54 protein-coding genes and 1 pseudogene (1 of these 55 only partly in view) are annotated in these 55793 nt (G+C 67.0%); 25 read left to right on the forward strand and 30 right to left on the reverse strand.

What is annotated here, in order from left to right:
• The 3 genes in view from pilO to PHLH3_RS27805 are tightly spaced (each overlapping or abutting the next) and all read right to left on the reverse strand, a layout consistent with a single transcriptional unit that may run on beyond the window.
• On the reverse strand, positions 1 to 554 hold the 5' portion of the coding sequence (pilO, locus tag PHLH3_RS27795; protein WP_213626739.1) for a type 4a pilus biogenesis protein PilO. The gene continues 70 nt to the left of window position 1, outside the view; 554 of the gene's 624 nt are visible here — the first part of the coding sequence; the start codon lies at positions 552 to 554; the stop codon falls past the left edge of the window.
• On the reverse strand, positions 551 to 1123 hold the full coding sequence (pilN, locus tag PHLH3_RS27800; RefSeq protein ID WP_213626741.1) for a type 4a pilus biogenesis protein PilN: 573 nt from the start codon (positions 1121 to 1123) through the stop codon (positions 551 to 553). The genes pilO and pilN overlap by 4 nt, the downstream gene beginning before the upstream one ends.
• Positions 1123 to 2187 carry a pilus assembly protein PilM gene (locus tag PHLH3_RS27805; protein ID WP_173171164.1) on the reverse strand — a complete coding sequence of 355 codons (1065 nt, stop codon included), beginning with the start codon at positions 2185 to 2187 and terminating at the stop codon, positions 1123 to 1125. The genes pilN and PHLH3_RS27805 overlap by 1 nt, the downstream gene beginning before the upstream one ends.
• Positions 2188 to 2371: 184 nt before the next feature.
• Here PHLH3_RS27805 and PHLH3_RS27810 point away from each other — a divergent pair, with 184 nt between their 5' ends.
• A complete protein-coding gene (locus tag PHLH3_RS27810; RefSeq protein ID WP_213630707.1) occupies positions 2372 to 4792 on the forward strand; it encodes a penicillin-binding protein 1A in 2421 nt (806 codons plus the stop codon).
• A gap of 113 nt (positions 4793 to 4905) precedes the next feature.
• Here PHLH3_RS27810 and PHLH3_RS27815 read toward each other — a convergent pair whose 3' ends face one another.
• The 3 genes from PHLH3_RS27815 to rpmE form a co-directional block, all read right to left on the reverse strand.
• Positions 4906 to 6174 carry a malic enzyme-like NAD(P)-binding protein gene (locus PHLH3_RS27815; protein ID WP_173171162.1) on the reverse strand — a complete coding sequence of 423 codons (1269 nt, stop codon included), beginning with the start codon at positions 6172 to 6174 and terminating at the stop codon, positions 4906 to 4908.
• A 99-nt stretch (positions 6175 to 6273) separates the two neighbouring features.
• Complete coding sequence (locus PHLH3_RS27820; protein ID WP_213626744.1) at positions 6274 to 7728, reverse strand: M48 family metalloprotease; 1455 nt, start codon at positions 7726 to 7728, stop codon at positions 6274 to 6276.
• Positions 7729 to 7926: 198 nt separating this feature from the next.
• The gene (gene rpmE / locus PHLH3_RS27825) at positions 7927 to 8139 is read right to left on the reverse strand and encodes a 50S ribosomal protein L31 (RefSeq protein ID WP_111262825.1); all 213 of its coding nucleotides are present in this window, start codon (positions 8137 to 8139) and stop codon (positions 7927 to 7929) included.
• Between the two features lie 162 nt (positions 8140 to 8301).
• Here rpmE and PHLH3_RS27830 point away from each other — a divergent pair, with 162 nt between their 5' ends.
• From PHLH3_RS27830 to PHLH3_RS27875, 10 genes are all read left to right on the forward strand, one after another.
• Positions 8302 to 10521 carry a primosomal protein N' gene (locus tag PHLH3_RS27830; protein ID WP_213626746.1) on the forward strand — a complete coding sequence of 740 codons (2220 nt, stop codon included), beginning with the start codon at positions 8302 to 8304 and terminating at the stop codon, positions 10519 to 10521.
• A 146-nt stretch (positions 10522 to 10667) separates the two neighbouring features.
• Positions 10668 to 12407 carry an arginine--tRNA ligase gene (gene argS / locus PHLH3_RS27835; protein ID WP_213626748.1) on the forward strand — a complete coding sequence of 580 codons (1740 nt, stop codon included), beginning with the start codon at positions 10668 to 10670 and terminating at the stop codon, positions 12405 to 12407.
• Positions 12408 to 12414: 7 nt separating this feature from the next.
• On the forward strand, positions 12415 to 13113 hold the full coding sequence (locus PHLH3_RS27840; protein WP_213626750.1) for an SPOR domain-containing protein: 699 nt from the start codon (positions 12415 to 12417) through the stop codon (positions 13111 to 13113).
• Between the two features lie 96 nt (positions 13114 to 13209).
• Positions 13210 to 13740, forward strand: coding sequence for an ATP-dependent protease subunit HslV (gene hslV / locus PHLH3_RS27845; protein ID WP_213626752.1), 531 nt, complete (start codon positions 13210 to 13212; stop codon positions 13738 to 13740).
• Between the two features lie 46 nt (positions 13741 to 13786).
• The gene (gene hslU, locus PHLH3_RS27850; protein WP_213630709.1) at positions 13787 to 15103 is read left to right on the forward strand and encodes an HslU--HslV peptidase ATPase subunit; all 1317 of its coding nucleotides are present in this window, start codon (positions 13787 to 13789) and stop codon (positions 15101 to 15103) included.
• 80 nt (positions 15104 to 15183) lie between these two features.
• A complete protein-coding gene (locus PHLH3_RS27855) occupies positions 15184 to 15555 on the forward strand; it encodes a DUF971 domain-containing protein (protein WP_213626754.1) in 372 nt (123 codons plus the stop codon).
• 291 nt (positions 15556 to 15846) lie between these two features.
• On the forward strand, positions 15847 to 17526 hold the full coding sequence (gene phaC, locus PHLH3_RS27860) for a class II poly(R)-hydroxyalkanoic acid synthase (RefSeq protein ID WP_213626756.1): 1680 nt from the start codon (positions 15847 to 15849) through the stop codon (positions 17524 to 17526).
• Positions 17527 to 17678: 152 nt separating this feature from the next.
• On the forward strand, positions 17679 to 18536 hold the full coding sequence (gene phaZ / locus PHLH3_RS27865) for a poly(3-hydroxyalkanoate) depolymerase (RefSeq protein WP_021221356.1): 858 nt from the start codon (positions 17679 to 17681) through the stop codon (positions 18534 to 18536).
• Positions 18537 to 18720: 184 nt separating this feature from the next.
• The gene (phaC, locus tag PHLH3_RS27870; RefSeq protein ID WP_213626758.1) at positions 18721 to 20403 is read left to right on the forward strand and encodes a class II poly(R)-hydroxyalkanoic acid synthase; all 1683 of its coding nucleotides are present in this window, start codon (positions 18721 to 18723) and stop codon (positions 20401 to 20403) included.
• Between the two features lie 61 nt (positions 20404 to 20464).
• Positions 20465 to 21079: a TetR/AcrR family transcriptional regulator gene (locus PHLH3_RS27875; RefSeq protein ID WP_213626760.1), complete on the forward strand. Its 615-nt coding sequence runs from the start codon at positions 20465 to 20467 to the stop codon at positions 21077 to 21079.
• A 46-nt stretch (positions 21080 to 21125) separates the two neighbouring features.
• Here the strand turns inward: PHLH3_RS27875 and PHLH3_RS27880 are convergent, their stop codons facing one another.
• From PHLH3_RS27880 to PHLH3_RS27890, 3 genes are all read right to left on the reverse strand, one after another.
• Complete coding sequence (locus PHLH3_RS27880; protein ID WP_213626762.1) at positions 21126 to 22019, reverse strand: phasin family protein; 894 nt, start codon at positions 22017 to 22019, stop codon at positions 21126 to 21128.
• A 10-nt stretch (positions 22020 to 22029) separates the two neighbouring features.
• Complete coding sequence (locus PHLH3_RS27885; protein WP_111262815.1) at positions 22030 to 22470, reverse strand: phasin family protein; 441 nt, start codon at positions 22468 to 22470, stop codon at positions 22030 to 22032.
• A 200-nt stretch (positions 22471 to 22670) separates the two neighbouring features.
• Positions 22671 to 22946 (reverse strand): polyhydroxyalkanoic acid system family protein, encoded by a 276-nt coding sequence (locus PHLH3_RS27890; RefSeq protein ID WP_213626765.1) that lies wholly within the window; start codon positions 22944 to 22946, stop codon positions 22671 to 22673.
• 142 nt (positions 22947 to 23088) lie between these two features.
• Here PHLH3_RS27890 and ubiE point away from each other — a divergent pair, with 142 nt between their 5' ends.
• The 11 genes from ubiE to PHLH3_RS27945 all read left to right on the forward strand — a co-directional run bounded on the left by ubiE (position 23089) and on the right by PHLH3_RS27945 (position 31550).
• Positions 23089 to 23859, forward strand: coding sequence for a bifunctional demethylmenaquinone methyltransferase/2-methoxy-6-polyprenyl-1,4-benzoquinol methylase UbiE (gene ubiE, locus PHLH3_RS27895; protein WP_111262836.1), 771 nt, complete (start codon positions 23089 to 23091; stop codon positions 23857 to 23859).
• Positions 23859 to 24476 carry an SCP2 sterol-binding domain-containing protein gene (locus tag PHLH3_RS27900; RefSeq protein WP_173171136.1) on the forward strand — a complete coding sequence of 206 codons (618 nt, stop codon included), beginning with the start codon at positions 23859 to 23861 and terminating at the stop codon, positions 24474 to 24476. Before ubiE ends, PHLH3_RS27900 begins: the two co-directional genes overlap by 1 nt.
• Complete coding sequence (ubiB, locus tag PHLH3_RS27905) at positions 24473 to 26068, forward strand: ubiquinone biosynthesis regulatory protein kinase UbiB (protein ID WP_213626767.1); 1596 nt, start codon at positions 24473 to 24475, stop codon at positions 26066 to 26068. The genes PHLH3_RS27900 and ubiB overlap by 4 nt, the downstream gene beginning before the upstream one ends.
• Positions 26069 to 26148: 80 nt before the next feature.
• Positions 26149 to 26550, forward strand: coding sequence for a phosphoribosyl-AMP cyclohydrolase (hisI, locus tag PHLH3_RS27910; RefSeq protein WP_213626769.1), 402 nt, complete (start codon positions 26149 to 26151; stop codon positions 26548 to 26550).
• Positions 26543 to 26878, forward strand: coding sequence for a phosphoribosyl-ATP diphosphatase (locus PHLH3_RS27915; protein WP_111262810.1), 336 nt, complete (start codon positions 26543 to 26545; stop codon positions 26876 to 26878). The genes hisI and PHLH3_RS27915 overlap by 8 nt, the downstream gene beginning before the upstream one ends.
• Positions 26879 to 26901: 23 nt before the next feature.
• A complete protein-coding gene (locus tag PHLH3_RS27920) occupies positions 26902 to 27168 on the forward strand; it encodes a twin-arginine translocase TatA/TatE family subunit (RefSeq protein WP_173171130.1) in 267 nt (88 codons plus the stop codon).
• 6 nt (positions 27169 to 27174) lie between these two features.
• Positions 27175 to 27585: a Sec-independent protein translocase protein TatB gene (gene tatB / locus PHLH3_RS27925; RefSeq protein ID WP_213626771.1), complete on the forward strand. Its 411-nt coding sequence runs from the start codon at positions 27175 to 27177 to the stop codon at positions 27583 to 27585.
• Positions 27582 to 28376, forward strand: coding sequence for a twin-arginine translocase subunit TatC (gene tatC / locus PHLH3_RS27930; RefSeq protein WP_173171124.1), 795 nt, complete (start codon positions 27582 to 27584; stop codon positions 28374 to 28376). The genes tatB and tatC overlap by 4 nt, the downstream gene beginning before the upstream one ends.
• The gene (locus tag PHLH3_RS27935) at positions 28373 to 29080 is read left to right on the forward strand and encodes a 16S rRNA (uracil(1498)-N(3))-methyltransferase (RefSeq protein ID WP_173171121.1); all 708 of its coding nucleotides are present in this window, start codon (positions 28373 to 28375) and stop codon (positions 29078 to 29080) included. Before tatC ends, PHLH3_RS27935 begins: the two co-directional genes overlap by 4 nt.
• 72 nt (positions 29081 to 29152) lie before the next feature.
• Positions 29153 to 31069, forward strand: coding sequence for a methyl-accepting chemotaxis protein (locus PHLH3_RS27940; protein ID WP_213626773.1), 1917 nt, complete (start codon positions 29153 to 29155; stop codon positions 31067 to 31069).
• A 58-nt stretch (positions 31070 to 31127) separates the two neighbouring features.
• Positions 31128 to 31550, forward strand: a complete 423-nt coding sequence (locus tag PHLH3_RS27945; protein WP_213626775.1) for a UPF0158 family protein — start codon at positions 31128 to 31130, stop codon at positions 31548 to 31550.
• A gap of 95 nt (positions 31551 to 31645) precedes the next feature.
• Here the strand turns inward: PHLH3_RS27945 and PHLH3_RS27950 are convergent, their stop codons facing one another.
• From PHLH3_RS27950 to pip, 5 genes are all read right to left on the reverse strand, one after another.
• Entirely contained in the window at positions 31646 to 32380 is a 735-nt protein-coding gene (locus PHLH3_RS27950; RefSeq protein WP_213630711.1) for an amino acid ABC transporter ATP-binding protein, read from the reverse strand.
• A complete protein-coding gene (locus PHLH3_RS27955; RefSeq protein WP_173171113.1) occupies positions 32373 to 33335 on the reverse strand; it encodes an amino acid ABC transporter permease in 963 nt (320 codons plus the stop codon). The genes PHLH3_RS27950 and PHLH3_RS27955 overlap by 8 nt, the downstream gene beginning before the upstream one ends.
• A gap of 110 nt (positions 33336 to 33445) precedes the next feature.
• Entirely contained in the window at positions 33446 to 34237 is a 792-nt protein-coding gene (locus PHLH3_RS27960) for a transporter substrate-binding domain-containing protein (protein ID WP_111262802.1), read from the reverse strand.
• Between the two features lie 138 nt (positions 34238 to 34375).
• Entirely contained in the window at positions 34376 to 34813 is a 438-nt protein-coding gene (gene dtd, locus PHLH3_RS27965; RefSeq protein ID WP_111262801.1) for a D-aminoacyl-tRNA deacylase, read from the reverse strand.
• A complete protein-coding gene (gene pip, locus PHLH3_RS27970) occupies positions 34813 to 35787 on the reverse strand; it encodes a prolyl aminopeptidase (RefSeq protein WP_213626777.1) in 975 nt (324 codons plus the stop codon). Before pip ends, dtd begins: the two co-directional genes overlap by 1 nt.
• Before the next feature lie 92 nt (positions 35788 to 35879).
• Here pip and PHLH3_RS27975 point away from each other — a divergent pair, with 92 nt between their 5' ends.
• Together PHLH3_RS27975 and PHLH3_RS27980 are read left to right on the forward strand one after the other, a co-directional pair.
• Positions 35880 to 36311 (forward strand): hypothetical protein, encoded by a 432-nt coding sequence (locus tag PHLH3_RS27975; RefSeq protein ID WP_213626779.1) that lies wholly within the window; start codon positions 35880 to 35882, stop codon positions 36309 to 36311.
• The gene (locus PHLH3_RS27980) at positions 36308 to 36781 is read left to right on the forward strand and encodes an NUDIX hydrolase (protein WP_213626781.1); all 474 of its coding nucleotides are present in this window, start codon (positions 36308 to 36310) and stop codon (positions 36779 to 36781) included. The genes PHLH3_RS27975 and PHLH3_RS27980 overlap by 4 nt, the downstream gene beginning before the upstream one ends.
• 163 nt (positions 36782 to 36944) lie before the next feature.
• Here the strand turns inward: PHLH3_RS27980 and hutG are convergent, their stop codons facing one another.
• The 11 genes from hutG to hutC all read right to left on the reverse strand — a co-directional run bounded on the left by hutG (position 36945) and on the right by hutC (position 49756).
• Complete coding sequence (hutG, locus tag PHLH3_RS27985) at positions 36945 to 37748, reverse strand: N-formylglutamate deformylase (RefSeq protein ID WP_213626783.1); 804 nt, start codon at positions 37746 to 37748, stop codon at positions 36945 to 36947.
• Positions 37741 to 38949 carry an imidazolonepropionase gene (hutI, locus tag PHLH3_RS27990; RefSeq protein WP_213626785.1) on the reverse strand — a complete coding sequence of 403 codons (1209 nt, stop codon included), beginning with the start codon at positions 38947 to 38949 and terminating at the stop codon, positions 37741 to 37743. Before hutI ends, hutG begins: the two co-directional genes overlap by 8 nt.
• Positions 38946 to 40499, reverse strand: coding sequence for a histidine ammonia-lyase (gene hutH / locus PHLH3_RS27995; RefSeq protein WP_213626787.1), 1554 nt, complete (start codon positions 40497 to 40499; stop codon positions 38946 to 38948). Before hutH (PHLH3_RS27995) ends, hutI begins: the two co-directional genes overlap by 4 nt.
• 7 nt (positions 40500 to 40506) lie before the next feature.
• Positions 40507 to 41322 (reverse strand): glycine betaine/L-proline ABC transporter ATP-binding protein, encoded by an 816-nt coding sequence (locus PHLH3_RS28000; RefSeq protein ID WP_213626789.1) that lies wholly within the window; start codon positions 41320 to 41322, stop codon positions 40507 to 40509.
• Positions 41319 to 42170 carry a proline/glycine betaine ABC transporter permease gene (locus tag PHLH3_RS28005; protein ID WP_111262793.1) on the reverse strand — a complete coding sequence of 284 codons (852 nt, stop codon included), beginning with the start codon at positions 42168 to 42170 and terminating at the stop codon, positions 41319 to 41321. Before PHLH3_RS28005 ends, PHLH3_RS28000 begins: the two co-directional genes overlap by 4 nt.
• Before the next feature lie 43 nt (positions 42171 to 42213).
• Positions 42214 to 43182 carry an ABC transporter substrate-binding protein gene (locus PHLH3_RS28010; RefSeq protein ID WP_213626791.1) on the reverse strand — a complete coding sequence of 323 codons (969 nt, stop codon included), beginning with the start codon at positions 43180 to 43182 and terminating at the stop codon, positions 42214 to 42216.
• 173 nt (positions 43183 to 43355) lie between these two features.
• The gene (locus tag PHLH3_RS28015; protein WP_213626792.1) at positions 43356 to 44762 is read right to left on the reverse strand and encodes an amino acid permease; all 1407 of its coding nucleotides are present in this window, start codon (positions 44760 to 44762) and stop codon (positions 43356 to 43358) included.
• A 92-nt stretch (positions 44763 to 44854) separates the two neighbouring features.
• Positions 44855 to 46387 carry a histidine ammonia-lyase gene (hutH, locus tag PHLH3_RS28020; RefSeq protein ID WP_213626794.1) on the reverse strand — a complete coding sequence of 511 codons (1533 nt, stop codon included), beginning with the start codon at positions 46385 to 46387 and terminating at the stop codon, positions 44855 to 44857.
• A 2-nt stretch (positions 46388 to 46389) separates the two neighbouring features.
• The gene (gene hutU, locus PHLH3_RS28025) at positions 46390 to 48060 is read right to left on the reverse strand and encodes a urocanate hydratase (RefSeq protein WP_213626796.1); all 1671 of its coding nucleotides are present in this window, start codon (positions 48058 to 48060) and stop codon (positions 46390 to 46392) included.
• A gap of 443 nt (positions 48061 to 48503) precedes the next feature.
• Positions 48504 to 49091 carry a HutD family protein gene (locus PHLH3_RS28030; RefSeq protein ID WP_213626798.1) on the reverse strand — a complete coding sequence of 196 codons (588 nt, stop codon included), beginning with the start codon at positions 49089 to 49091 and terminating at the stop codon, positions 48504 to 48506.
• On the reverse strand, positions 49088 to 49756 hold the full coding sequence (hutC, locus tag PHLH3_RS28035; protein ID WP_213630712.1) for a histidine utilization repressor: 669 nt from the start codon (positions 49754 to 49756) through the stop codon (positions 49088 to 49090). Before hutC ends, PHLH3_RS28030 begins: the two co-directional genes overlap by 4 nt.
• Positions 49757 to 49957: 201 nt before the next feature.
• On the opposite strand from hutC, the gene PHLH3_RS28040 reads away from it, so the two are divergent.
• Entirely contained in the window at positions 49958 to 51316 is a 1359-nt protein-coding gene (locus PHLH3_RS28040) for a formimidoylglutamate deiminase (RefSeq protein WP_213626800.1), read from the forward strand.
• Between the two features lie 3 nt (positions 51317 to 51319).
• On the opposite strand, the gene PHLH3_RS28045 is transcribed toward PHLH3_RS28040, so the two are convergent.
• From PHLH3_RS28045 to PHLH3_RS28065, 5 genes and pseudogenes are all read right to left on the reverse strand, one after another.
• Positions 51320 to 51877, reverse strand: a complete 558-nt coding sequence (locus PHLH3_RS28045; protein WP_213626802.1) for a lipocalin family protein — start codon at positions 51875 to 51877, stop codon at positions 51320 to 51322.
• Positions 51874 to 52127: pseudogene (locus PHLH3_RS28050) on the reverse strand (hypothetical protein). Before PHLH3_RS28050 ends, PHLH3_RS28045 begins: the two are co-directional and overlap by 4 nt.
• A 68-nt stretch (positions 52128 to 52195) precedes the next feature.
• The gene (locus PHLH3_RS28055; protein ID WP_213626803.1) at positions 52196 to 52795 is read right to left on the reverse strand and encodes a DUF924 family protein; all 600 of its coding nucleotides are present in this window, start codon (positions 52793 to 52795) and stop codon (positions 52196 to 52198) included.
• Positions 52796 to 52798: 3 nt separating this feature from the next.
• Positions 52799 to 53809, reverse strand: a complete 1011-nt coding sequence (locus tag PHLH3_RS28060) for a class 1 fructose-bisphosphatase (protein WP_173171057.1) — start codon at positions 53807 to 53809, stop codon at positions 52799 to 52801.
• Positions 53810 to 53982: 173 nt separating this feature from the next.
• Positions 53983 to 55632: a histidine kinase N-terminal 7TM domain-containing protein gene (locus tag PHLH3_RS28065; RefSeq protein ID WP_213626805.1), complete on the reverse strand. Its 1650-nt coding sequence runs from the start codon at positions 55630 to 55632 to the stop codon at positions 53983 to 53985.
• Between the last annotated feature and the right edge of the window lie 161 nt (positions 55633 to 55793).

Below are 55793 nucleotides of genomic sequence, written 5' to 3' on the forward strand. Positions count from 1 at the left end.
CTTTCAGCACTGACAGGAGTAATGCTGAAGTCATGCAGCGTGACGATGCGGGGAAGGCTGGCAACTCCGCTCACAAAGGTCGCCAGGTCGTGGTACGTCCCCACCACCGATATCTGGATCGGCAGCTCGATATAGAACTGCTGTGCAGCTTCCGGCAGGAGCTTGATCTCCTCGAACTCCAACCCACTTCCAAGACCAGTGCGGGTGATGTCCTCCAGCAATCCGGGAACTTCGGTATCGCTGGGCAGCTGCCGAAGGAGGGCGCCAAAGGACGTTTCCATTTCCTTCATTTGATCTTTATAGGCTTCGAGGTTGGCCGCCTGAAAAGCCTTGGTCGTGAATTGCTGCTTGAGCGTTTCTTCTTCGGCGCGCTGCTGATCGAGCTGAAGTTCCAGATCCTTGAGATGGAAGTTGTAACCCAACGCAAGGACAGCAGCGACCAGCAAGACGCAGGCAATTACTTTTACCGCTGCTGGCCATGAGCCCATGTTGTTGAGGTCGAGGTCATTCAGATCGACCTTGCGTAGACTTTCGAGCGAATCAGCCAAGCTCATTTCTTGGCTCCTTCTACGTCGGCAGCAGGCTGGGTCTGCTGTACGGTCAACTGGAAGACATTTGCCTGGTCGACCGCGCCGGCAGTAATCGCCCGGACCTCGGTAAGGTTCGGAGCGGTCAACCATTCGGAGGCATCGAGATTACGCATCAGGTTGGAAACCCTGTTATTGGACTCGGCAGCGCCAACGATGGCGATGCTTTGCCCTTTCATCGCTACGTTCGTGAAGAAGACCCCATCCGGCAACGTGCGCACCAACTGGTCGAAAACGCGACCAATGATGGGGCGGTTGCCCTGCAGGTCCTGAATGATCTTCATCCGCTCGAGCAGTTGCTGGCGGCGCGTCTTGAGCTCGCTGATCTCTTTGATCCGAGTGTCCAGCACCGCAATTTCCTTGCGCACGAACTCGTTACGCGCCTGCTGGTTCTCGATCTCGCCGTTCAGGTACTGATCGCCGAGGAAAACCAGGCCGGCCGAAATCACCAGCACACCCGCAAGGGCCACGAGAAATCGCTGCTTGCGTTCCTCGCGCAGCTGCTCCCGCCAGGGGAGTAGGTTGATGCGTGCCATCAGTCGAAACTCCTCATCGCCAGTCCGCAGGCAATCATCAGCGCCGGGGCATCACTGGCCAATGCGCCCGCATTGACCTTGCCACTCAGCGCCATCTCCGCGAAGGGGTTGGCAACCTGGGTAGGAGTGCCGATCTTCTGCTGGATCAAACGATCCAGATCAGGAATGGACGCCGTGCCACCCGCCAGGAGGATGTAGTCGACATCGTTGAACTGGCCCGCAGCGAAGAAGAACTGCAGCGAACGAGACACTTGCTGGACCACTGCGTCCTTGAACGGTTGCAACACTTCGCTGTCGTAGTCATCCGGAAGACCACCCTGCTTCTTGGCAAGACCCGCTTCTTCCACGGACAGGCCATAGCGGCGCTGGATCTCCTCGGTGAGCTGGCGTCCGCCGAAAAGCTGCTCGCGGCTGTAGATGGTCCGGCCGTTGTGCAGGACGCTCAGGGTCGTCATGGTCGCCCCGATATCCACGACGGCGACCGTCAGTTCGTCGCTCCCGTTGCCCAGTTGCGCAGCGAGAAGTCCGTAGGCACGTTCCAGCGCATAGGCTTCGACGTCGACGACCTTGGCGGTCAGGCCCGCCAGGGCCAGAGCGGCTTCACGGACCTCGACGTTCTCCTTGCGGCACGCGGCGAGGAGCACATCGACCCGCTCAGGGTTGCGCGCGGAAGCGCCCTGGACCTCGAAGTCGATCGCGACTTCTTCGAGCGGATAAGGGATGTACTGGTCCGCCTCGATCTTCAGCTGGTTCTCCAACTCATCGTCGGAAAGACCGGCATCCATCTCGATCGTCTTGGTGATTACAGCGGAGCCCGCGACCGCTACGGCGACGGACTTCGAACTGGCCTTGGCCTTGCCAAGAACACGAGACAACGCCTGGCCGACCCCCTCCAGTTCGGCGATGTTCTTTTCGACCACAGCATTCGGTGGGAGCGGCTCGACGGCGTAGGCCTCTACCTTGTAGCGGCTTCCCGAGCGACTCAATTCAAGGAGCTTGACTGAAGTCGAGCTTATGTCGATCCCCAGCAGCGTATTCGCTTTCTTGTTGAAGAGCCCTAGCACGACCGATTTCCTATCAGCATCCGAGACTTACGGACGATTTATGTTTTTCCACATTAAATAACAGTCTTGACAGAAGCGCAAATGGCTACCCGGGAAAAAAAACGCATATAATGTGAACAGTTTTTCCCTTTTAAGATCTGCTTCCGCTTAACTCATTCTTTTATCTGGAAATCCAAGAGCCTTGATACGCCTGCTGAAGTTTTTCTGGTGGTCCTGCGTCGCCGTTTTTTGTGGGCTGTTGCTCAGTTTCAGCGGCGCTTACCTCTACCTTAGCCCGACTCTTCCTTCTGTCGATTCCCTGCGCAGCATCCAGCTGCAGATCCCGCTGCGCGTGTACAGCAGCGACGGCAAGCTCATCGCCGAGTTCGGCGAAATGCGCCGTGCGCCCATTCGTTTCGCGGACATACCACCGGAATTCATCCAGGCATTATTGGCTGCGGAGGATGACAACTTCGCCAACCATTATGGCGTCGACCTCACCAGCCTGGTGCGCGCTGCCACGCAATTATTGAAGAGCGGTCATATTCAGAGCGGCGGCAGCACCATCACCATGCAGGTGGCGAAGAACTACTTCCTCACCAGCGAGAGAAGTTTCTCCAGAAAGATCAATGAAATACTTCTCGCCCTGCAGATCGAGCGGGAGCTCAGCAAGGATGAAATCCTCGAGCTCTACGTGAACAAGATCTACCTGGGCAACCGCGCCTACGGCATCGAAGCCGCCGCCCAGGTCTACTACGGAAAGTCCATCCGCGACGTCAGCCTGGCGCAGATGGCGATGATCGCCGGCCTGCCCAAGGCACCTTCGCGCTTCAACCCCCTGGTCAACCCGACCCGCAGCAAGGAGCGTCGCGACTGGATCCTCGGCCGCATGTACAAGCTCGGCCGCATCGACCAGGCCCGCTACGACCAGGCGATAGCCGAGCCGATCGACGCCAGCTACCACGTGCCGACGCCGGAAGTGAACGCCCCCTACGTCGCCGAGATGGCCCGCGCCGAAATGGTCGGCCGCTATGGCAGCGATGCCTACACCGAAGGCTTCCGCGTCACCACCACGGTACCGAGCGACCTGCAGGAAGCAGCCAACAATGCACTGCGCAGCGGCCTGATCGAATACGACCAGCGCCACGGCTACCGAGGCCCGGAATCGCGCTTCCCCGGCATGACCCGCGAGAGCTGGGCCCAGGAGCTGGCCAAGCAGAAGTTCATCGGCGGCCTGGAGCCTGCGATCGTCACCCAGGTGGAAAAGAGCGGCATCCTCGTGCTCACCCGTAGCGGCAAGGAGGAAGCCGTGGGCTGGGACAGCATGAAATGGGCCCGCCCCTTCCTCAACACCAACAGCCTCGGTCCGCGCCCCCAGCAGCCCGCCGATGTCGCACAGGTCGGCGACCTGATCCGCGTCCAGCGCCAGGCGGACGGCACGCTGCTGTTCGTCCAGCAACCGGCGGCGCAAAGCGCCCTGGTATCACTGGACCCGCAGAACGGCGCAATCCGCTCCCTGGTCGGCGGCTTCTCGTTCGAGCAGAGCAACTACAACCGCGCCGTCCAGGCCAAGCGCCAGCCGGGCTCCAGCTTCAAGCCGTTCCTCTACAGCGCAGCACTGGATAACGGCTTCACCGCCGCCAGCCTGGTGAACGACGCCCCGATCGTCTTCGTCGACGAATACCTGGACAAGGTCTGGCGCCCGAAGAACGACAACAACACCTTCCTTGGCCCGATCCGCCTGCGCGAAGCGCTGTACAAGTCGCGCAACCTGGTGTCGATCCGTCTGCTCCAGGCGGTGGGCATCGAGTACGCGCTGAACTACATGAGCCGCTTCGGCTTCAACAAGCAGGAGTTGCCGCGCAACCTGTCCCTGGCCCTTGGCACCGCGACCCTGACGCCGATGGAGATCGCCAGCGGCTGGAGCACCTTCGCCAACGGTGGCTACAAGATCCAGCCCTACCTGATCGAACGCATCGAGAGCCGCGACGGCAAGGTCATCTTCACCGCCAACCCGCCGACCGTGCCGAAGAACGACGCCCCTGACACGCAGGTCGCCCAGACCGTAGCCGCGCCGGATACCCGCCTTCCCGGTGCCGAGCAGCAGGAGCCCGCAGTCGCCGAGCGCATCGTCGATGCACGCACCACCTACATCCTCACCAGCATGCTGCAGGATGTGATCAAGCGCGGAACCGGCCGGCGCGCCCTGGCCATGGGGCGCGGCGACATAGCCGGCAAGACCGGCACCACCAACGAATCCAAGGACAGCTGGTTCTCCGGTTACAACGCGGACTACGTGACCACCGTCTGGGTCGGCTTCGACCAGCCGGAAAGCCTGGGCCGCCACGAATACGGCGGCACCGTGGCGCTGCCCATCTGGATGACCTACATGAGCGCAGCCCTGAAGGACAAGCCGGAGCACGTGCTGCCCGAGCCCGAAGGCCTGCTCACCCTGCGCATCGACCCGCTCAGCGGTCGCGCTGCGGCCCCGGGGACGCCCAACGCCTTCTTCGAACTGTTCAAGAGCGAAGATTCGCCGCCGCCCATGAGCGAATTCGATCCGGGCATGAGCGCGCCGGGCAGCCCACTGCCCGCCGATGAGGCAGCCCCCATCGATCTGTTCTGATCGCCGCGAAGACAACAAGAAGCCCGCCTCGACAGCGGGCTTTTTGTTGCCCGAAGGAAATCGCGCCCAATAAAAAACCCGCCGTGAGGCGGGTTCTTCATCGACCAGGCCGATCAGCCGTTGAACACGTCTTCCACCGACTTCAGCGGATAGTGTTTCGGGTAGGGCAGCGTCGCGACACCGGACTCGATGGCGGCCTTGGCCACGGCATCGGAAACCACGGTGATCAGGCGCTTGTCCATGGGCTTCGGAATGATGTACTCACGGCCGAACTCGAGGGACGCGACGCCATATGCATCGCATACATCCTTGGGCACCGGCTCCTTGGCCAGGTCGCGAAGGGCCAGGGCGGCGGCGATCTTCATCTCTTCGTTGATGCGGGTCGCGCGAACGTCCAGGGCACCACGGAAGATGAAGGGGAAGCCCAGCACGTTGTTGACCTGGTTCGGATAGTCCGAGCGGCCGGTGGCCATGATCACGTCATTGCGGGTCGCGTGTGCCAGTTCCGGCTGGATTTCCGGGTCCGGGTTGGAGCAGGCGAAGACGATCGGGTTCGGCGCCATGCGCTTCAGGTCTTCGGCGCTCAGCAGGTTGGCGCCCGACAGGCCGACGAACACGTCCGCGCCATCCAGTGCATCCGACAGGGTGCGCTTGGAGGTTTCGTGGGCGAAGACCGCCTTGTACTGGTTCAGATCATCGCGACCAGCATGGATGACGCCCTTGCGGTCGATCATGAAGATGTTCTCGACCTTCGCACCCATGCTCACCAGCAGCTTCATGCAGGAGATGGCCGCAGCGCCGGCGCCCAGGCAGACGATCTTGGCTTCCGGCAGGCTCTTGCCGGCGATTTCCAGGGCGTTGAGCATGCCGGCAGCGGTCACGATGGCGGTGCCGTGCTGGTCATCGTGGAAAACCGGGATGTCGCACTGTTCGATCAGGGTGCGCTCGATCTCGAAGCACTCGGGCGCCTTGATGTCTTCAAGGTTGATGCCACCGAAGGTGATGGAGATGCGCTTGACGGTATCGATGAAGGCCTGGGGGCTCTCGGCGTCGACCTCGATGTCGAACACGTCGACACCAGCGAAGCGCTTGAACAGCACGCCCTTGCCCTCCATGACCGGCTTGGAGGCCAGCGGGCCGAGGTTGCCGAGGCCGAGAATCGCGGTGCCATCGGAGATCACTGCCACCAGGTTGCCCTTGCCGGTGTACTTGAAGGCCAGCTCCGGATCGCGGGCGATCTCGCGGACGGGCTCGGCCACACCCGGGCTGTAGGCCAGCGACAGGTCGCGGGCGGTGGCGGTCGGCTTGGTCAGCTCGACGCTGAGTTTCCCGGGACGGGGCTGGGCGTGGTACTCGAGAGCGGCAGTTTTCAGATCAGACATTTTGGCATTCCGCTTTTACTGTTGTGACAGACGGACGGGCGAGGATACGCAAGATACCGGGGGCCTACAAGACTGTTCAGTCACGCCACGTCAAGCCCTCTAACGTACGACTTTAAGCCAATCCCCGGCCTTGGGCTCGCCGATTGGATACAAATTATTGATCAATCGGATACGATTTTCCAGCTCCGCCTGATCCCCCGCCGCCCCACTGGCGCGAACGATGCCGGCTACGGTTTCCGCAGCCTTCACCTGGACCAGATGCAACCTCGGCGGCTGCGCCAGGGCCCTCTCCTCGGGCTTGAGGGCACGGAAGCTGTGAATGACGGAAAGGAACCGGGCATCTTCGGTTTCCAGGGATGCCCTGCCCTTCATGCCGGCGATAAACAGATACGCCTGATCCCCTTTGAAGACGACAGCCACACGTCGGGCGGAATCGCCGGGGACCACCGCCGTCACACCGATGATGCCGTCCTGGCTGAAGGTCTCCTCCATAACCAGGCGCTGGCGTCCGGCGCGCTGATGCAGCAACTCGGAGGGCGTCAGCCCCGGTGTGCGCTCCGCCAGCTGCATGGCGATGAAGGCCTGCTCATCACGAGGATGGCCGATCAGCACTTCGGGGCGGTTCACCAGCTCCCAGCCGTCGGGGTAACGCAGGGTGAAGTCCAGCCCGACGTGGAAGAACTGCTGCCCGCGGCGGATACCCGTATCGGCCGAATCACCGAAGGGCATGCCGTCGATGGCCTTCAGGTAAGCCTCGCGATTGACCTCCTGCTGCCCGCTGGCCAGGGCGCGTGCCGGCCCGACCACCTGCTGCAGGCGCGTGTCGTTGTCCGGGTGGGTATCGAAGACGCCGTGATAGCTGCCCGCCTCGGGCACCTCCTGCCCCTTGCGCTTCGCTTCGTCGCGCGCGAATGCCTCCTGGTTCTTCAGCACCTTGACCACCTCGATCATCGCCTGGGGGTCATAGCCACTGCGGGCTAGGTACTGTGCGCCGAGTCCGTCGGCCTGCAGCTCCATGTCGCGGCCATAGCCCCGAACCATCGCGCCACCCAGCACATTGGTCAGGTCGCCCGCCGCACTGACGCCGGTACCGATGGCGACCGCCTGCCCGAGTATGTTCCAGGCCTGCGACTGGCTCTGCTGCTGCACGCTGTGCCGAGCCGTGACGTGCCCCACCTCGTGTGCCAGCACGGCTGCCAGCTCCGCTTCTGAGTTCAGGTAGGCCATCAGGCCGCGATGTATATAGATGTAGCCACCCGGCAGGGCGAAGGCGTTGATGTCCGGCGAATCGACCACCGTGAAGATGTAATTGAGTTTGGCACGATGGCTGTGCCGCGCCACGCGCTCGCCCACCCGTTGCACATAGGCTTGCAGCCGATCATCGGCGTAGCGGGGGAATTCCTTCTGGATCTGCTGGTTGTAGCGGCTGCCGAGGTCGAGCTCCTGGCGTTCGCTCATCATCACGAAATTGCGCTCCCCGGTAGCCGGGTTGACGGCACAGCCGGTGAGCAGGGACAGCAGCAGGCATGACAGCAGAATCGGCAAAGCGGGCATGGATCACCTCGGCGACCGCTCGCGCAACCACTGCGTCCTGCGGGGCTATGCGGCTTTTTACGCCGCCCCGGCTAGCCGGTCAATCGCCATCCCGGACGCGCCAGGACTGAACGCCAGAAACGAAAAAGGCGCCCATTGGGCGCCTTTCTCTGTACAGCTGGAAGGGCTTCGTCGAAGCCTCCCCGGTCACTCGGTCGCTTACTTGGCGCCGAATACACCGAAACGCTGCTTGAAGCGATCGATACGGCCGCCGGTGTCCAGGACCTTCTGCTTGCCGGTGTAGAACGGGTGGCACTCGGAGCAAACGTCGAGGCTGATGTTCTTGGCCAGGGTGGAGCGGGTCTTGATGACGTTACCGCAGCTGCAGGTAGCTTCGATCGCTACGTATTCGGGATGGATTTCCGGTTTCATGGCTTGATCCTCAGGTCTGGCGTGCCGCCACCCGACCCTATGTCGAGCACCGCACGGAAACAGGCGCAGGATCATACCAGAGCCGCGCCATCACGCAAGCCGGCCGCCGAGCCCGGCGACGTGTGGCCGTGCTAGGATCGCCCCGCCCGATCGGAGACCCCCGTGCCCAACGCCATCCTGCGCCTTGCCCTGCCCTCGCCCCTGCGCCGCCTGTTCGACTACCGCGCGCCCGCCGGCGTCCCGGCCAGGCAACTGCAGCCCGGCGTGCGCCTGCGCGTGCCCTTCGGCCGCCGCGAGGTGATCGGCGTACTGGTGGAAGTGGCCGAGCACAGCGAGGTGCCGGACGACAAGCTGCGCCCCGCCCTGGAGCTGCTCGACCAGAAGCCCCCCCTGCCCGCCGAGCTGTTCAAGCTCTGCCTGTGGACCGCCCAGTACTACCAGCACAGCCTCGGCGACACTCTCAGCTGGGCGCTGCCCGTGCTGCTGCGCCAGGGCGAGCCCGCCGAAGCCCGCCAGGAGCGTTTCTGGCACGCAAGCGAAGGGGCTCGCGCCGACGATCCGCGCCTGGCCCGCGCGCCGCGCCAGCGCCAGGCGCTGACCACCCTCGCCCAGCACCCCCATGGCGTCGCCCACCAGTTGCTCAGCCAGTTGCAGCTGAACAAGGACAGTCTCGACCTGCTGCTGGAAAAGGGCCTGGTCTACATCGAGACCCGCCGTGGAACGGCCGCGCCGCGCCACGAGCACTGGCTGGCGCAGGCCGAGCTGCCGCTCAACGCCGAGCAGCGCGCCGCCTACGACGCCGTGTTCTCGACCTTCGGCCAGTTCAATGCCTTCCTCCTGGCCGGCGTCACCGGCAGCGGCAAGACCGAGGTCTACCTGCAGCTGATCCGCGAAACCCTCGCCGCCGGCAAGCAGGCCCTGGTTCTGATCCCGGAGATCAACCTCGGCCCGCAGACGCTCGAACGCTTCTCCCGGCGCTTCAACGCCCGCATCGCCCTGCTGCACTCCGCCGTCAACGACCGCGAGCGCCTGGACGCCTGGCTCGCCGCCCGCGACGGCGAGGCCGACATCATCATCGGCACGCGTTCCGCGCTGTTCACGCCGATGAAGAACCCCGGCCTGATCATCATCGACGAGGAACACGACGCCTCCTACAAGCAGCAGGAGGGCCTGCGCTACCACGCCCGCGACCTGGCCCTGGTGCGGGCGCGGCAGGAGAACATCCCCATCCTCCTCGGCTCCGCCACGCCGTCGCTGGAAAGCCTGCAGAACGCCCACGCCGGCCGCTATGGCCTGCTGCGCCTGACCCAGCGCGCCGGCGGTGCCCGCCAGCCGCGCTTCCTGCGCCTGGACATCAAGAGCCGCCCGCTCGACTCCGGCATTTCCGGGCCGCTGCAACAGGCCATCGAGCAGACCCTCAAGGCCGGCCAGCAGGTGCTGGTGTTCCTCAATCGCCGCGGCTTCGCCCCGACCCTGCTGTGCCACGACTGCGGCTGGATCAGCCAGTGCCCGCGCTGCGACGCGCGCATGACCCTGCACCAGCGCTCCGGCGAACTGCGCTGCCACCATTGCGGCCACGCCCAGCGCCAGCCCCGCGCCTGCCCGGACTGCGCCAAGGTCGACCTGCGCCCCGTCGGCGCCGGCACCGAGCGCGCGGAAGAGCGCCTGAACATTCTCTTCCCGGACGTCCCCGTGCTGCGCATCGATCGCGACAGCACCGCGCGCAAGGACGCCATGAACAAGCTCTTCGCCACCATCAACAAGGGTGAACCCTGCATCCTCGTGGGCACCCAGATGCTCGCCAAGGGGCACCACTTCCCCCGCGTCACCCTGGTCGCGATCCTCGATGCGGACGGAGGCTTGTTCTCCGCCGACTTCCGGGCCAGCGAGCGCATGGCCCAGCTCATCGTGCAGGTGGCGGGCCGCGCCGGCCGGGCGGAAGAGCCGGGCCGGGTGATCATCCAGACCCACCTCGCCGACCACCCGCTGCTGGTGCAGCTCACCGAAGAGGGCTACTTCGCCTTCGCCGAGCAGGCCCTCTCCGAGCGCCGCGCGGCCGGCCTGCCGCCCTTCGCCCACCTGGCGCTGCTGCGTGCCGAGGCGCACAAGCCCGGGCAGGCCGAGGAATTTCTCGATGCCGCCTGCGCCGAAGCGGAACATTTGCTCGCAGAACAGGGTCTGTCCGGCATCGAGTTGCTCGGCCCGGTGCCTGCCCCCATGGAGCGCCGCGCCGGCAAGCACCGCGCGCAATTGCTGATCCAGGCCAACGCCCGCGCGAGCCTGCACCGCCTGCTGACGCCCTGGAGCCTGGCCCTGGAGCAGTTGCCCGGCGGGCGCACCGTGCGCTGGTCGCTGGATATCGACCCGATCGACCTTTTCTAGCGGCGGGTCGCGCGCCAGGGCCTCCACCAGGGGGTTCCGGCACGCGGCCTGGCGCTTGGCGCTTGAAGCTGCGGGCTCAGCCCGCCGATAATGCCCAGTTTTCAACCAGCGCCCAGGCGCCGCCGCACACCGGCCGAGAGCAGAACATGAAAGACACCATTCGCCAGCTGATCCAGCAAGCCCTGACCCGTCTCGCCAGCGAAGGCGTGCTGCCCGAAGGCCTGGCTCCCACCATCCAGGTGGAGAACACCAAGGACAAGACCCACGGCGACTTCGCCAGCAACATCGCCATGATGCTGGCCAAGCCGGCCGGCCTGAAGCCGCGCGACCTGGCCGAGAAGCTGATCGCCGCCCTGCCCCAGGACAACCAGGTGAGCAAGGTGGAGATCGCCGGCCCCGGCTTCCTCAACTTCTTCCAGAACACCCAGGCCCTGGCCCAGCGCCTCGACGCCGCCCTGGCCGACGCCCGGCTGAACGTGCGCAAGGCCGGCCCGGCCCAGCGCGTGGTGGTCGACCTCTCCGCCCCCAACCTGGCCAAGGAGATGCACGTCGGCCACCTGCGCTCCACCATCATCGGCGACGGCGTGGCCCGCGTGCTGGAGTTCCTCGGCGACGAGGTGATCCGCCAGAACCACGTGGGCGACTGGGGCACCCAGTTCGGCATGCTGCTGGCCTACATGCAGGAGCAGCCGGTGGGCAGCGACGCCGAGCTGGCCGACCTGGAAGGCTTCTACCGTGCCGCCAAGAAGCGCTTCGACGAATCCAGCGAGTTCGCCGACCGCGCCCGAGAACTGGTGGTCAAGCTGCAGGCCGGCGATGCCGAATGCCTGCGCCTGTGGAACCGCTTCAACGACATCTCCCTCAGCCACTGCCAGGCCGTCTACGACCGCCTGGGCGTGAAACTGACCATGGCCGACGTCAAGGGCGAGAGCGCCTACAACGACGACCTGCCCAACGTGGTCGCCGACCTGCGCGCCAAGGGCCTGCTCACCGAAAGCGACGGCGCGCTGTGCGTGTTCATGGACGAGTTCAAGAACGCCGAGGGCGACCCGCTGCCGCTGATCGTGCAGAAGGCCGGCGGTGGCTACCTCTACGCCACCACCGACCTCGCCGCCACCCGCTACCGCAGCGGCGTGCTCAAGGCCGACCGCGCCCTCTACTTCGTCGACCAGCGCCAGGCCCTGCACTTCCAGATGGTCTTCGCCGCCGCGCGCCTCGCCGGCTTCGTGCGCCCCGAGTTCGAGATGGAGCACATGGGCTTCGGCACCATGAACGGCGCCGACGGCAAGCCCTTCAAGACCCGCGACGGCGGCACCATCAAGCTGATCGACCTGCTCAACGAGGCCGAAGAGCGCGCCTACGCCCTGGTCAAGGAGAAGAATCCAGAGCTGGACGAGGCCGAACTGCGTCAGATCGCCCGCGCCGTCGGCATCGGCGCCGTCAAGTACGCCGACCTCTCCAAGCACCGCACCAGCGACTACAGCTTCAACTTCGAGCAGATGCTGAGCTTCGAAGGCAACACCGCGCCCTACCTGCTCTACGCCTACACCCGCACCGCCAGCGTGTTCCGCAAGCTGGGCAAGGGCGTCGACGAGATCGGCGGGCAGATCGTCCTCGCCGCCGAGCAGGAGCAGGCCCTGGCCGCCAAGCTGGCGCAGTTCGCCGACATCCTCAACAACGTCGCCGCCAAGGGCGTGCCGCACATCCTCTGCACCTACCTCTACGACCTGGCCGGCCTGTTCTCCAGCTTCTACGAGAACTGCCCGATCCTCGCCGCCGAGGACGAAGCCACCCAGCAGAGCCGCCTGCGCCTCGCCGCCCTCACCGGTCGCACCCTCAAGCAAGGCCTGGAACTCCTCGGCCTGAACACCCTGGAACGCATGTAACGGACCCATGGCGAAGAAGAAAGCAGCCCCCAAACGCGGAGCCAGCCGCTACCAGGCACCGGCGAAGAAGCCGGTGCCCGGCTGGGTCTGGCTGGCCATCGGCCTGGTCATCGGCGGCTTCGTGGTCATGCTGATGAAGCTCGAGCCCGGCCGCGACGATATCCGCCGCACCAAGCCCGAGCAGCAGGCGGCGAACGGCAAGCCGACGCCGCGCCCGCAAACGGGTGGCCAGCCGCAAACCCAGGCGACACCGGAACCGGCCAAGCCCAAGTACGACTTCTACACGCTACTGCCGGAGTCCGAGGTCATCGTGCCGCCGGACGCCCTGCCCAAGGACACGCCGCCGACGCCGCCCACCCAGCCGGTGACGCCCGAGGAAGCGGCGAAGATCGACGCCGCCCGCGCCGAGGCCGCCCTCGCTGGCCAGACGCCGCCTCCCCCGCCCACCGTGGCCAAGGCGCCGGTGACCCAGTTCTTCCTGCAGGCCGGCTCCTTCCGCAAGAAGGACGACGCCGACCGCGTGCGCGCGCAGATCATCCTGCTGGGCCAGAATGTCCAGGTGGAATCCGGCACCGTGCGCGAGGAAACCTGGTACCGCGTGCTTGTCGGCCCCTTCGCCACCCGCGAGCAACTGGCCGGGGCACAGAAACAGTTGGCCGGCAGCGGCTTCGGTAATCTCCTGTTGCAACAGCGGCAGGTACGCTGATCGGCTATTCGCAGGCGCGCGGTTGAAAAGCCGCGTCGCCTCCCCCATCTGGGTTTCCATTCGGGCAATTCGCCCCGCTGCGTGGAGACTTCCCCCTTGACCACCATCGTTTCAGTCCGCCGCAACGGCAAAGTCGTCATGGGCGGCGACGGCCAGGTTTCCCTCGGCAACACCGTGATGAAAGGCAATGCCAAGAAGGTGCGTCGCCTCTACCACGGCCAGGTCCTTGCCGGCTTCGCCGGTGCCACCGCAGATGCCTTCACCCTGTTCGAACGTTTCGAAGGCCAGTTGGAGAAACACCAGGGCCACCTCGTCCGCGCCGCCGTCGAGCTGGCCAAGGACTGGCGCACAGACCGCTCCCTCAGCCGCCTGGAGGCCATGCTCGCCGTGGCCAACAAGGACGCCTCGCTGATCATCACCGGCAACGGCGACGTGGTCGAACCCGAGCACGGCCTGATCGCCATGGGCTCCGGCGGCGGCTTCGCCCAGGCCGCGGCCACCGCGCTGCTGCAGCGCACCGACCTGTCCGCTCGCGAGATCACCGAGACCGCCCTGAACATCGCCGGCTCGATCTGCGTGTTCACCAACCAGAACCTCACCGTCGAGGAGCTGGACGCCGCCGAGTGAGGCCGTCCAGACCGGAGTTTCCGTACATGTCCATGACCCCCGCGAGATCGTCCACGAACTCAACCGCCACATCATCGGCCAGGACGACGCCAAGCGCGCCGTGGCCATCGCCCTGCGCAACCGCTGGCGGCGCATGCAACTGCCGGTCGAGCTGCGCGCCGAGGTGACGCCGAAGAACATCCTGATGATCGGCCCGACCGGCGTCGGCAAGACCGAGATCGCCCGCCGCCTGGCCAAGCTGGCCAACGCGCCCTTCCTCAAGGTCGAGGCCACCAAGTTCACCGAGGTGGGTTATGTGGGCCGAGACGTCGAATCGATCATCCGCGACCTGGCCGACGCCGCCGTGAAGATGATGCGCGAGCAGGAGATGCACAAGGTGCGCTTCCGCGCCGAGGACGCCGCCGAGGACCGCATCCTCGACGCCCTGCTGCCGCCGGCCCGCAACGGCTTCGGCGACGAGCCGCAGCGCGAGGACTCCAACACCCGGCAGCTGTTCCGCAAGCGCCTGCGCGAAGGCCAGCTGGACGACAAGGAGATCGACATCGAAGTGGCCGAAAGCCCCGCCGGCGTCGAGATCATGGCCCCGCCCGGCATGGAGGAGATGACCAGCCAGCTGCAGAATCTCTTCTCCAACATGGGCAAGGGCAAGCGCAAGAGCCGCAAGCTCAAGGTCAAGGAAGCGCTGAAACTGGTGCGTGACGAGGAAGCCGCGCGCCTGGTCAACGAAGAGGAACTCAAGGCCCGTGCCCTGGAAGCGGTGGAGCAGAACGGCATCGTCTTCATCGACGAGATCGACAAGGTCGCCAAGCGCGGCAACGTCGGCGGCGCCGATGTCTCCCGCGAGGGCGTGCAGCGCGACCTGCTGCCGCTGATCGAAGGCTGCACCGTCAACACCAAGCTGGGCATGGTCAAGACCGACCACATCCTGTTCATCGCCTCCGGCGCCTTCCACCTGTCCAAGCCCAGCGACCTGGTGCCCGAACTGCAGGGCCGCCTGCCGATCCGCGTGGAGCTCAAGGCACTCTCGCCGGAGGACTTCGAGCGCATCCTCACCGAGCCGCATGCCTCGCTGACCGAGCAGTACAGCGCGCTGCTGAAGACCGAAGGCCTGAACATCGAGTTCGCGCCCGAAGGCATCAAGCGCCTGGCCGAGATCGCCTGGCAGGTCAACGAGAAGACCGAGAACATCGGTGCCCGCCGCCTGCACACGCTGCTGGAGCGCCTACTGGAGGAAGTCTCCTTCAGCGCCGGCGACCTGGCCGCCCAGCACGACGAGAAACCGATCCTGATCGACGCCGCCTACGTCAACAGCCACCTCGGCGAGCTGGCGAAGGACGAAGACCTGTCGCGGTATATTCTCTGACCGCAGCCTCAAGCCCCAAGCTGCAAGCGGCAAGCACCACGCCTCTTGCAGCTTGAAGCTTGCCGCTTGGAGCTATCGCTATGCGCCTCCCCACCTCGATCGAATTGCACAAAGCCTCCCGCACCCTGGTGCTGGGCTATGGCGATACGCGCTACAGCCTGCCAGCCGAATTCCTGCGGGTGCATTCGCCGTCGGCCGAGGTGCAGGGCCACGGCAAGCCGATCCTGCAGTACGGCAAGTCGCGGGTCGCGCTCACCGGTGTCGAACCGGCGGGCAACTATGCCCTGAAACTGGTCTTCGACGATGGCCACGACAGCGGCCTCTTCACCTGGGATTACCTCTTCGAGCTCGCCACCCGCCAGGACGAACTCTGGAAGGACTACCTGGAGCAGCTTGCAGCCGCCGGCCGCTCACGCGATCCCGACGAAAGCGTCGTCCGCCTGATGCTCTGATCCGGTGCACCGGCCAGCCCCCTTCTGGCCAGGCCGCACAAGGTTAGAGCGCATTTTCTAGAACCCCGCGACATACTCCCTCCGCGCGCGCCCGTCCCCGGGCCAGCTTGCGCAAATCCACAAACTCGGGTAACCAAGAACTGGCAGGTTCCATGCATTTGGCAACCACAGGTTCATAGAAATCGGCGAAGTTCTCTTCGCACCCCCGGTAACCCGAGCAGTACCAGGCACGCTTAACTGTCCCGTACAGCAGTCACCCGGTATCCGCCTCTGGACAATGGAGCGTCGTAGATGAGCAACAAGAACAATGAAGACCTGCAGCGACAAGCCTCGGAGAACACCCTGGGCCTGAACCCGGTGATCGGCATCCGCGGCAAGGATCTGCTGACCTCCGCGCGCATGGTCATGCTGCAGGCCATCAAGCAGCCCTTCCACAGTGCCAAGCACGTCGCCCATTTCGGGGTCGAGCTGAAGAACGTCCTGCTCGGCTCCTCCGCCTTGCAACCCGAAGCCGACGACCGTCGCTTCGCTGACCCGGCCTGGAGCCAGAACCCCCTCTACAAGCGCTACCTGCAGACCTACCTCGCCTGGCGCAAGGAACTGCACCAGTGGATCGAGCACAGCGACCTGTCCGCATCCGACACCAGCCGCGGCCACTTCGTGATCAACCTGATGACCGAAGCCATGGCCCCCACCAACACCATGGCCAACCCGGCGGCGGTGAAGCGCTTCTTCGAGACCGGCGGCAAGAGCCTGCTCGACGGCCTCTCGCACCTGGCCAAGGACCTGGTGAACAACGGCGGCATGCCCAGCCAGGTGAACATGGACGCCTTCGAGGTCGGCAAGAACCTCGCCACCACCGAAGGGGCGGTGGTGTTCCGCAACGACGTGCTGGAACTGATCCAGTACAAGCCCATCACCGAGCAGGTGCATGAGCGCCCGCTGCTGGTGGTGCCACCGCAGATCAACAAGTTCTACGTCTTCGACCTGTCCCAGGAGAAGAGCCTGGCGCGCTTCAACCTGCGCAACGGCATCCAGACCTTCATCGTCAGCTGGCGCAACCCGACCAAGGCCCAGCGCGAGTGGGGCCTGTCGACCTACATCGAAGCGCTCAAGGAAACCATCGAGGTGGTGCTGAAGATCACCGGCGCCAAGGACCTCAACATGCTCGGTGCCTGCTCCGGCGGCATCACCACCGTCGCCCTCCTGGGCCATTACCAGGCGATCGGCGAGCACAAGGTGCACGCCTTCACCCAACTGGTCAGCGTGCTCGACTTCAACCTCGACACCCAGGTCGCGCTGTTCGCCGACGAAACCACCTTGGAAGCCGCCAAGCGCCGCTCGTACCAGTCCGGCGTGCTCGAAGGCAAGGACATGGCCAAGGTCTTCGCCTGGATGCGCCCCAACGACCTGATCTGGAACTACTGGGTGAACAACTACCTGCTCGGCAACGAGCCGCCGGTGTTCGACATCCTCTACTGGAACAACGACACCACGCGCCTGCCCGCCGCCTTCCACGGCGAGTTGGTGGAGATGTTCAAGACCAACCCGCTGACCCGCCCCGATGCACTGGAGGTCTGTGGCACCCCGATCGACCTGAAGAAGGTCACCTGCGACTTCTTCTGCGTAGCCGGCACCACCGACCACATCACCCCCTGGGAAGCCTGCTACCGCTCCGCCCGCCTGCTGGGCGGCAAATGCGAGTTCGTGCTGTCCAACAGCGGGCACATCCAGAGCATCCTCAACCCCCCGGGCAACCCCAAGGCGCGCTTCTCGACCAACAGCGAAATGCCGGCGGACCCGAAGGAATGGCAGGAGAACGCCACCAAGCACGCCGACTCCTGGTGGCTGTACTGGCAGACCTGGCTGGCGGAGCGCTCGGGCAAGACCAAGAAGGCCAGCTTCACCCTCGGCAACAAGGCGTACCCGGCCGGCGAGGCATCGCCCGGGACCTATGTCCACGAACGTTGATCGCGCGGCTCGCGCATTGCTGCCCTGGCACCCGGACGTGCCGACCTGGCCCACCGCCAAGACCGGCGGCGGCCTGAACCAGGCTTGGCCTGGCGCTACAGGGAGGCCCCTCGCGGGTGCCTCCCGTCGTTTCAATCCATAGGGGCCAGCGCATGCCGCAACCTTTCGTCTTCCGCACCATCGACCTCGATGGCCAGACCATCCGCACCGCCGTCAGGCCAGGCAAGGACCACCTGACGCCGCTGCTGATCTTCAACGGCATCGGTGCCAACCTCGAGCTGGTGTTCCCCTTCGTCCAGGCGCTGGACCCGGACCAGGAGGTGATCGCCTTCGACGTCCCCGGTGTGGGTGGCTCGTCGACCCCGAGCAAGCCCTATCGCTTCCCCGGCCTGGCCAAGCTCGCCGCACGCATGCTCGACTACCTGAACTACGGCCAGGTCAACGCCATCGGCGTGTCCTGGGGCGGCGCCCTGGCGCAGCAGTTCGCCCACGACTACCCCGAGCGCTGCAAGAAGCTGATCCTCGCCGCAACCTCGGCCGGCGCGATCATGGTGCCCGGCAAGCCCAAGGTGCTCTGGCGCATGGCCAGCCCGCGACGCTACATCCAGCCGTCCTACGGCGTGCACATCGCCCCGGACATCTACGGCGGCGCCTTCCGCCGCGACCCGACCCTGGCCATGGCCCACGCCAGCAAGGTGCGCTCCTCGGGCAAGCTCGGCTACTACTGGCAGCTGTTCGCCGGCCTCGGCTGGACCAGCATCCACTGGCTGCATCGCATCCGCCAACCAACCCTGGTCCTGGCCGGCGACGACGACCCGATCATCCCGCTGGTGAACATGCGCATGCTCGCCTGGCGCATCCCCAACTCGGAACTCCATGTCATCGACGACGGCCACCTGTTCCTCGTGACCCGGGCGGAGACGGTGGCGCCGATCATCATGAAGTTCCTCGCCCAGGAGCGTCAGCGCGCGGTCATCCATCCGCAGCCCATGCAACTGCGCAACCCTTGAAGCCCGCGTACACCGGTGGCTCCGCTCCATGTTGGGGCGGCGGCACCGCGTTGGCCCTTGCAGGAGCCCGTTGTAACGAACTTGAATTTCCAGCGCAGTAGTCTGGAATGCACCTATTGCGCTCAGTGGTACGAGCCTTGCCTAACCCTCCTTGACGACGGATTGATTACGGAGTGTTGCCCCCATGCGAGAGAAACAGGTGTCGGGTGCCTTGCCGGTCCCCGCTAACTACATGAACGCGCAGAGCGCGATCGTCGGCTTGCGAGGCAAGGACCTGGCCTCCACCGTCCGCACCCTTGCCCTGCAGGGGGTTAAGCACCCCGTGCACAGCGCCCGGCACGTACTCGCCTTCGGTGGCCAGCTCGGTCGCGTGCTGATGGGCGACACCCCGCACAAGCCCAATCCCCAGGACGCGCGCTTCGCCGATCCCTCCTGGAGCCACAACCCGTTCTACCGTCGCGGCCTGCAGGCCTACCTGGCCTGGCAGAAACAGCTCTACGCCTGGGTCGAGGACAGTGACCTCAGCGATGACGACCGCGCCCGCGCGCGCTTCGTCCTGGCACTGGTCAGCGACGCCATGGCGCCGTCCAACAGCCTGCTCAATCCCCTGGCGGTCAAGGAGCTGTTCAACACCGGCGGCTTGAGCCTGATCAACGGCGTGCGCCACCTGTTCGACGACCTGCTGAACAACAACGCGATGCCCAGCCAGGTCAGCAAGCACGCCTTCGAGATCGGGCGCAACCTGGCCACCACCTCCGGCTCGGTGATCTACCGCAACGAGCTGCTGGAGCTGATCCAGTACAAGCCGATGAGCGAGAAGCAGTACCTCAAGCCCCTGCTGATCGTCCCCCCGCAGATCAACAAGTTCTACATATTCGACCTCTCGCCGGAGAAGAGCTTCGTCCAGTACGCGCTGAAGAACGGCCTGCAGGTGTTCATGGTCAGCTGGCGCAACCCCGATGCCCGCCACCGCGAATGGGGCCTGTCCACTTACGTGCAAGCGCTGGAGCAGGCGGTCGACGTGGCCCGTTCCATCACCGGCAGCAAGGACGTCAACCTGATGGGGGCCTGCGCCGGGGGCCTGACCATCGCCGCCCTGCAGGGCCACCTCCAGGCCAAGCGCCAGTTGCGCAAGGTCAGCAGCGCCAGCTACCTGGTGAGCCTGCTGGACAGCCAGGTCGACAGCCCCGCCGCACTCTTCGCCGACGAGCAGACCCTGGAAGCGGCCAAGCGCCGCTCCTACCAGCACGGCGTGCTGGACGGCCGCGACATGGCCAAGATCTTCGCCTGGATGCGCCCCAACGACCTGGTGTGGAACTACTTCGTCAACAACTACCTGCTGGGCCGCCAGCCACCGGCCTTCGACATCCTCTACTGGAACAACGACAACACCCGGCTGCCCGCCGCACTGCATGGCGACCTGCTGGACTTCTTCAAGCACAACCCGCTCACCCGCGGCGGTGCGCTGGAAATCTGCGGCACCCCGATCGACCTGCAGAAGGTGACCGTGGACAGCTTCAGCGTCGCCGGCATCAACGACCACATCACTCCCTGGGACGCGGTCTACCGCTCGGCACGCCTGCTCGGCGGCGAGAGCCGCTTCCTGCTGTCCAACAGCGGGCACATCCAGAGCATCCTCAACCCGCCGGGCAATCCCAAGGCCAACTACCTGGAGAACGGCAAGCTCAGCTCCGACCACCGTGCCTGGTATTACGACGCGAAGAACGTCCAGGGCAGCTGGTGGCCCGAATGGCTGAGCTGGATACAGGCGCGCTCGGGGGAGCAGCGCGAGACCCTGGTCGCCCTCGGCAACCAGGCCCACCCACCCATGGAGGCAGCACCCGGCACTTACGTGCACGTGCGCTGAAGACGTTCGGCTGGCCGGGGCGCACCCGGCCGGCCGCATGCAACGACGACAAGAAGACTGGATGAAGACCCGAGACCGGATACTCGAATGCGCCCTGATGCTGTTCAACCGCGAGGGCGAGCCCAACGTCACCACCCTTGAAATCGCCACCGAACTGGGCATCAGCCCGGGCAACCTCTACTACCACTTCCACGGCAAGGAACCCCTGGTGATGGCGCTGCTGGAGCGCTTCCAGGATGAGCTCGCGCCCCTGCTCGACCCACCCGAGGACGTGGAGCTCGGCGTCGAGGACTACTGGCTGTTCCTGCACCTGATCGTCGAGCGCCTGGCACAGTACCGCTTCCTCTTCCAGGACCTGTCCAACCTCGCCGGGCGGCTGCCCAAGCTGGCCCGTGGCATGCGCAACTGGCTGAATGCCCTCAAGCGCACCCTGGCCTCGCTGCTGGCACGGCTCAAGGCGCGGGAACGACTGGTCAGCGATACCGAATCCCTCGGCCAGTTGGTGGAGCAGATCACCCTCACCCTGCTGTTCTCGCTCGACTACCAACGCATCCTCGGCAACGAAGGAGAAGTGCGCCTGGTGGTGTACCAGATCATGATGCTGGTGGCCCCGCACCTGCAGGACGAATCACGCCAGGCCGCCGAACGCATGGCCCGGCGCTACCTGGAGGCCTGAAACGCAAACGCCCGGCGCAAGGCCGGGCGTCTGTGGTCCCTGGAGATCAGGACTGGCTGGGCGTGCTCGCCGGAGCGGCCGGTGCCGGAGTGGCGGCCGGGGTGCTCGGTGCAGCGGCCGGAGCCGGGGTCGCGGCCGGGGTCGCCGGCTTGGCGGCTGCCGGTTTCGGCGCAGCGGCTTTCTTCACCGCAGGCTTCTTCGCAGCAGGTTTGGCAGCGGGCTTCGCCGCAGGCTTGGCAGCGGCTGCGGGCTTGGCCGCCGCCGGCTTCGCCGCAGGTTTGGCTGCTGCCTTCGCAGCGGGTTTCGCGGCCGGCTTCGCAGCAGGCTTGGCGGCGGCCTTGGCTGCCGGTTTGGCGGCGGCGGTCTTCGCTGCAGGCTTCGCAGCGGCCTTCGCGGCCGGCTTGGCTGCCGGTTTGGCGGCAAGCTTGGCAGCCGGTTTGGCCGCAGCGGTCTTCGCAGCCGGCTTGGCGGCGGGTTTCGCTGCTGCCTTGGCGGCAGGCTTGACCGACTTGGCGGAGACGCCGGTGAGCTTCTCGATCTGCCGGGTCAGGCTGTCGACCTTGCTGTTCAGGTCCTTCACTTCGTTACGGCTGGGCACGCCGAGACGGGAGATGGCACTGTTCAGGCGCTTGTCGAACGCCTCTTCCAGCTCGCTCCACTTGCCGATCGCCTTGTCCTTGACCTCATCGACCTTGGACTTGGCGGAGCCGACGCGTGAACCAACGCGGGACTTGACCGCATCGACCTGCTTGTCGACTTCGGTCTTGGCCTGTTTTTCAGCCTTCTCACCGTCCTTGACCAGCGCATCGAACAGCTTGGTGCCGTCGTTGCTGACCTTCGAGTAGGCCCCCAAGCCAGCCAGCCAGATCTGGCGCGAGTATTTCTCGATCTCGCCGATCCAGGAGTTGGTTTCTTTCGTGGTTTTTTTCTTACCAGCCATCCTGCTCTCCTTATTTGGTTCGCGCGACGTGCTCGAGCAACGCGCTCAGCTCATCAAGCTTAGCAGAGAGTGCCTCAACGTCCTGTCGCGAGGGAATACCCAGGCGATTGAGGGCGACGGCGACACGGTTGTCGAACGCCTTTTCGATCTTGTCGAGCTGCACTTCGACCTTTTCCTTCACGCCGGTGACCGAGCCCTTCACGCTGCCCTTCACCGAATCGATCTGGCTGTTGGCGGCTTCGACGCGCGCATCGACGGCCTTGCGGCCCTGCTTCTCGACACCCTCGCCGGCCTTCACCAGGTCACGCAGGTAGTCGGCGCCTTCCTGCCCGGCCTTGGCGTAGGCACCCAGGCCGGCCAGCCAGATCTTGCGGGCATAGAGACGGACATCGGAAAGGACGGTGGTCTTGCTTGCTTCGACTTTCTTCTTGACGACGGCTGCTTTGGCCATGGTGCACCTCACTCGGATAATGGAGGACTCGCCCTTTCTCAGGGCTTGGGGTGCACGTTAGCGAGGAAAATTAGAAACCGCATACTAGCCGCGGGTAGGGTCCGGTCGGCCGGGGCGCCGCGTGGAGCCCGTGATGGCGAAGCCGTTGCAGCCCCGCCGGAACCGGCATCCCCGACGCAGCGGGGATGCCGCTGGAACACTCAGACCAGGTACTCGTCCAGCGCCTTCTCGATCTCGCGCTTGATGCTGCCGCTCATGGCCGAGAGCAACAGGCCCAGCTTCACCTCGACGTTGACCTTGTCGTCGCTGACCTCGATCTGCCCGTCGGCACCGCTGCGCTTGAACTCCAGGGTGTCGCCACGCCACTGGTAGCGCACGTCGTACTCGCGGGCGAGGCGCTCGGCGAGCTGCTCGGCCTTGGCCCTGACAGCGGTGCGACCCAGGCTGTGGGAACGTTCGACATTGATGCGGGCCATGGGCCAACTCCTGACTGCGACTTATGGTCGCGCGACTATAGCAGGCCGGCCCTGGGCCCTGGCGAACCGGCACCGCTCGGGGCCAAGACAAAGCAGGGCAACCGCGCCTAAAATGGCCGCCAATTTCTTCCGGGGCAGCGACATGAACGATCCGCGCAAAGGCAGCGATGCCGAACCCACCACCCACTTCGGCTACCAGAGCGTTCCCGAGAGCCAGAAGGCCGACAAGGTCGCCGAGGTGTTCCATTCCGTGGCCGCCAAGTACGACCTGATGAACGACCTGATGTCCGGCGGCGTCCATCGGCTGTGGAAGCGCTTCACCATCGAGCTCTCCGGCGTGCGTCCGGGCAACCGCGTGCTCGACATCGCCGGCGGCACGGGCGATCTCACCCGCCAGTTCTCGCGCCTGGTCGGCCCGACCGGCGAGGTGGTACTGGCCGACATCAACGCCTCGATGCTCAAGGTCGGTCGCGACAAGCTGCTGGACAGCGGCGTCGCCGGCAACGTCAGCTTCGTCCAGGCCGACGCCGAGCAGCTGCCCTTCCCCGACAATCATTTCGATGTCGTCACCATCGCCTTCGGCCTGCGCAACGTCACCCACAAGGACGCCGCCCTGCGCTCCATGCTGCGCGTGCTCAAGCCCGGTGGCCGCCTGCTGGTCCTGGAGTTCTCCAAGCCCACCAGCGGCCTGCTGTCCAAGGCCTATGACGCCTACTCCTTCAGCCTCCTGCCGCTGATGGGCAAGCTGATCACCAACGACTCCGAGAGCTACCGCTACCTGGCCGAGTCGATCCGCATGCATCCCGACCAGGAAACCCTCAAGGCCATGATGGTGGAGGCCGGCTTCGAACGCGCCACCTACCACAACATGACCGGCGGCATCGTCGCCCTGCACCGCGGCATCAAGCCCTGATGCTCACCCAGGCCCTGCTCGCCGGCGTCGAACACGGCATCAACCGCGTCCTCAGGCTCGACGGCACCGCGTTGCCACGCCTGTCGCGCCTCGAAGGCAAGGTGATCGAGATCGACTGCCTGGCCCCCGCCCTGCAGCTGTTCATCCTCCCCGGGGGCGACGGCCTGCAACTGGCCGCGAACTGGGCCGCCCCGGCCGATTGCCGCCTGCGCGCGCCGGCCGCCAGCCTCCTGCGCCTGGCCCTCAGCCGCGAGAAGACCGCCGTCCTGCACCGCCCGGAAGTCGAGCTGGACGGCGACAGCGCCGCGCTCATGGAGCTCGCCGGCATCCTCCAGGACCTCGAACTGGACTGGGAGTACGAACTGTCACGCTGGCTCGGCCCGGTCGCCAGCCAGCTGCTCGGCGCGCACGTCCGCAGCCGGGTCGACTGGACCGCACAGAGCCTCGACAGCCTGCGCCTGAACCTCGCCGACTACCTGGCGGAGGAGTCGCGCACACTGGTCGGCCAACGTGAGGCGGATGCCCGCTTCGCCGAACTGGACCGCCTCAAGGTCGACCTCGACCGCCTCGACGCCCGCATCGGGCGCCTGACCCAGAAAAGCAAACCCAACGCATGAAGCTGCTCGCCGTCCGCCGTCTGCTGCGCATCCAGAGCGTGGTCATCCGCTACCGCCTCGATGACCTGGTCTTCGACCTGCCGCTGCCCTGGTGGCTGCGCGCCCTGAGCTACCTGCTGCCCTGGCGCTGGCTCCCGCGCAAGCGCCTGGAGCTCTCCCGCGGCGCGCGCCTGCGCCTGGCGCTGGAAGGCCTCGGCCCGATCTTCATCAAGTTCGGCCAGTTGCTGTCCACCCGCCGCGACCTGCTGCCGCCGGACATCGCCGACGAGCTGGCACGCCTGCAGGACCAGGTCCCGCCCTTCGACCCCGCGCAGGCCGTGGCACGCATCGAGGAGCAGCTCGGCGCCCGCGTCAGCGAGGTCTTCGCGCGCTTCGACGTCGCCCCGCTGGCCTCCGCCTCGGTGGCCCAGGTCCACGCCGCGCAGCTGAAAAGCGGCGAGGAAGTCGTGGTCAAGGTGATCCGCCCCAACCTGCGGCCGGTCATCCGCCAGGACCTCGCCTGGCTGTTCATCCTCGCCCGCGTCGCCGAGCGCCTGTCCAGCGACGCCCGCCGCCTGCGCCCGGTGGAAGTGGTCAGCGACTACGAGAAGACCATCTACGACGAACTCGACCTGCTCCGCGAGGCGGCCAACGCCAGCCAGCTGCGGCGCAACTTCGAAGGCTCGCCGCTGCTCTACGTGCCCCAGGTGTACTGGGACTGGTGCCGCCCCAAGGTGCTGGTGATGGAGCGCATCTACGGCGTCCCGGTCACCGACCTGGCGACCCTCGCCGACCAGCGCACCGACCTCAAGCTGCTGGCCGAACGCGGTGTGGAGATCTTCTTCACCCAGGTGTTCCGCGACAGCTTCTTCCACGCCGACATGCACCCCGGCAACATCTTCGTCAGCAACCGCCAGCCCTGGAACCCGCAGTACATCGCCATCGACTGCGGCATCATCGGCAGCCTCACTCCAGAGGACCAGGACTACCTGGCACGCAACCTCATCGCCTTCTTCAAGCGTGACTACCGCCGCGTCGCCCAGCTGCACATCGACTCCGGCTGGGTGCCCGCCGAGACCCGGGTCAACGATTTCGAGGCGGCCATCCGCACCGTCTGCGAGCCGATCTTCGAGAAGCCGCTCAAGGACATCTCCTTCGGCCAGCTGCTGCTGCGCCTGTTCCAGACCGCGCGCCGCTTCAACATGGAAGTGCAGCCGCAACTGGTGCTGCTGCAGAAGACCCTGCTCAACATCGAAGGCCTCGGTCGCCAGCTGTACCCGGACCTCGACCTCTGGAGCACCGCCCAGCCCTACCTGGAGCGCTGGATGCGCGAGCGCATCAGCCCCAGGAGCCTGCTGCACAACCTGCAATCCCAGGTCGAGCAGGTGCCGCACCTGGCCAACATGACCCGCGACCTGCTGGAGCGCATGAGCCAGCCCCATGCCGCCGATCCCCCGCCGCCCTGGCACAGGCCCCGCGACAGCCTGGCCCTGCGCCTGATCGGCGCCGCCCTGCTGGTGGGCGCCGCCACCCTCGGCCTGGAGCAGCATGCGGCGGCCTGGCCCGCCTGGCTGATGCTGGCCGGTGGTCTGTATCTGGTATTGCGCCGATAGCCAAGCCTGCGCCGGCGCTGGCACACTAACCGCCCCGGTCAGGCCACGCATGGGCGCCTGACCCGCTCGTGGAAGCACAAATGAACGACTGGCTTGAACAGATCCACTGGAATGCGGACGGCCTGGTCCCGGCGATCGCCCAGGACCACAAGACCGGGCGCATCCTGATGATGGCCTGGATGAACCGCGAATCCCTGGCCCTGACAGTCGCCGAGAACCGTGCCATCTACTGGTCACGCTCGCGCGGCAAACTGTGGCGCAAGGGCGAGGAATCCGGCCATGTGCAACGCCTGCACGAGCTGCGCCTGGACTGCGATGCCGACGTGCTGGTGCTGATGGTCGAGCAACTCGGCGGCATCGCCTGCCACACCGGCCGTGAAAGCTGCTTCTACCGCGTCTTCGAAAATGGCGACTGGAAGACCGTCGACGCGGTCATCAAGGACCCCGATGCGATCTACCACGCAGGACATACGCATGAGTGACACCCTCACCCGCCTCGCCGAGGTCCTGGAGGCGCGCAAGGGCGCCGCTGCGGACTCCTCGTACGTGGCCAGCCTGTACCACAAGGGGCTGAACAAGATTCTCGAGAAGGTCGGCGAGGAATCGGTGGAAACCATCCTGGCCGCCAAGGACGCCGCCACCAGCGGCGACTGCAGCGATCTGATCTACGAAACCGCCGACCTCTGGTTCCACAGCCTGGTCATGCTCGCCGCCCTCGGCCAGCACCCCCAGGCCGTTCTGGACGAACTGGATCGTCGCTTCGGCCTGTCCGGGCACGCTGAAAAAGCCGCCCGCCAGCCTTCCGCATAACGCATTAGCCTCAGGAGCAAACCATGGGTATTTTCGACTGGAAACACTGGCTGGTCATTCTGATCGTCGTCGTCCTGGTATTCGGCACCAAACGCCTGAAGAACCTCGGCTCCGACGTCGGCGAAGCCATCAAGGGCTTCCGCAAGGCGATGAACACCGAGGAAGACCAGAAGGCCGAGCAGGCCGCCGCCCAGCCGCAGGCACAGCAGCCCGGCGCCCCGCTGAACCAGCCGCACACCATCGACGGCCAGGCGCAGAAGGTCGAAGAGCCGGTAGTGCGCAAGGACTGACCCAGCATGTTCGGTATCAGCTTTGGTGAACTGCTGCTGATCGGCCTGGTGGCGCTGCTGGTGCTCGGCCCCGAGCGCCTGCCCGGTGCCGCCCGCACCGCCGGCCTGTGGATCGGCCGCCTCAAGCGCAGCTTCAACGCCATCAAGCAGGAAGTGGAACGCGAGATCGGCGCCGACGAGATCCGTCGCCAGCTGCATAACGAACAGATAATGGCGCTGGAGAAGCAGATCAAGGAGAGCATCGTGCCTCCCGCTGCGGAACCCGTGCCCACGCCGGCCGCCCCGCAGCCTGCGCCCGAGGCCGCGCCAGCAGTGGCGGCCGAGTCGAGCCCCGCCGTACCGGCCGCTGACGCCTTAGCGGCCAGCGCACCCGTCGTCGCGCCCATCGAACAGCCACAGCCGCCACGCCCCCTATGAGCGATCAGAAGCCGGAACTGGACCAGGAAATGCCCCTGGTCTCGCACCTCACCGAACTGCGTACCCGCCTGCTGCGCTGCGTGGCCGCGATCTTCCTGATCTTCGCCGGGCTGTTCTACTTCGCCCAGAAGATCTACACCCTGGTCTCCGCCCCGCTGCGCCAGTACCTGCCCGAAGGCGCGACCATGATCGCCACCGACGTGGCCTCGCCCTTCCTCACGCCCTTCAAGCTGACCATGGTGGTGGCGCTGTTCCTCGCCATGCCGGTGATCCTGCACCAGGTCTGGGGCTTCATCGCGCCCGGCCTGTACAAGCACGAGAAGCGCATCGCCATGCCGCTGCTGGTGTCCAGCATCGTGCTGTTCTACGCCGGCATGGCCTTCGCCTACTTCCTGGTGTTCCCGCTGATCTTCCACTTCTTCGCCAGCGTCACCCCCGAGGGCGTGTCGATGATGACGGACATCAGCAGCTACCTCGATTTCGTCATGACCCTGTTCTTCGCCTTCGGCGTCGCCTTCGAGATCCCGGTGGCCGTGGTGCTGCTGATCTGGATAGGCGTGGTCGATGTCAGCTACCTGAAGAAGATCCGCCCCTACGTGATCATCGGGTGCTTCGTGGTGGGCATGGTCCTCACCCCGCCGGACATCTTCTCCCAGACCCTCCTGGCCATCCCCATGTGGCTGCTGTTCGAAGTCGGCGTGTTCTTCGGCGGGTTGATCCGCAAGCGTGGCGACCATCCCGAGGACAGCACCGACGAGCCCGGCGACCAGCCGCCCGCCACCCAGCCGTGAACCTGCTGCTGCTCGAAGAGGGCGACCTGATCGCCCCTGATCGTGCCCTGTTGCAGGGCCGCCGCCTCAGGCACCTGCACGAGGTGCACCGCGCCGAGGCCGGTGACAGCCTGCGCGTAGGCCTGCTCGGCGGCGCCATGGGCGAAGGCCGCCTGCTGAGCCTGGAGGCCGACCGCGCCGAGCTGCAGTTCAGCCTGGAGCAGGCCCCGCCGGCCAAGCTGCCGATCACCCTGCTGCTGGCCCTGCCGCGCCCGAAGATGCTCCGTCGTGTGCTGCAGACCGTCGCCGCCATGGGCGTACCGCGCCTGGTGCTGCTCAACAGCTACCGCGTGGAAAAGAGCTTCTGGCAGACCCCCTTCCTCGAGCCCGCCGCCATCCGCGAGCAGCTCGTCCTCGGCCTGGAACAAGCCCGCGACACCGTGCTGCCCGAGGTGGTGATCGAGAAGCGCTTCAAACCCTTCGTCGAAGACCGCCTGCCCGCGCTGGCCGCCGGCACCCTCGGCCTGGTCGGCCACCCCGGCCCCTGGCCCGCCTGCCCGCGCGCAGTGGACGGCCCCCTCACCCTGGCCATCGGCCCGGAGGGCGGCTGGATTCCCTACGAAGTGGAGAAGCTCCAGGAGGCCGGCCTCGACCCGGTGCAGCTGGGCGAGCGCATCCTGCGCGTGGAAACCGCCGTCACCGCCCTGCTCGCCCGCCTGTTCTGACATCGCAGCCTTCAAGCCGCGCCCGCGCCTGCCGATAACCACGGAACTGCCTCGTTCGCTGGAGAAGTCCTCATGTTCCGCTGGTTCGGCAATATCAGTGTCAACCTCAAGCTGACCCTCGGCTTCGGCCTGGTACTGCTGCTCACGGTGCTCATCACCCTCACCGGCTGGCTGGCCCTCGACGCCACCCTGGAGCGCGGCGACAAGCTCGGCGCCAGCGCCAAGCTCAGCGAGATGACCAAGGACCTGCGCATCGCCCGCCAGGAGTACCAGATCAAGCAGGAGCCGGCGACGGCCGACAGGGTCGACGCCGCTCTCAGGGCGATCGAGGCCTTCGCCCAGGAGCTCGACAAGCAGCTCAGCGATCCCAGGGACCACGACCTCATCGACCAAGAGGAAGCCGCGCTCGGCGCCTACCGGCAGGCCTTCGGCCAGCTCGGCCAGGCCTACCAGGCCCGTGAGGCTTCACGCGCGCAACTCGGCGCCAGCGCCGATGCCGCCGTGCTGGCGATCGGCGAGATCGAGCAGCGCATTCTCTCCGACATCGCCCTGGACGAAGCCTCGCGCCTCGACCAGTACCGCCAGATCAACGAACTGCGCCTCGCCGTGCAACAGGCCCGCTTCCAGGTGCGCGGCTACACCTACAGCAACGACTCCAGCCTGGAGCAGGCCGCCCTCAGCGCCGTGGATACCGCCCTGGCCGGCCAGGCCAAGCTCGGCGAGACCCTCGGGGAGGACGAAGACCTGGCCAAGGTCGCCGCCGGCCTCAAGGCCTACCGCGCCGCCATCGGCGCCTTCCGCAGCGCCACCGATGCCACCCTGGCGCACGCCCAGGCCATGACCACGCAGCGCGACAAGCTGTTGCAGATCAGCAACCAGCTGTTCGAGAGCCAGTCCGCCAAGCGCGAGAGCGAATCCGCCCAGACCCGCACCCTGCTGCTGACGGCCATCGCCATCGCCCTGGCCATCGGCATCGCCGCCGCCGTGATCATCACCCGGCAGATCGTCCTGCCGCTGCAGCGCACCCTGGCCGTGGCCGAACGCATCGCCTCGGGCGACCTGAGCGAAGACCTAAAGGTCGATCGCGGCGACGAACTCGGCCAACTGCAGAAGAGCATGCAGCGCATGACCCTGAGCCTGCGCGAACTGATCGGCCATATCCGTGACGGCATCACCCAGATCGCCAGCGCCGCCGAGCAGCTTTCCGCCGTCACCGGGCAGACCAGCGCGGGGGTCAACAACCAGAAGGTCGAGACCGACCAGGTCGCCACCGCCATGAACGAGATGGCCGCCACCGTGCAGGAAGTCGCGCGCAACGCCGAGCAGGCTTCCGAGGCCGCCAGTTCCGCCGACCGCCTGTCCCGCGAGGGCGAGGTGGCGGTGAACGAGGCGGTCGAGCAGATGGATCGCCTGGCCACCGAAGTGGGCCGCTCCAACGAGGCCGTCGGCCGCCTCAAGCAGGAGAGCGAGAAGATCGGCAGCGTGCTCGACGTGATCAAGTCGGTGGCCGAGCAGACCAACCTGCTGGCCCTCAACGCCGCCATCGAAGCCGCCCGCGCGGGCGACGCCGGGCGCGGGTTCGCCGTGGTGGCGGACGAGGTGCGCGGCCTGGCCCAGCGCACGCAGAAATCCACCGAGGAGATCGAGGAGCTGATCGCCGGCCTGCAGAGCGGCACCCAGCAGGCCGCCAGCCTGATGGACACCAGCCGCAGCCTGACCGAAAACACCGTCGAGCTGACCCGCCGTGCCGGCCGCCGCCTGGGCACCATCGCCCAGGCCGTCTCCACCATCCAGCAGATGAACCAGCAGATCGCTGCGGCCGCCGAGCAGCAGGGCGCGGTGGCCGAGGAGATCAACCGCAGCGTCATCAACGTGCGTGACATCTCCGAGCAGACCGCCTCGGCCAGCGAGGAAACCGCCGCTTCCAGCATCGAGCTGGCGCGCCTGGGCAATGAACTGCAATCGATGGTGTCGCGCTTCCGCGTCTGACAAAACGGCGCCCCGGGGGTAGGATCACGCAGTCGCCCTTCCCCCCAAAGGCCCCGTCATGCGCCCACTGACCATCGACCTCGACGAACTGGCCTTCGCCCTCAACACCGAAGGCCTCGACCACTACCTCGACCTGCTCAGCGGCAAGCTGCTGCTGATCCCCGAGGAAGACCCCGACCCGGAACTGGACGCCCTGCTGCGTGCCGAGCCCGAACGCTTCCTGCTGGTGGAGCCGCTGACACCCGGCGAGAGCCTGCGGCTGATGCAGGAATTCCTCCACGAGGTGTCCCATCCCCACGCCTACACGGCCCTCGAGCAGGCCCTGGCCGGGCGCAAGCCGGTGCGCACCTTCAACCACGTGCTGATGGAGTACCCGGTGCTGCTGCAAGCCTGGCAGGCCTTCGAAGCCGCGCGCCTGCGCGAGCTGGCCCAGGACTGGCTCGAAGAGAACGAGCTGCGGCCGGCCGCGCCGCTGCACTGAACGGTAACCGCACGCCGCCACTCGCCACCCGGCTCATGCCCGCCCTGCGGCACGGCGATCGAAAATGAAAACGGGCCGCATCGCGGCCCTACCCGTTACAGCACCTGGCGCAGGAAGGCTTGCGCGCGCGGGTCCTGTGGCTGGTCGAAGAACTGCGCCGGCGGCGCATCCTCCAGCAACTTGCCATGGTCGAAGAACAGCACCCGGTCGGCCACCTCGCGGGCGAAGCCCATCTCGTGGGTGACACAGACCATGGTCATGCCCTCGACGGCCAGCTGCTTCATCACGTCCAGCACCTCGCCGACCATCTCCGGGTCCAGCGCCGAGGTGGGTTCGTCGAACAGCATCACCTTCGGTTCCATGCACAGGGCACGGGCGATGGCCACGCGCTGCTGCTGGCCGCCGGAGAGGCGCGAGGGGTACTCGTCGACCTTCTGCGAGATGCCCACCTTGGCCAGCAACGCCCGGGCCTTCTCCTCGCGCTCGGCCTTGCCGCGCTTGCGCACGACCTTCTGCGCCAGGCACAGGTTCTCCAGCACCGTCATGTGGGGGAACAGGTTGAAGTGCTGGAACACCATGCCCACCTCGCGGCGGTAGGCGTTCACATCGGTCCTGGGGTTGGCCAGGTCGACGCCGTCGATGCTCACCGAACCGGAATCCAGCGCCTCCAGGCCGTTGAGGCAGCGCAGGAAGGTGGACTTGCCGGAGCCCGAGGGCCCGATCACCACCACCACTTCGCCGCGCTTCACCTGGGTGGTGACGTTGTCGACCGCGCGCACTTCATGGCCACGGGCGTCGAAGACTTTTACCAGCTCACGGACTTCAATCACTTTGCGCAAGCCTCCGTTCCAGGCGGTTGGCGATCTGCGACAGGGGCAGGTTGATCACGAGGTAGAGCGCGGCGACGCAGAACCAGATCTCGAATGTGGAGAAGGAAGTGGTGATCGCCTCGCGGCCGCTCTTGGTCAGTTCGGTGATGGCGATGACCGACACCAGCGAGGTGTCCTTGACCAGGCTGATGAACTGCCCGGCCAGGGGCGGCAGCACGCGCTTGAAGGCCTGGGGCAGGATCACGTGGCGCATCGACTGCCCCGCGGAGAGGCCGAGCGAGCGCGCCGCCTCGTTCTGCCCGCGGGCGATGGACTGCACGCCGGCACGGACGATCTCGCCGACATAGGCGCCGGTGAACAGCGCCAGCGCCGCCACCCCGGCGAACTCGCGGGACAGGTTGAGCACGGTGCCGATGAAGAAATAGAAGATGAAGATCTGCACCAGCAGCGGCGTACCGCGCACCAGCTCGACGTACACGGTGGAGAGGTCGCGCAGGGTGGGGTTCGGCGACAGCCGGCAGAGCCCGGTGAACAGGCCGATGGCCAGGCCGAAGGCACCGGACAGCACGGAGATCCACAGGGTGGTCCAGAGGCCCCAGAGCAGCGGGCCGGCGGCCCAGTGGCGGGTCACCCCGACGACGTCGCCCTCGGCCACGTCATCGCCCTGGGAGACCTGCAGGCTGTCCCTGGCGATCACCAGCTGCTGCTCTTCGCCCGCCTCGTTGACCAGCGTCACCCGGGCGTTGGCGCCCTCCTCGGCGATGGCGTCGACCCGCGCGTATTCGGCGGCGCGCTGGGCTTCTTCGGCGTGGTAGGCGAAGTACTGGGGCACCCGGTTCCAGCGCCACTCGTAGGAGATCAGGGAGGTTGAGTACCAGAGGCCGTAGGCGACCACGACCAGGATCAGGCCGGTCAGTACGTGCCAGGGCCAGGTGCGACGTTGTTTTCTAGTCACGGGCTATCTCTTGCATGGCGGGAGGCCATAGAAGGCAAAAAGGCAGGCCCGGCCTCGTGAGCCGGAACCTGCCGTCTGCAGCGTGAAGCGTCGGGGCTTCGCGGCTGCGGTTACTCCATATCCTTCAGCCAGGCGGTGTTCTTGAACCACTTGGCATGGATGCGATCGTAGGTGCCGTCCTTCTGGATCTGGTGCAGCCAGTTGTTGATCCAGTTGATGCTGTCGTAGTCACCCTTCTTCAGGCCGAAGGCCAGGGGCTCGTAGGTGAAGGGCTCCTCCAGGTACACCAGCTTGCCGGCACCGGCCTTGTTCACCGCGACCACGTTGTAGGGCGCGTCATAGATGAAGGCGTCGGCCTTGCCGTTGACCACGTCCATCACCGCTTCCTGCTCGTTGTCGAAGCCGTTGTACTTGGCCTTGGCGATCAGCTTCTTGGCGACCATCTCGCCGGTGGTGCCGATCTTCGAGGTGATGCGGTACTGGGCGTCGTTCAGGTCCTTGTAGGACTTGATCTTGCCTTCCAGCTCCTTGCGGATCAGCAGCGTCTGGCCGACCACGATGAAGGGCTCGGAGAAGTTGACGCGCAGGTTGCGCTCCTGGGTCAGGGTCATGCCGGAGCCGATCATGTCGAACTTGTCGGTCAGCAGGGCCGGGATGATGCCGTCGTAGCTGGTGGAGACCAGTTCCAGCTTCACGCCCATCGCCTTGGACATGGCCTTGAGCAGGTCGACTTCGAAGCCGACGATCTCGCCGCGCTTGTTGGTCATCTCGAAGGGCATGTAGGTGGGGTCCATGCCGACGCGCAGGGTGCCGCGCTTGACCGCATCATCGACGACGCCAGCGTGGGCCAGGCCGGTGACGGCACAGGCGGAGAGCAACAGGGATGCGAGAAGCTTCTTCATTCTTACTCCTGGTTGGGCAGATCGTTATTGTGTGCAGCCCACGGACGTCGGGCAGGCGCAGAATGCTAACCGCCCGGATCGTGGATGGCGAGTCAGAGGCAAGAAGTACGCCAGAATCGGACGGGTGGCGGGTGAAGCCTAGCTCTCCAGGAGGAAGGTGACCGGCCCGTCATTGACCAGGTGCACCTGCATGTCGGCACCGAAGCGCCCGGTGGCCACCTGCGGGTGCTTGAGGCGCGCCTGCTGCACCAGGTAGTCGAAGAGTTCCTCGCCCAGGGCGGGCGGCGCCGCGCTGGAGAAGCTCGGGCGCAGGCCGCTGCGGGTATCGGCGGCCAGGGTGAACTGGGAGACCAGCAACAGGCCGCCGCCGACCGCGCCGAGCGAGAGGTTCATCTTGCCCTCGGCGTCGCTGAACACCCGGTAGTTGAGCAGCTTGTGCAAGAGCTTGTCGGCGCTGGCCTGGCTGTCCTGGGGCTCGACGCCCACCAGCACCAGCAGGCCCCGGTCGATGGCGCCGACGGTTTCGCCGGCGACGTCCACGCGGGCCGCGGAGACCCGCTGCAGGAGGCCCTTCATCAGGCCTCGTCTTCCGGCGGCAGGTCGAGCAGGCGGCGGGCGATCTGGTCGGTGGCGCGCACCAGCGCATCGGTGATGCCCGGCTCGGACGCGGCATGGCCGGCGTCACGGACGATCTGCAGCTCGCTGTTGGGCCAGGCCTGGTGCAAGGCCCAGGCGTTGTCCAGCGGGCAGATCACGTCGTAGCGGCCATGCACGATGATCCCCGGCAGGTGGGCGATCCTGTGCATGTCGCGCAGCAGCTGGTTGGGCTCGAGGAAGGCATCGTTGACGAAGTAGTGGCATTCGATGCGGGCGATGGACAGGGCGCGCATCGGCTCGCTGAAGCGCTCCACCACCGGGCCGCTGGGGCGCAGCGTGGCGGTGCGGCCTTCCCAGGTGGACCAGGCCTTGGCCGCGTGCATCTGGGCGATCTGGTCGCTGCCGGTCAGGCGCTTGTGGAAGGCGTGCAGCAAATCGCCCTGCTCGTCGGCCGGGATCGGTGCGACGTAGTCCTCCCAGTAGTCGGGGAACAGGCGGCTCGCGCCTTCCTGGTAGAACCAGGTGATCTCCTGCGGACGGCAGAGGAAAATGCCGCGCAGGATCAGTGCATGAACGCGCTCGGGGTGCTTCTGCGCATAGGCCAGGGACAGGGTCGATCCCCAGGAGCCGCCGAACAGCACCCACTTGTCGATGCCCAGGTGCTCGCGGATCAGCTCCAGGTCGGCGACCAGGTCCCAGGTGGTGTTGTTCTCCAGGCTGGCATGGGGCGTCGAACGGCCGCAGCCCCGCTGGTCGAAGGTGACGATGCGGTAGAGGTTGGGATCGAAGAAGCGCCGGCTCAGGGCATCACACCCGGATCCCGGGCCGCCGTGGATGAACACCACCGGCAGGCCGTCGGGCGAACCGCTCTCGTCGACATACAGCACATGCGGTTCGTCCACCGCCAGCTCATGGCGGGCGTAGGGCTTAATCTCCGGATACAAAGTCTGCATTCTGGGCTCCGATACTGTGCGTAAGCTCGACCCCTTGCGGGTCTGCGCCACCTGTCCTGCCGGGCATCATAACGAGGAAAAGAGAGTTAGGCATGTCACCTGGGAAGATGATTTTCGCGCTCGCGCTGATTCTGCTCACGCTGACCGGTTGCGGCCGGGACGATCCCGCCGCCGCGCTGGATGCCGCCGTGCAGCGACTGCAGGACAACCTCGAGGCGAAGAAGACCGGCGCGGTGCTCGACCAGTTGCACCCGCAGTTCACCGCCCAGAAGGAATTCGACCGCGAATGGGCCAAGCGCACCATGACCCTGCTGTTCCTGCGTCACAACAACGTGCGCATCCTGGCCCTGGGCAAGACCAACCGCATCGACCCGACCTACAGTACCAAGGGCTACACCGAGGCCCAGGTGGGACTTGCCGGCGCCGAGGGGCTGATCCCCGACGCCGCGCGGCACTATGCCGTGAAGCTGGAATGGTGGCTGGAGGACGGCGAATGGAAACTGGCACGGCTCGACTGGGAATGACGCCCAGGCTGCAACACCGCATCCGTGCCGCCGGCCTGCTGGTGGAGGCCGGCCGCATCCTGCTGGTCAAGCACGTGGTCGGCGACGACACCTACTGGATACCGCCGGGCGGGGGCTTCGAGTCCGACACCGACGCCTGCACCCGCGATACGGTGAGGCGCGAGTTCTTCGAGGAGACCGGGCTGGAGGTGGACGTCGGCCCGCTGGTCTACGTCCGCGAGTTCGCCGAGCCGGCGATGGGCCGCTTCCACATGGAGCTGTTCTACCGCATCGATGCCCGCCGCGGTGAGCCCACCCTGGCCAACCTCAAAGGCCTGGGCGGCGACGAGTTCGACATCCGCGAACTGGCCTGGATCAGCCGCGAGGAACTGGCCGCCCTGCCCTTCTATCCCGCCGAACTGCTGGACGACGCCTGGGATCGCCTCGCCCCCGCCCTGCCGACCATCCGCCATCTCGGCCTGCAGACCTAGCCCGACACCGCTCTTGTGGGAGCGAATTCATTCGCGAAAGGCCGGGTACCGGTGGGATCGATGGGATTCGCTGCGCTCTTCCCATCCTACGAAAGCCCTTCACAGCACGGCCCTGTAGGGGCGAATTCATTCGCCCATGGCCGCAACGCGGCCCCAGGCCGTCTCAACGCCCGTACCGCTCACGCCCCCAGGCGAGCATCGCCAGCAGCAGCTGGCGGATGACCTTGCGGGTGGGCACGGCGAGGTCTTCGCGGAAGGCGAAGGGCTCCTCTTCGTTCATGTAGGTGCGCTGGGCCAGTTCCAGTTGCACGGCGTGGATGTGCTGGGCCGGCTGGCCGTAATGGCGGGTGATGTGGCCGCCCTTGAAACGCCCGTTGAGCACATGGCTGTAGCCCTCGGCGCGGGCGCAGACGCTGACCAGCGCATCGGCCAGGCCCGGGTCGCAGCTGGCGCCGGCGTTGGTACCCAGGTTGAAGTCCGGCAGGTGGCCGTCGAACAGGCGCGGGATGAAGGCGCGGATGGAGTGGGCGTCGAACAGCAGCGCATAGCCGAACTCGCGCTTGAGCCGCGCCAGCTCTTCGACGATGCGCCCGTGGTACGGCGCCCAGATGCGCTCCAGGTAGCCGGCGCGCTCCTCGGCCGAAGGCTCGCACCCCGCCCGGAACAGCGGCTGGCCGTCGAACATCACGTCGGGGAACAGGCCGGTGGTGGCGGTGGCGTAGAGCGGCGTGTCGTCCGCCGGGCGGTTGAGGTCGATGACGTAGCGCGAGTAGTTGGCCGCCAGCAGCCCGGCGCCCAGCTCGGCGGCGAAATCGTAGAGCAGCGGGATGTGCCAGTCGGTGTCGATCAGCGAACGCGCGCCGTCCACCAGGCCGGCCTCCACCGCCGGGGTCAGGCGGGTGCCGGGGTGCGGCATGCTGATCAGCAGCGGCACGCGGCCGGGGGTGAAGTCGAGGACGTTATCCAAGGTCGATCTCCTGTCCATGGCGCACCACCCGCTTGGGCAGGTCGCCGCCGAGCCAATAGGCCAGTTGTGCCGGGCGCTCGATGTCCCAGGCGACGAAGTCGGCGAGCTTGCCCGCCTCCAGGCTGCCGCAGCGCCCGGCCAGGCCCAGGGCACGGGCGGCGTTGAGGGTGACGCCGGCCAGGGCCTCCTCGGGGGTCAGGCGGAACGAGGTGCAGGCCATGTTCAGCATCAGCCGCAGCGACAGCGCCGGCGAGGTGCCGGGGTTGAGGTCGCTGGCCACCGCCATGGCCACGCCATGGCGGCGCAGGGCCTCGATGGGCGGCAGCCGGGTTTCGCGCAGCAGGTAGAAGGCGCCGGGCAACAGTACGGCGACGGTGCCGGCATCCGCCATGGCAATGGCGTCTTCTTCGGTCATGTACTCCAGGTGGTCGGCCGACAGCGCGCCATAGCGCGCCGCCAGGCTGGAACCGTGCAAGGACGACAGCTGCTCGGCGTGCAGCTTGACCGGCAGCCCCAGCCCGCGCGCGGCCTGGAACACCCGCTCGACCTGGGCCGGGGAGAAGGCCAGGTGCTCGCAGAAGGCGTCCACCGCATCCACCAGGCCTTCAGCGGCCAGTTGCGGCAGGATCTCGGTGCACACCTGCTCGATGTAGTCGTCGGCGCGCCCGACGTATTCCGGTGGCAGCGCATGGGCGGCCAGGCAGGTGGTGGTGACCGTCAGCGGCAGCGCCTCGCCCAGGCGCCGCGCGACCCGCAGCATCTTGCGCTCGCTGGCCAGGTCCAGCCCGTAGCCGGACTTCACCTCCAGCGTGGTGACGCCGTCACGCAGCAGGTGCCGGGCGCGCTTCACCGCACTGGCCAGCAGTTCGTCCTCGCCGGCTTCGCGGGTGGCGCGCACGGTGCTGGCGATGCCGCCGCCCCGGGCGGCGATCTCGGCGTAGCTGACGCCCTCCAGGCGCTGCTCGAATTCGGCGCTGCGGTCACCGCCGAACACCAGGTGGGTGTGGCAGTCGATCAGCCCCGGGGTGACCCAGGCGCCGCCCAGGTCGATGCGCTCGGCGCCGGTGGCGTCGGGCGCCTGGTCGAGCGGCCCGACCCAGCGGATCAGCTCGCCCTCGGTGAGCAGGGCGCCGTCCTCGATGATCGAGTAGCGCCCGCCCTGCAGGGTGGCGAGACGGCAGCCGCGCCAGAACCTCTTCATTGCAATCCTCCTGTCCGTGCGGAAATCGTCTCCAGGGCCGGCACCTCGCGCAGCAACGCCACGGCGGCGCCGATATCGGGGGCCAGCCAGCGGTCCTCCTCGTAGGCCGGCACCCGCTCACGCAGCAGGGTGCGGGCCGCTGCGGTGCCGACGCCGGTGGCCAGCTCGCCGAGGAACTCCTGGGCCTGCGCCGCCAGCAGGTACTCGATGGCCAGTATCTGCCGGCAATTGCCCAGCGCGCGGCCGAGCTTGAGCGCGGCACTGGTGCCCAGGCTCAGGTGGTCTTCCTGCAACCCGGAGGTGACGAAGTTATCCACCACCGCCGGTTGCGCCAGGTGGCGGTTCTCGCCGGCCAGGGCCGCCGCCACGTACTGCACGATCATCATTCCCGAGTTGACCCCCGGGCGGCTGACGAGGAAGGCCGGCAGGCCGCTGACCAGCGGGTTGACCAGGCGATCCAGGCGACGCTCGGCGATGCCACCCAGCTCGGCCACGGCTATGGCCAGGAGGTCGGCGGCCATGGCCACGGACTCGCCGTGGGGGTTGGCCTGGGAGATCACCCGGTAGTGGTCCGGCGTGCCCAGCACCAGCGGGTTGTCGTTGGCGGAATTGAGCTCGGTCTCCACCTGCCGCGCGGCGTGGTCGAACTGGTCGCGGCAGGCGCCGTGCACCTGCGGGATCGAGCGGATGCTCAGGGCATCCTGGGTACGCAGGCCCTGGCTGGCGGCGATCACCTCGCTACCGGCGAGCAGCGCGCGCAGGTTGCTGCCGACCTGCTGCATGCCCGGGTGGGGCTTGAGTTCGAGGATCGCCGGGTCGAAGGCGGCGAGCTGGCCGCGCAGGGCCTCGAAGCTCATGGCGCCGATCACGTCGGCCCAGCGCAGCAGGTGCTCCAGGTCGGCCAGCGCCAGGCAGGCGAGGCCGGTCATGCAGGGCAGGCCGTTGACCAGGCACAGCCCGTCCTTGGCGCCCAGCTGCAGCACCTGCAGCCCTTCGGCCGCCAGCGCCTCGGCAGCGGGCACCACGGCGCCGCGATAGCTCACCTCGCCGACGCCGAGCAAGGCAATGCCGACATGGGCCATGTGGGTCAGGTAGCCCACCGAGCCCTGGGACGGCACGCGCGGGGTGATGCCGCGGTTGAGCAGGTTGAGCAGCCCTTCCACCACCTGTGGCTGCAGGCCGGACTTGCCCTGGCTGTAGTTGGCGATGGCGCAGCAGATGATGGCGCGGGTCTGCTCGTCCTCCAGCACCGGGCCGACGCCGCAGGCGTGGCTGAGCAGGGTGTTGCGCGACAGCGCGGCGAGCTGTTCGCCCTCCAGCAGGATGTCGCTCAGGGCGCCCAGGCCGGTGCTGATGCCGTAGGCGCGTTCGCCGCGCTCGACGATGCGGCGGACGATGGCGTGGGCGTTGTCGATGCGCGCCCAGGCAGCTGGCGACAACGCCAGGCGGTGGCCGCCTCGGGCCACGGCCACCACGTCGCGCCAGCGCAGCGCGCCGTCGCCGAAGACAGTGGTTCCGAGGGTGGCGGGGTTGGTCTTCACGATGTCCATGCCGTCCTCACAGGTTGGCCACGCGGCGCTGGACGAAACGGTCGACGTAGTCGTCAGCGGGCTGGTGGAGGATTTCCTTCGGCGCGCCGACCTGGATCAGTTGGCCGTCCTTGAGGATGGCGATGCGGTTGCCGATGCGCACCGCCTCGTCGAGGTCGTGGGTGATGAACACGATGGTCTTGTTCAGGCCCTTCTGCAGCTCCAGCAACTGGTCCTGCATGTCGGCGCGGATCAGCGGGTCGAGGGCGCTGAAGGCCTCGTCCATCAGGATGATGTCGGTGTCCGCCGCCAGGGCCCGCGCCAGGCCCACGCGCTGGCGCATGCCGCCGGAAAGCTGGTGCGGGTAGGACTTCTCGTAGCCCGCCAGGCCCACGGTGGTGATCCAGTGCTGGGCGCGCTCCTGGCACTGCGCCTTGCTCTCGCCGCGCACCTTGAGACCGTAGGCGACGTTGTCGAGCACGCTCTTGTGCGGCAGCAGGCCGAAGCTCTGGAACACCATGCTGATCTTGCGTCGACGGAAGTCGCGCAGGGCCTGCATGTCGTAGCGCAGGATGTCCTGGTCATCCACCAGGATCTCGCCGCTGGTGGGGTCGATCAGGCGGTTGAAGTGGCGCACCAGGGTGGACTTGCCCGAGCCGGACAGCCCCATGATGACGAAGATCTCCCCCGCCTCGATGGACAGCGACAGGTCGTTGACCCCCACCACGCAACCGGTGGCGGACAGCACCTCGGCCTTGCTGCGCCCCTGGCGGATCAGCGCCATGGCCTCCTCGGCGCGCGGACCGAAGATCTTGTAGACGTTCTTCACCTGGATCTTGCTCATTGGCTGGCCTCGTGGCGGGAGCGGCCGTAGGCCTGGGTGATGCGGTCGAAGACCACGGCGAGGATGACGATGGCCAGGCCGGCCTCCAGGCCCTTGCCGACGTTGAGCGTCTGGATGCCGATGAGCACGTCCTCGCCCAGGCCGCGGGCCCCGATCATGGAGGCGATCACCACCATCGACAGCGCCATCATGGTGGTCTGGTTGACCCCGGCCATGATGCTCGGCAGCGCCAGCGGCAACTGCACGCCGAACAGCTGCTGCCAGCGGTTGGCGCCGAAGGCGTTGACCGCCTCCATCACCTCGCCGTCCACCTGGCGTATCCCCAGGTCGGTGAGGCGGATCAGCGGCGGCGCGGCGTAGATCACCGTGGCGAAGATGGCCGGCACCTTGCCCAGGCCGAAGAGCATCAGCACCGGGATCAGGTACACGAAGCTGGGCATTGTCTGCATGATGTCCAGCAGCGGCATCAGCAGCGCCCGCAGGCGGTTGCTGCGCGCCGAAAGGATGCCCAGCGGGATGCCGATCAGCACCGAGATGAAGGTGGCCACCAGCATCAGCGCCAGGGTCTGCATGAGCTTGTCCCACAGCCCCACCGCGCCCACCAGGAACAGCAGGCCTGTGATCACCAGGGTCGGCAGGACGCGGCGGGTGGCGTGCCAGGCGATGGCCGCCACCAGCGCCAGCATCAGCCACCAGGGCGTGGCGCGCAGCAGCCACTCCAGGTTGACGATGGCCCACAGCAGGGTGTCGGAGATGTGCCGGAACACATCCCCGTAGTTGGTCACCAGCGCATCGACCCAGCCATTGACCCAGTCGGCGATGGAAAATGTGAAGCGTTCGGGAAACATCGGGAGCTCTCCGGGTGAGTGGATGCGCGGGTGCCGTCAGGCGTCAGAGCGATGCGTCGACCTTCTTCGCCGCGTCCTCGCTGACCCAGGCGTGCCAAACCTCCGGGTGCTCCTTGAGGAAGGCCTTGGCCAGCTTGTCCGAGGCGATCTTCTCCTTGGCCATGCGCGCCAGGTTCTGGTTCAGCAGGTCGATGGGCAGATTGACCTTCTTGAGCATCTCCACCAGCTCCGGCGCCTCGTCGTGGAAGGTCTTGGACAGCCCCACCTGGATGGTCACGCGCTTGTCGACGCCGGGCTTCTCGTCGAGCTTCACCAGGTCGGCCTGGCCCATCAGCGGCGTCGGCGACCAGTAGTAGAAGAGAATAGGCTCGCCACGGCGGTAGCTGGACAGCACCGCGGCATCCAGCGCCGGGCCGGTGCCGGGGCGGAAGTTGGTGAATTTGTCCTCGAGGCCGTAGTCCTTGAGCATCTCGCTGTTCTCCAGCTCGCAGGTCCAGCCGGCCGGGCAGTTGTAGAAGCGGCCCTTGGACGGCTCCTCCGGGTCACGGAACAGCTCGGCGTACTGGCCCAGGTCGGCGATGGCCTTGAGCGTCGGCGCCTTGGCTTCCAGCCCGCGCTTGGCGTCGCCTTCCACCAGGTAGCGCGGCACGTACCAGCCTTCCACGGCGCCGACGATCGGCGCCCCCACGCCCACCACCTTGCCGGCCTTCTCGGCCTTGTTCCAGGCGTCGCTGCGGCCGATCCACTCCTCGGCGAAGATCTGGATGTCGTTGTTGCCCAGGGCCTGCTCCATGGTGATGGAGTTGCCCGGCAGGCTGTCGGTCTCGCAGCCGTAGCCTTGCTTGAGGATGACCTGCAGCAGGTCGGTGAGCAGCATGCCGCTCTCCCAGTTGAGGCCGGCGAACTTCACCGGCTTGCCGGCTCCGCACCAGCTTTCGGCCTGGGCGGTCCCATGGCCCGCCAGCAGTCCCACGGCACACACCAGGCCCAGCACTTTCTTGTTGAATCGCATGTTCCGACGCTCCTTGAACTTGGTAAGGGTTAAGGCAGAGCAAATGCCCGGAGGGCAGGCCATCGGCTTCCGGGCAGGAAACCGGCCAGAGCCGGTTCCCGTACGTCGGCGACGACGAATTCTCGTGAATGGCGGGTGCGCCCAGGCGCCCCGCTCATCCCGCGTACGACCACTCAGTCATCCAGACTCAACACGGACGGCATCTCCTGCCGCCCCTCACCAGCGCCCGGCCGCACCCAGACGAACCAGGCGATGACCAGCAGGGCGATCCACACCGCGCCTACCAGCAGCGCGGCCTGGGTCTTCGGGAACCAGCCGAGCACCCCGAAGATGAACAGCATGAAGGCGATGGCGCAGGCCGGGCCCACCGGCCAGAACGGCACCGGGAAGGCCAGCGCCGCCACCTCTTCGCGGCCGAGGCGACGGCGCAGGCCGACCTGGGCCAGGAGGATCATCAGCCACACCCAGACGGTGGCGAAGGTGGCGATGGAGGCCACCAGCAGGAACACGTTCTCCGGGATCAGGTAGTTCAGCAGCACGCCCAGCAGCAGCGCACCGGCCATCACCAGCACCGTCATCCAGGGCACGCCATGGCGCGAGACCCGGGCGAAGCCCGAGGGCGCCTGGCCTTGCTGGGCCATGCCGAAGAGCATGCGGCCGGCGCCGAAGATGTCGCTGTTGATCGCCGAGACGGCTGCCGAGATCACCACCAGGTTGAGCAGGGTGGCGGCCGAGCCGATGCCCAGGCTGTCGAATATCTGCACGAAGGGGCTGCCCTGGGTGCCGATCTGTGGCCAGGGGAAGATCGCCATCAGTACGAACAGGGTCAGCACGTAGAACAGCAGGATGCGCAGCGGTACCGCGTTGATCGCCTTGGGGATGGTGCGACGCGGGTCCTGCGCCTCGCCGGCGGTGATGCCGATGATCTCGATGCCGCCGAAGGCGAACACCACCACCGCGAAGGAGGCGATCAGCCCGCCCAGGCCGTTGGGCATGAAGCCGCCGTGGCTCCAGAGGTTGGCGACGCTGGCGGCATGGGTCGCGTCGGCCATGCCGAAACCGAACAGGAGGATGCCGAAGCCACCGAGGATCATGGCGACGATGGCCGAGACCTTGAGCAGCGACAGCCAGAATTCCAGCTCGCCGAACACCCGCACGCTGCACAGGTTGAGGGCGCCGATGAAGAAGATGATCGACAGCACCCAGATCCAGCGCGGCACCTCGGGGAACCAGAAGCTCATGTAGATGCCGAAGGCGGTCACGTCGGCCAGGCAGACGATGATCATCTCGAAGGCGTAGGTCCAGCCGGTGAGGAAGCCCGCCAGCGGGCCGATGTAGCTGCTCGCGTACTGGCCGAACGAGCCCGCCACCGGCTCGCGCACCGCCATCTCCCCGAGGGCGCGCATCACCATGTAAACCGCCGCCCCGGCCATCAGGTAGGCCATGAGCACCGCCGGCCCGGCCATCTGGATGGCCGACGCCGAACCATAGAACAGGCCCGTGCCGATGGCCGAACCCAGTGCCATGAAACGTATGTGCCGGGCGTTGAGGCCCCGGCGCAGGCTGGTCTGTACAGTCATTCCCTTGTTCTCCTTGTTCTTGGGGTGGTGGGCGGCTCCGGCGCCTCCATCGCAGGCGCCGCCCGGCATGACGGGTAGTCGGGGTGCCGGCCTCAGAGGCTCGGCAGCAGGCCCTCCGGCATCAGTGCGTTGAGGCAACCGCTGGCCAGCAGCGCGCTGGCGGCCTCGATGTCAGGGGCGAAGAAACGGTCCTCCTGGTAATAGGGCACCTGGCCGCGCAGCAGGGCGCGGGCCTCCTCCAGCTTCGGCGAGCTCTTCAGCCCTTCGCGGAAGTCCAGGCCTTGGCAGGCGCCAAGCCACTCCACGGCGAGGATGCCGCGCACGTTCTCGGCCATAGCCCAGAGGCGCTTGCCGGCGTTCGGCGCCATGGAGACGTGGTCTTCCTGGTTGGCCGAGGTGGGCAGGCTGTCGACGCTGTGCGGATGGGCCAGCGCCTTGTTGTCGCTGGCCAGGGCGGCAGCGGTGACTTGGGCGATCATGAAGCCGGAGTTGACCCCGCCATTGGCCACCAGGAAGGGCGGCAGCTGCGACATGTGCTTGTCCATCATCAGCGAGATGCGCCGCTCGGAGAGCGAGCCGATCTCGGCGATGGCCAGGGCCAGGTTGTCGGCGACCAGGGCCACGGGCTCGGCGTGGAAGTTGCCACCGGAGACCACGTCACCCTGCTCGGCGAACACCAGCGGGTTGTCGGAGACGGCGTTGGCCTCGACCTCCAGCACCTCGGCGGCCTGGCGCATCTGGGTCAGGCAGGCACCCATCACCTGGGGCTGGCAGCGCAGGGAGTACGGGTCCTGCACCTTGTCGCACTGGGCATGGGAGCGCGCCACCTCGCTACTCTCGGTGAGCAGCGAGCGGTAGGCGGCGGCGACGTCGATCTGCCCGCGCTGGCCCCGGGCGGCGTGGATGCGCGCATCGAAGGGCGCCCGCGAGCCGAGCATGGCCTCGACGCTGAGCCCGCCGCAGACGGTGGCGGCGGCGAACAGGTCCTCGGCCTCGAACAGCCCGCGCAGCGCGTAGGCGGTGGAAGCCTGGGTGCCGTTGAGCAGGGCCAGGCCCTCCTTGGCGGCGAGGGTCAGCGGCTCCAGCCCGGCGATGGCCAGGGCCTCGGTGGCCGGCAGCCACTGGCCCTGGTGGCGGGCGCGGCTCTCGCCGAGCAGCAGCAGGGACATGTGCGCCAGGGGCGCGAGGTCACCGGAGGCGCCCACCGAGCCCTTGAGCGGGATGTGCGGGTAGACCTCGGCGTTGATCAGGGCGATCAGCGCGTCGATCACCTTGCGGCGGATGCCGGAGAAGCCACGGGCCAGGCTGTTGACCTTGAGCAGCATGATCATCCGCACCAGGGCGTCGTCCAGTGGCTCGCCGACACCGGCAGCATGGGACAGCACCAGGGAGCGCTGCAGCTTCTCCAGGTCCTCGCGGGCGATGCGGGTGGAGGCCAGCAGGCCGAAGCCGGTGTTGATGCCGTAGGCGGTGCGGTCCTCGGCGATGATGCGTTCCACACAGGCGACGCTGGCCTCGATGGGCGCGTCGGCGCTGGCGTCCAGGCTCACGCGCACCGGCCCGAGATGAACCTTGCGCAGCTGGGCCAGGGTCAGTCGGCCGGGCAGAAGATGGAGGTCGAACATGCTCATTCCCCCTTGCCGATCATCGGCAGGTTGAGGCCCTGCTCGCGGGCGCAGTCGATGGCGATCGGGTAGCCGGCGTCGGCATGGCGCATCACGCCGGTGCCCGGGTCGTTGGTCAGCACGCGGGCGATGCGCGCGGCGGCCTCGTCGGTGCCGTCGCAGACGACGACCATCCCCGAGTGCTGGGAGAAGCCCATGCCCACGCCACCGCCATGGTGCAGCGACACCCAGGTGGCGCCGCTGGCGGTGTTCAGCAGGGCGTTGAGCAGCGGCCAGTCGGACACGGCGTCGGAGCCGTCCTGCATGGCTTCGGTCTCGCGGTTGGGGCTTGCGACCGAGCCGGAGTCGAGGTGGTCGCGGCCGATGACGATGGGCGCCGACAGCTCGCCGCTGCGCACCATCTCGTTGAACGCCAGGCCGAGCTTGGCGCGCTGGCCCAGGCCGACCCAGCAGATGCGCGCCGGCAGGCCCTGGAAGGCGATGCGCTCGCGGGCCATGTCCAGCCAGCGGTGCAGGTGGGCATCGTCGGGGATCAGCTCCTTCACCTTGGCGTCGGTCTTGTAGATGTCCTGCGGGTCACCGGACAGCGCCGCCCAGCGGAACGGGCCGACGCCGCGGCAGAACAGCGGGCGGATGTAGGCCGGGACGAAGCCGGGGAAATCGAAGGCATTGGCAACGCCTTCTTCCTTGGCCATCTGGCGGATGTTGTTGCCGTAGTCGAAGGTGGGGATGCCCTGCTTCTGGAAGTCGAGCATGGCCTGCACGTGCACGGCCATGGACTGCTTGGCGGCCTTCACCACGGCAGCCGGGTCGCTCTGTGCGCGGTCGCGGTACTGCTCCCAGGTCCAGCCGGCCGGCAGGTAGCCGTTGAGCGGGTCGTGGGCGCTGGTCTGGTCGGTGACCATGTCCGGACGCACGCCACGGCGCACCAGTTCGGGGAGGATCTCGGCGGCGTTGCCGTGCAGGGCGATGGAGATGGCGCGGCCTTCGGCGGTGTAGGTGGCGATGCGCGCCAGGGCGTCATCCAGGTCCCTGGCCTGCTCGTCGACGTAGCGGGTCTTCAGGCGGAAATCGATGCGGCTCTGCTGGCACTCGATGTTCAGCGAGCAGGCGCCGGCCAGGGTCGCGGCCAGGGGCTGGGCGCCCCCCATGCCGCCGAGGCCGGCGGTGAGCACCCAGCGACCGGCGAGCTTGCCGTCGTAGTGCTGGCGGCCGGCCTCGACGAAGGTCTCGTAGGTGCCCTGGACGATGCCCTGGCTGCCGATGTAGATCCAGCTGCCGGCGGTCATCTGGCCGTACATCGCCAGGCCCTTGGCATCCAGTTCGTTGAAGTGCTCCCAGGTCGCCCAGTGCGGCACCAGGTTGGAGTTGGCGATCAGAACGCGCGGGGCGTTGGCGTGGGTCTTGAACACGCCGACCGGCTTGCCGGACTGCACCAGCAGGGTTTCGTCCTCGTTCAGCTCCTTGAGGGTGCGGACGATGGCGTCATAGCACTCCCAGTTGCGCGCGGCACGGCCGATGCCGCCGTACACCACCAGCTCCTTGGGGTTCTCGGCCACGTCCGGGTCCAGGTTGTTCATCAGCATGCGCAGCGGCGCTTCGGTCAGCCAGCTCTTGGCGTTGAGCTGGGTACCGCGCGGGGCGCGGATCTCGACATCACGGAATTTAGTCATGGCAGGCTCCTGGGAGGCGTGGGGTGTAGAGGGACGGGAATCGAGCCCGGATATCTACACACATATGAACTTGTACATACAAGCATATGCAAGTGAAAGGCCAGTTCGCCGAGGCAGGCTTCAACAGCTCGCGCAGAACCCCGGGAAGCAGCGAATTACCTGGGCCCCGGCACTGGGCGAAGAATCGATGACGAGCAGGAGGGAAAGTAGCCCACCTGTTACCGGGGTGCGCTTGTGGGGCGAAGCGCAGCGTTTCATGCACGGTAATGGGGCGTTCGGTAACGCAGCGGGGAAACAGGGGGAGGGAAACGCAGGTTGGGCCGGGAGGCGTTTCGCTGGGGCACGCAGCCCGCTGCAGCAGAGCCGAGCCAAATCAGGCGATGCACCGTTGGGCCTCGCCACGCTCGGCGCCAACCTGCGGTGTCATGTACAACCCAACGGGATCAGCGCGGCTGCAGCTCGATCAGGCAGCAATCCACCACGGTCAGCGCATCGAGCACCAGCTCGCGCAGCGCGCCGTCACCTTCCAGGTGCAGGCAGTCATGGCGGCCGAGGTGCAGCGCCTCGCCGCCCACCTGCACATCCAGCCCCTCGCCGGCACTGAACAGCACCAGGGTGCGGGCGGAGCTGAACAGGCGCAGCGGCCCGTTGACGCGCTGCCATTGCAGGCGAGCGCCGAAGCGTTGCGGGGCGTAGATCAGGTTGAAGTCGCGGATGGCGCCACCCAGCAGCTCGCACTGCACGCGGCTGCCGCCATCGAAGGCGAAGGCATCGCCGGGCTTCAGCTCGCGGGAGGGCCTGCCATCCACCACGAGGCGCATGCCGTCGCCCTCCAGCACGGTGATGACGCGCTGGTAGCCGGTGAAGGCGGAAAAGGGACCGGGCTGGCCGACATCGGCGATGGACAGGCGCCAGCCGAAACCCTCGAGGTCGGCACCGCCGTCGCGGAGGATTTCCTGGGTGGAGCCGGCGCCGTTCTTCCACGGCATGCGCGGGTAGTCGACCGCGCGCAGGACCTGGGGCGCACTCATGAGCCGAACCGCCCTTCGAGGCGGTAGCGCGAACCGGGGTAGAGCAGGCGCGCGCTGGTCACGGTATTGCGGCCCGACCAGGTGCGGCGGCGGATCAGCAGGCAGGGTTCGCCGCGCTCGATCTGCAGCAGCCGGCATTCGTCGGCCTCGGCGAGGATGGCCTCGACCACATGCTCGCCCTCGGTGAGCGGCGCAACCTGGGACAGGTAGGCGTGGGGCGTCTGCTGGGTGAAATCCTGCTTGAGGTAGTCCGGCGCCACCGAGGCGTTGACGTAGCGGTCCTCGATCTGCACCGGCACGCCGTTCTCGAAATGCACGATGACCGAGTGGAACACCCGCTGGCCCTCACGCACATCCAGCGCCAGGGCGCGCTCGGAGCCGGCCAGTTCCTCGCCCAGGGCGATCACCTCGCAGCGGTGCGCATGGCCCCGCGCGGTGATTTCCTCGGCGATGTTGTGCACCTCGAACAGCGCGGCCTGGCCCTTGGGCTCGGCGACGAAGGTGCCGACACCCTGCATGCGCACCAGGTAGCCCTCGGCGGTCAGCTCGCGCAGCGCGCGGTTGACGGTCATGCGGCTGACGCCCAGTTCGTTGACCAGCTCACTCTCGGACGGCACGCGGTGGTGCGGCGGCCAGGTGCCGTCGTCGATCTGCCGGCAGATCATCTGCTTGACGCGGGCGTACAGCGGCGCGGGCGCCTCGCCGGGCTGGACGGCGAAGGACGGGATGTCGACGGACGGGTTGGGCACGGGGATCACTCCTTGGCGGCGCGCCCGGCGGGTAGGCCGGGGGTCTGGTCGAGTTTACGGTCTCGATATACGTCTGTATATGTATATACAAATAACAACCTTCACAGGTCGCCAATCATGCCAGCCTTCTTCACCGAACGAGCCCTGCTTCCCCAGGGTTGGGCCAGGGACGTCCGTTTCGAGGTAGCCGCGGACGGCCGCCTGGGCCGCGTCGAGCCGGGCGCCACGGCCGATGGCGCCGAACTCCTGAAAGGCCCGGTCGTGCCGGGCATGCCCAACCTGCACTCCCACGCCTTCCAGCGCGCCATGGCGGGGCTGGCCGAAGTGGCGGGCGACCCCAATGACAGCTTCTGGACCTGGCGCGACCTGATGTACCGCCTGGTCGGCCGCATGCAGCCGGAGCAGGTGGAAGTGATCGCCCGCCAGCTCTATATCGAGATGCTCAAGGCGGGCTTCACCGGCGTCGCCGAATTCCACTACCTGCACCACGACCGCGATGGCCGCCCCTACGCCGACCCGGCGGAGCTGGCCTTGCGCATCAGCCAGGCCGCCCGTCGCACCGGCATCGGCCTCACCCTGCTGCCGGTGCTCTACAGCCACTCCGGCTTCGGCGGCCAGGCGCCCAATGAAGGCCAGCGCCGCTTCATCAACGGCACCGACGGCTACCTCGCCCTGCTGCAACGCCTGCGCGAGGCACTGCCGGCCGACCAGGTACTGGGCACCTGCTTCCACTCCCTGCGAGCGGTCACGCCGGAGCAGATCGACGCCGTGCTGGCGGCGGATGCGGGCGAGGCACCGATCCACATCCACATCGCCGAGCAGCGCAAGGAAGTCGACGACTGCCTGGCCTGGAGCGGCCGCCGCCCGTTGCAGTGGTTGTACGAGAACCTCGACGTGGATGCGCGCTGGTGCCTGGTCCACGCCACCCACGCGGAAGCCGACGAGGTCGAGGCGATGGCCCAGAGCGGCGCGGTGGCCGGCCTGTGCCTGACCACCGAGGCCAACCTGGGCGACGGCATCTTCCCGGCGGTGGATTACCTGTCCCGGGGCGGGCGCTTCGGCATCGGCTCGGACAGCCACGTCTCGGTCAGCCCGGTGGAGGAACTGCGCTGGCTGGAATACGGCCAGCGCCTGCGCGACCAACGCCGCAACCGCCTGCACCAGCCCGGCCAGCCGCGCGTGGGCGATGCCCTCTACCAGGCTGCCCTGGCCGGTGGCGCCCAGGCGCTGGGGCAGCCCAGCGGCGCCCTGGCGGTCGGCGAGCGCGCGGACTGGCTGGTGCTGGACGGCAACGACCCCTACCTCGCCACCGCCGCGGACGATGCACTGCTCAACCGCTGGCTGTTCGCCGGCGGTGATCGTCAGGTACGCGATGTGATGGTGGCGGGACGCTGGGTGGTGCAGGACGGCCGTCACCCCGAGGAAGAGGCGACGGCGCGGGAGTTCGCCGACACGCTGCGCGCGCTGCTGGGGTGAGCCTCAGCGCGGCATCTTGTCGTCCGGCGTACGCCAGATCAGGGCATCGGTGTCGTAGCCCTGCTGCCGTGCCAGCTCCAGCAGGTGCGTGCGGGTGTGCTCCGGCACCTCGGGCGTGCGCGAGAGCAGCCACAGGTAGGTGCGATCCGGATGCCCCACCAGCGCCGTCTGGTAGTTCTCGTCCAGGTAGAGCACCCAGTACTGGCCCTTGGTGAGATCCGGCGCCAGGCGGCTGAACCAGTTGTCGAAGCGCACCCAGAGCTTGTCGGTATGCCCGGCGACCTGGGGCACGGCCTGCCCCTGGGCCTCCTGCCATTCGCCCTCGGCGGTACGGCAACGGTTGAGCACGCCGACCGCTCCATCCGGCTGCAGGCTGTAGTGGGCTTCGGATTGCGCGCAGTGGCGCTGGAAGAACATCGGCAGCCGAGCCAGCTCGTACCAGGTGCCCTGGTAGCGCTCCAGGTCCACCGCGCCCACGGTACGGGGCGGCGCGGCGGGCTCGCCGGAGCCGGCACAGCCCGCCAGCAGCAACGCGCCGAGCAGCAGTGACAGGCGGGTCATTTCAGGCCCTGCCCCTGGTACATCATCACCTTGTCACCCGCGAACTGGATGCTGATGTAGGCCTTCTGGTCGCCCCAGGTGCAGCTGGTCAGGCCCACGGCCCCGAGCATTCGGTCGGCTCGCCGATGATCTGCTCGACCTCGGCCTTGGCCATGCCGGCCTTGATCTTCGAATAGTTCTCCTGGTTGATCTTGTTGCAGGCGGCGAGCGCGACGCAGACGGACAGCAGGGCAAGGATGCGCAGTTGCATGGATGACTCCGTGATGGGTGGGATGCCGCGCAAGCTTGGCACAGCGTTGCGCGCAATGCCCATTGGAGTCAGAAGCGCGAGCCGGGTTCCTCGAGGAAGGCGGCTTCCTCCGCGCTGGAGAGTCGACCGAGGATGGCGTTGCGATGGGGGAAACGGCCGAAGCGGGCGATCACCGCGTGGTGGCGCACGGCGTAGTCGAGGAAGCCGTCGAACAGCTCGCGCTCGGCGGGGCTCACGGCGTCGCGCAGGGCGGTGAAGCGCTGCACCGCCAACGCCTGGGTGGCCAGGTCCTCGGCATGCTCGAAGACGATCTCGATGAAGACGCGGCGGATCGGCGCGAGCTGCGCATCCAGGCCCCGGGCGATGCCGTCGCGCACCAGCGCCTGGGCGCGGGCGTCGCCGGCGAAGCCGCGCGGCTGGTCACGGAAGAGCATGCGCGGCAGTTGGTCGAGCAGCAGGACCAGCGCCAGCCAGCCCTCGGACTGCCCGGCCCAGTCGCGGAGGCCGCCGGCCAGGGCCTGCTCCACCTGGGTGGCAAAGCGCTGGCGGGCGTCCTCGTCCTGGCTGTCGCGCTTGCCGAACCACAGCCCCTGGCGCGAGGCCGCCACCTCGACGGCACCGGCCTCGGGGCCGAACCACCAGTCGAGCAGCGGCTGCCAGGGTGCCATCGGTTATTCCTGGTGGTAGCCGGTGACGCGCTCGACTTCCTGCTTGGAGCCGAGGAACACCGGTACGCGCTGGTGCAGCGACGTCGGCTTGATGTCGAGGATGCGCTGGCGACCGTCGGTGGCGGCGCCGCCGGCCTGCTCGATGATGAAGGACATCGGGTTGGCCTCGTACATCAGGCGCAGCTTGCCGGGCTTCTCCGGCTCGCGGGCGTCCCAGGGGTACATGAACAGGCCGCCGCGGGTGAGGATGCGATGCACGTCGGCCACCATGGAGGCGATCCAGCGCATGTTGTAGTTCTTGCCCAGCGGGCCTTCCTTGCCGGCCAGCAGCTCGTCCACGTAGCGCTTCACCGGGGCTTCCCAATGGCGCTGGTTGGACATGTTGATGGCGAACTCGGCGGTAGCCTCCGGCACGCGGATGTCATCGTGGGTCAGCACGAAGCTGCCCAGCTCGCGGTCCAGGGTGAAGCCCTTTACGCCGTCGCCCAGGGTCAGCAGCAGCATGGTCTGCGGCCCGTAGATGGCGTAGCCGGCGGCGACCTGCTTGGTGCCCGGCTGGAGGAAGGCCTGCTCGTTCAGGCTGTCGTTCTGGGAGAGGTACTCGTCCGGGCAGCGCAGCACCGAGAAGATGGTGCCGACCGAGACGTTGACGTCGATGTTGGAGGAGCCGTCCAGCGGGTCGAACACCAGCAGGTACGCGCCCTTGGGGTACTTGCCGGGGATCTGGTAGGCGTTGTCCATCTCTTCGGAGGCCATGCCCGCCAGGTGGCCGCCCCATTCGTTGGCTTCCAGGAGGATCTCGTTGGACAACACGTCGAGCTTCTTCTGCACCTCGCCCTGCACGTTCTCGGTGCCCATGCTGCCGAGCACGCCACCGAGGGCGCCCTTGGATACGGCATGGCTGATTTCCTTGCACGCGCGCGCGACGATCTCGATGAGGAAGCGCAGATCGGCAGGGGTGTTGTGGCTGCGGGTCTGCTCGATCAGATAGCGGCTCAGGGTTACGCGGGACATGGAAGAGGCTCCGGAGGGGAAGGAAAAACGCGCGCAGTTTAGCGCGACTCGCGCCGCAATGCTGCACGCCGCTCGGCAGCCCTCGGCAACGCCCGGATCAGAGGCGCCGAAGGCCGTCGGGGCGGCACGCAGAATCATCTGACGCGGCAAACGCCAACTGGTTCAGCGCAGGCTCAGAGCTCCACCCGGGCCAGGGCGCAGACCTGGTTGCGGCCGCTGCGCTTGGCCTCGTAGAGCGCGGCGTCGGCCACCTGCAGCAGCTCGTCGAGGCTCTGCCCCTGGTCGGGCCAGACGGCCAGGCCGGCGGACAGGGTGACACGCAGCTCGCCGATACGGGTGGCCAGGGCCGTATCCGCCAGCTCACGACGGATCGCCTCCAGGCGCTGCTGCGCCTCGTCGCTGTCGGCGCCGGGGAGGATCAGCAGGAACTCCTCGCCGCCGATGCGGAACACCGCGTCGGTGCTGCGCAGGCTGCATTCGAGGAAGCCGGCGACGCCCTTGAGCATGTCGTCGCCCACCAGGTGGCCATGGCGGTCGTTGAGCTGCTTGAAGTGGTCCAGATCGATCAGCGCCAGGGCGATGGGGGTTTCCTCACGCAGGCTGCGGGCCTGCTCGCGGGCGAAGAATTCGTTGAGGTAGCGCCGGTTGTAGAGCCCCGTGAGCGGATCGCAAAGCGCCTGCTCCTGCAACTGCTCGTGCAGGCTGGAGATGGTCCGCAGGCGTTCTTCGCTGAGGGCCAGGGCCTCGGCCAGCTGCAACTCGCTGCGGTGGCGCTCGGTCACCTCGCGCAGGTAGACCATCCGCCCCAGCATGTGGCTGCCACTGCGGGTGATGCGCTCGATGGCACGCGCACGCACCTCGAAGTAGCGCGGCGGCTCGCCCAGGGTCAGCATCGGCTCGCCGCCGGCCTGCGCTTGCAATAGGGTGTGCAGCTCGACGCCGAACACCGGCCAGCCCAGCAGCGCCCTGCCCTGCCAGCCGCCGCGCAGGCCGGCGAGGCGCAGCGCCGCGGGGTTGGCTTCGATGACCCGGCCCTTGGCGTCGATCACCAGCACCGGGTCGGGCAGCTCCTCCAGCAGCAGGTGGCGCGCCACGGGCAGCAGGTCGAACAGGCGCACGCCGAGGATCAGCCAGGCGAAGGCCAGCAGGGTGAAGGCGAAACTGAAGGGCGTCGGATCGAAACCGAACAGCGTCCAGCCGAACACCACGTAGCTGATGTTGGCGGCCCAGGGCACGCAGGTGACCACCCCGAACGCCAGGTAGTGGCGACGGTGCAGGCCATGGCTGGTAATCACCGCGCGGCTCACCACCGCCAGGCAGAACAGCATCATCACGTAGACGTAGACGGCAGCACCGTGGAACAGCACGCCATGCTCGTACACGACCGGCGCACCGGGCAGGTCCGATGCCGGACCCGTCGCCGGCCCGTAGAACGCCTGGTGCCAGGGGTTGCTCAGGGCCATCCCCCAGACCAGCAGCGGCGCCACCGCCAGCGGCAGGTAGCGATGGACGGGCAAGGGTTCGCGGATGCTGTTGACGTACTGCCAGAGGAACACCGCCCAGAGCGTGGGCACGGCGACGATTCCCGGCCAGGCCATGCTGGCCCAGAACACCTTGCACTCGGCGCCGGTGGCGGCGAGTTCGAGGCCGGCGGTGGACAGCCACCAGAGGATGCACAGGTGCAGGATGACGAAGCTGGCGCGCCCGGGAAAATAGCGCTGCCGGCCGATCCAGCGGGCGAGGAACATGATGCCGACGCTCAGCATGCAGGTGAACAGCACGGGGCTGGTGAGGGTCCAGCCGGAAGCACCGCACAGGCTCATGGTCGGTCACCAGGACCGGGCCGGAGGGGGACCGGGCGCCCGGAAGAGTACTGGCCGAAAAGGCGGGCAGCGGGTAGCTGCGGAATGTTGTCGAGCACCGGCCTTCCTGACCTGACGCAAAAAAGAGCGGCGCTTGACCCCTGTCACGCGCCGCTCTAGAA

The organism is Pseudomonas sp. Pc102 (genome assembly GCF_018408275.1).
Classification (GTDB): Bacteria; Pseudomonadota; Gammaproteobacteria; order Pseudomonadales; family Pseudomonadaceae; genus Metapseudomonas; species Metapseudomonas tohonis.

Excerpts from the sequence above, each read along its gene's own strand:
- pilN (WP_213626741.1), bottom strand. The coding sequence starts at position 1,123 with ATGGCACGCATCAACCTACTCCCCTGGCGGGAGCAGCTGCGCGAGGAA.
- PHLH3_RS27815 (WP_173171162.1), bottom strand. The coding sequence starts at position 6,174 with ATGTCTGATCTGAAAACTGCCGCTCTCGAGTACCACGCCCAGCCCCGT.
- PHLH3_RS27820 (WP_213626744.1), bottom strand. The coding sequence starts at position 7,728 with ATGCCCGCTTTGCCGATTCTGCTGTCATGCCTGCTGCTGTCCCTGCTC.
- rpmE (WP_111262825.1), bottom strand. The coding sequence starts at position 8,139 with ATGAAACCGGAAATCCATCCCGAATACGTAGCGATCGAAGCTACCTGC.
- argS (WP_213626748.1), top strand. The coding sequence starts at position 10,668 with ATGAAAGACACCATTCGCCAGCTGATCCAGCAAGCCCTGACCCGTCTC.
- PHLH3_RS27840 (WP_213626750.1), top strand. The coding sequence starts at position 12,415 with ATGGCGAAGAAGAAAGCAGCCCCCAAACGCGGAGCCAGCCGCTACCAG.
- PHLH3_RS27855 (WP_213626754.1), top strand. The coding sequence starts at position 15,184 with ATGCGCCTCCCCACCTCGATCGAATTGCACAAAGCCTCCCGCACCCTG.
- phaC (WP_213626756.1), top strand. The coding sequence starts at position 15,847 with ATGAGCAACAAGAACAATGAAGACCTGCAGCGACAAGCCTCGGAGAAC.
- phaZ (WP_021221356.1), top strand. The coding sequence starts at position 17,679 with ATGCCGCAACCTTTCGTCTTCCGCACCATCGACCTCGATGGCCAGACC.
- phaC (WP_213626758.1), top strand. The coding sequence starts at position 18,721 with ATGCGAGAGAAACAGGTGTCGGGTGCCTTGCCGGTCCCCGCTAACTAC.
- PHLH3_RS27875 (WP_213626760.1), top strand. The coding sequence starts at position 20,465 with ATGAAGACCCGAGACCGGATACTCGAATGCGCCCTGATGCTGTTCAAC.
- PHLH3_RS27880 (WP_213626762.1), bottom strand. The coding sequence starts at position 22,019 with ATGGCTGGTAAGAAAAAAACCACGAAAGAAACCAACTCCTGGATCGGC.
- PHLH3_RS27885 (WP_111262815.1), bottom strand. The coding sequence starts at position 22,470 with ATGGCCAAAGCAGCCGTCGTCAAGAAGAAAGTCGAAGCAAGCAAGACC.
- PHLH3_RS27890 (WP_213626765.1), bottom strand. The coding sequence starts at position 22,946 with ATGGCCCGCATCAATGTCGAACGTTCCCACAGCCTGGGTCGCACCGCT.
- ubiE (WP_111262836.1), top strand. The coding sequence starts at position 23,089 with ATGAACGATCCGCGCAAAGGCAGCGATGCCGAACCCACCACCCACTTC.
- PHLH3_RS27900 (WP_173171136.1), top strand. The coding sequence starts at position 23,859 with ATGCTCACCCAGGCCCTGCTCGCCGGCGTCGAACACGGCATCAACCGC.
- ubiB (WP_213626767.1), top strand. The coding sequence starts at position 24,473 with ATGAAGCTGCTCGCCGTCCGCCGTCTGCTGCGCATCCAGAGCGTGGTC.
- hisI (WP_213626769.1), top strand. The coding sequence starts at position 26,149 with ATGAACGACTGGCTTGAACAGATCCACTGGAATGCGGACGGCCTGGTC.
- PHLH3_RS27915 (WP_111262810.1), top strand. The coding sequence starts at position 26,543 with ATGAGTGACACCCTCACCCGCCTCGCCGAGGTCCTGGAGGCGCGCAAG.
- PHLH3_RS27920 (WP_173171130.1), top strand. The coding sequence starts at position 26,902 with ATGGGTATTTTCGACTGGAAACACTGGCTGGTCATTCTGATCGTCGTC.
- tatB (WP_213626771.1), top strand. The coding sequence starts at position 27,175 with ATGTTCGGTATCAGCTTTGGTGAACTGCTGCTGATCGGCCTGGTGGCG.
- tatC (WP_173171124.1), top strand. The coding sequence starts at position 27,582 with ATGAGCGATCAGAAGCCGGAACTGGACCAGGAAATGCCCCTGGTCTCG.
- PHLH3_RS27940 (WP_213626773.1), top strand. The coding sequence starts at position 29,153 with ATGTTCCGCTGGTTCGGCAATATCAGTGTCAACCTCAAGCTGACCCTC.
- PHLH3_RS27945 (WP_213626775.1), top strand. The coding sequence starts at position 31,128 with ATGCGCCCACTGACCATCGACCTCGACGAACTGGCCTTCGCCCTCAAC.
- PHLH3_RS27960 (WP_111262802.1), bottom strand. The coding sequence starts at position 34,237 with ATGAAGAAGCTTCTCGCATCCCTGTTGCTCTCCGCCTGTGCCGTCACC.
- dtd (WP_111262801.1), bottom strand. The coding sequence starts at position 34,813 with ATGAAGGGCCTCCTGCAGCGGGTCTCCGCGGCCCGCGTGGACGTCGCC.
- pip (WP_213626777.1), bottom strand. The coding sequence starts at position 35,787 with ATGCAGACTTTGTATCCGGAGATTAAGCCCTACGCCCGCCATGAGCTG.
- PHLH3_RS27975 (WP_213626779.1), top strand. The coding sequence starts at position 35,880 with ATGTCACCTGGGAAGATGATTTTCGCGCTCGCGCTGATTCTGCTCACG.
- PHLH3_RS27980 (WP_213626781.1), top strand. The coding sequence starts at position 36,308 with ATGACGCCCAGGCTGCAACACCGCATCCGTGCCGCCGGCCTGCTGGTG.
- hutI (WP_213626785.1), bottom strand. The coding sequence starts at position 38,949 with ATGAAGAGGTTCTGGCGCGGCTGCCGTCTCGCCACCCTGCAGGGCGGG.
- hutH (WP_213626787.1), bottom strand. The coding sequence starts at position 40,499 with ATGGACATCGTGAAGACCAACCCCGCCACCCTCGGAACCACTGTCTTC.
- PHLH3_RS28000 (WP_213626789.1), bottom strand. The coding sequence starts at position 41,322 with ATGAGCAAGATCCAGGTGAAGAACGTCTACAAGATCTTCGGTCCGCGC.
- PHLH3_RS28005 (WP_111262793.1), bottom strand. The coding sequence starts at position 42,170 with ATGTTTCCCGAACGCTTCACATTTTCCATCGCCGACTGGGTCAATGGC.
- PHLH3_RS28010 (WP_213626791.1), bottom strand. The coding sequence starts at position 43,182 with ATGCGATTCAACAAGAAAGTGCTGGGCCTGGTGTGTGCCGTGGGACTG.
- PHLH3_RS28015 (WP_213626792.1), bottom strand. The coding sequence starts at position 44,762 with ATGACTGTACAGACCAGCCTGCGCCGGGGCCTCAACGCCCGGCACATA.
- hutH (WP_213626794.1), bottom strand. The coding sequence starts at position 46,387 with ATGTTCGACCTCCATCTTCTGCCCGGCCGACTGACCCTGGCCCAGCTG.
- hutU (WP_213626796.1), bottom strand. The coding sequence starts at position 48,060 with ATGACTAAATTCCGTGATGTCGAGATCCGCGCCCCGCGCGGTACCCAG.
- PHLH3_RS28030 (WP_213626798.1), bottom strand. The coding sequence starts at position 49,091 with ATGAGTGCGCCCCAGGTCCTGCGCGCGGTCGACTACCCGCGCATGCCG.
- hutC (WP_213630712.1), bottom strand. The coding sequence starts at position 49,756 with ATGATCTGCCGGCAGATCGACGACGGCACCTGGCCGCCGCACCACCGC.
- PHLH3_RS28040 (WP_213626800.1), top strand. The coding sequence starts at position 49,958 with ATGCCAGCCTTCTTCACCGAACGAGCCCTGCTTCCCCAGGGTTGGGCC.
- PHLH3_RS28045 (WP_213626802.1), bottom strand. The coding sequence starts at position 51,877 with ATGACCCGCCTGTCACTGCTGCTCGGCGCGTTGCTGCTGGCGGGCTGT.
- PHLH3_RS28055 (WP_213626803.1), bottom strand. The coding sequence starts at position 52,795 with ATGGCACCCTGGCAGCCGCTGCTCGACTGGTGGTTCGGCCCCGAGGCC.
- PHLH3_RS28060 (WP_173171057.1), bottom strand. The coding sequence starts at position 53,809 with ATGTCCCGCGTAACCCTGAGCCGCTATCTGATCGAGCAGACCCGCAGC.
- PHLH3_RS28065 (WP_213626805.1), bottom strand. The coding sequence starts at position 55,632 with ATGAGCCTGTGCGGTGCTTCCGGCTGGACCCTCACCAGCCCCGTGCTG.